The organism is Butyrivibrio sp. NC3005 (assembly GCF_000424545.1).
In the GTDB taxonomy this organism is placed as follows: domain Bacteria; phylum Bacillota; class Clostridia; order Lachnospirales; family Lachnospiraceae; genus Butyrivibrio.
This window is the reverse complement of the sequence record NZ_AUKC01000006.1, coordinates 70,743-128,413: the sequence shown is the minus strand read 5'-3', so window position 1 is coordinate 128,413 and position 57,671 is coordinate 70,743. Positions and strand designations below refer to the sequence as shown.

General features: G+C 36.0%; 48 protein-coding genes and 2 tRNA genes (2 of these 50 cut by a window edge). 7 read left to right on the top strand and 43 right to left on the bottom strand.

Features of this window, described 5'->3' with window-relative positions:
• Window positions 1-624, top strand: partial view of a GH36-type glycosyl hydrolase domain-containing protein gene (locus tag G634_RS0102970; protein WP_026504049.1) — the final stretch only. 1,815 nt of this gene lie to the left of the window's left edge; 624 of the gene's 2,439 nt are visible here — the last part of the coding sequence; the start codon falls outside the window, past its left edge; its stop codon occupies window positions 622-624.
• 204 nt (window positions 625-828) lie between these two features.
• On the opposite strand, the gene G634_RS20100 is transcribed toward G634_RS0102970, so the two are convergent.
• Genes G634_RS20100 through G634_RS20095 form a run of 4 tightly spaced genes read right to left on the bottom strand, consistent with a single transcriptional unit; the run spans window position 829 to window position 5,638 of the window.
• The gene (locus G634_RS20100) at window positions 829-3,054 is read right to left on the bottom strand and encodes a M15 family metallopeptidase (RefSeq protein ID WP_026504048.1); all 2,226 of its coding nucleotides are present in this window, start codon (window positions 3,052-3,054) and stop codon (window positions 829-831) included.
• A gap of 10 nt (window positions 3,055-3,064) precedes the next feature.
• Window positions 3,065-4,201: an acyltransferase gene (locus G634_RS0102960; RefSeq protein WP_026504047.1), complete on the bottom strand. Its 1,137-nt coding sequence runs from the start codon at window positions 4,199-4,201 to the stop codon at window positions 3,065-3,067.
• Window positions 4,182-4,688, bottom strand: coding sequence for a hypothetical protein (locus tag G634_RS0102955; RefSeq protein ID WP_026504046.1), 507 nt, complete (start codon window positions 4,686-4,688; stop codon window positions 4,182-4,184). The genes G634_RS0102960 and G634_RS0102955 overlap by 20 nt, the downstream gene beginning before the upstream one ends.
• A gap of 50 nt (window positions 4,689-4,738) precedes the next feature.
• Complete coding sequence (locus G634_RS20095) at window positions 4,739-5,638, bottom strand: transglutaminase domain-containing protein (RefSeq protein WP_051233642.1); 900 nt, start codon at window positions 5,636-5,638, stop codon at window positions 4,739-4,741.
• A gap of 390 nt (window positions 5,639-6,028) precedes the next feature.
• Here G634_RS20095 and G634_RS0102935 point away from each other — a divergent pair, with 390 nt between their 5' ends.
• On the top strand, window positions 6,029-7,225 hold the full coding sequence (locus G634_RS0102935) for an acyltransferase family protein (RefSeq protein WP_026504044.1): 1,197 nt from the start codon (window positions 6,029-6,031) through the stop codon (window positions 7,223-7,225).
• Between the two features lie 70 nt (window positions 7,226-7,295).
• On the opposite strand, the gene G634_RS0102930 is transcribed toward G634_RS0102935, so the two are convergent.
• From G634_RS0102930 to ybaK, 8 genes are all read right to left on the bottom strand, one after another.
• Window positions 7,296-7,369: transfer RNA gene (locus G634_RS0102930), tRNA-Arg, on the bottom strand.
• 120 nt (window positions 7,370-7,489) lie between these two features.
• The gene (locus G634_RS0102925) at window positions 7,490-8,407 is read right to left on the bottom strand and encodes a SufB/SufD family protein (protein ID WP_026504043.1); all 918 of its coding nucleotides are present in this window, start codon (window positions 8,405-8,407) and stop codon (window positions 7,490-7,492) included.
• Complete coding sequence (locus G634_RS0102920) at window positions 8,400-9,143, bottom strand: ABC transporter ATP-binding protein (RefSeq protein ID WP_026504042.1); 744 nt, start codon at window positions 9,141-9,143, stop codon at window positions 8,400-8,402. Before G634_RS0102920 ends, G634_RS0102925 begins: the two co-directional genes overlap by 8 nt.
• A 134-nt stretch (window positions 9,144-9,277) precedes the next feature.
• Window positions 9,278-9,351: transfer RNA gene (locus G634_RS0102915), tRNA-Arg, on the bottom strand.
• A gap of 513 nt (window positions 9,352-9,864) precedes the next feature.
• Window positions 9,865-11,586 carry a methyl-accepting chemotaxis protein gene (locus G634_RS0102910; RefSeq protein ID WP_026504041.1) on the bottom strand — a complete coding sequence of 574 codons (1,722 nt, stop codon included), beginning with the start codon at window positions 11,584-11,586 and terminating at the stop codon, window positions 9,865-9,867.
• A gap of 75 nt (window positions 11,587-11,661) precedes the next feature.
• Complete coding sequence (locus tag G634_RS0102905) at window positions 11,662-12,810, bottom strand: HD domain-containing phosphohydrolase (protein ID WP_035798665.1); 1,149 nt, start codon at window positions 12,808-12,810, stop codon at window positions 11,662-11,664.
• A 129-nt stretch (window positions 12,811-12,939) separates the two neighbouring features.
• Window positions 12,940-15,318: a DUF342 domain-containing protein gene (locus tag G634_RS0102900; protein WP_026504039.1), complete on the bottom strand. Its 2,379-nt coding sequence runs from the start codon at window positions 15,316-15,318 to the stop codon at window positions 12,940-12,942.
• Between the two features lie 321 nt (window positions 15,319-15,639).
• Window positions 15,640-16,122, bottom strand: a complete 483-nt coding sequence (gene ybaK / locus G634_RS0102895; protein WP_026504038.1) for a Cys-tRNA(Pro) deacylase — start codon at window positions 16,120-16,122, stop codon at window positions 15,640-15,642.
• Window positions 16,123-16,470: 348 nt separating this feature from the next.
• On the opposite strand from ybaK, the gene nadA reads away from it, so the two are divergent.
• Genes nadA through G634_RS0102875 form a run of 4 tightly spaced genes read left to right on the top strand, consistent with a single transcriptional unit; the run spans window position 16,471 to window position 20,220 of the window.
• The gene (gene nadA, locus G634_RS0102890; protein ID WP_026504037.1) at window positions 16,471-17,400 is read left to right on the top strand and encodes a quinolinate synthase NadA; all 930 of its coding nucleotides are present in this window, start codon (window positions 16,471-16,473) and stop codon (window positions 17,398-17,400) included.
• Window positions 17,397-18,839, top strand: a complete 1,443-nt coding sequence (locus G634_RS17755; RefSeq protein ID WP_081676430.1) for an L-aspartate oxidase — start codon at window positions 17,397-17,399, stop codon at window positions 18,837-18,839. Before nadA ends, G634_RS17755 begins: the two co-directional genes overlap by 4 nt.
• Entirely contained in the window at window positions 18,784-19,638 is an 855-nt protein-coding gene (gene nadC / locus G634_RS0102880) for a carboxylating nicotinate-nucleotide diphosphorylase (protein WP_026504036.1), read from the top strand. Before G634_RS17755 ends, nadC begins: the two co-directional genes overlap by 56 nt.
• 21 nt (window positions 19,639-19,659) lie before the next feature.
• Window positions 19,660-20,220 carry a transcription repressor NadR gene (locus G634_RS0102875; RefSeq protein WP_035798663.1) on the top strand — a complete coding sequence of 187 codons (561 nt, stop codon included), beginning with the start codon at window positions 19,660-19,662 and terminating at the stop codon, window positions 20,218-20,220.
• Between the two features lie 162 nt (window positions 20,221-20,382).
• Here G634_RS0102875 and G634_RS0102870 read toward each other — a convergent pair whose 3' ends face one another.
• The 10 genes from G634_RS0102870 to trxB form a co-directional block, all read right to left on the bottom strand.
• Entirely contained in the window at window positions 20,383-21,042 is a 660-nt protein-coding gene (locus G634_RS0102870; RefSeq protein WP_026504034.1) for a hypothetical protein, read from the bottom strand.
• A 97-nt stretch (window positions 21,043-21,139) separates the two neighbouring features.
• Window positions 21,140-22,195, bottom strand: a complete 1,056-nt coding sequence (locus G634_RS0102865; RefSeq protein ID WP_026504033.1) for an electron transfer flavoprotein subunit alpha/FixB family protein — start codon at window positions 22,193-22,195, stop codon at window positions 21,140-21,142.
• Between the two features lie 49 nt (window positions 22,196-22,244).
• The gene (locus G634_RS0102860) at window positions 22,245-23,036 is read right to left on the bottom strand and encodes an electron transfer flavoprotein subunit beta/FixA family protein (protein WP_026504032.1); all 792 of its coding nucleotides are present in this window, start codon (window positions 23,034-23,036) and stop codon (window positions 22,245-22,247) included.
• A 58-nt stretch (window positions 23,037-23,094) separates the two neighbouring features.
• The gene (locus G634_RS0102855; protein ID WP_026504031.1) at window positions 23,095-24,255 is read right to left on the bottom strand and encodes an acyl-CoA dehydrogenase; all 1,161 of its coding nucleotides are present in this window, start codon (window positions 24,253-24,255) and stop codon (window positions 23,095-23,097) included.
• Window positions 24,256-24,545: 290 nt separating this feature from the next.
• Entirely contained in the window at window positions 24,546-25,424 is an 879-nt protein-coding gene (locus G634_RS0102850; RefSeq protein WP_026504030.1) for a 3-hydroxyacyl-CoA dehydrogenase family protein, read from the bottom strand.
• A gap of 72 nt (window positions 25,425-25,496) precedes the next feature.
• On the bottom strand, window positions 25,497-26,291 hold the full coding sequence (locus G634_RS0102845; RefSeq protein ID WP_026504029.1) for an enoyl-CoA hydratase-related protein: 795 nt from the start codon (window positions 26,289-26,291) through the stop codon (window positions 25,497-25,499).
• A 159-nt stretch (window positions 26,292-26,450) separates the two neighbouring features.
• Complete coding sequence (locus G634_RS0102840; RefSeq protein WP_026504028.1) at window positions 26,451-27,644, bottom strand: acetyl-CoA C-acetyltransferase; 1,194 nt, start codon at window positions 27,642-27,644, stop codon at window positions 26,451-26,453.
• A gap of 431 nt (window positions 27,645-28,075) precedes the next feature.
• Window positions 28,076-28,606: a ribosome hibernation-promoting factor, HPF/YfiA family gene (gene hpf / locus G634_RS0102835; protein WP_026504027.1), complete on the bottom strand. Its 531-nt coding sequence runs from the start codon at window positions 28,604-28,606 to the stop codon at window positions 28,076-28,078.
• 283 nt (window positions 28,607-28,889) lie between these two features.
• On the bottom strand, window positions 28,890-30,263 hold the full coding sequence (locus G634_RS0102830) for a C40 family peptidase (protein ID WP_026504026.1): 1,374 nt from the start codon (window positions 30,261-30,263) through the stop codon (window positions 28,890-28,892).
• A 251-nt stretch (window positions 30,264-30,514) separates the two neighbouring features.
• Window positions 30,515-31,462: a thioredoxin-disulfide reductase gene (gene trxB, locus G634_RS0102825; protein WP_035798660.1), complete on the bottom strand. Its 948-nt coding sequence runs from the start codon at window positions 31,460-31,462 to the stop codon at window positions 30,515-30,517.
• A gap of 207 nt (window positions 31,463-31,669) precedes the next feature.
• On the opposite strand from trxB, the gene ymfI reads away from it, so the two are divergent.
• Complete coding sequence (gene ymfI / locus G634_RS0102820; protein WP_026504024.1) at window positions 31,670-32,392, top strand: elongation factor P 5-aminopentanone reductase; 723 nt, start codon at window positions 31,670-31,672, stop codon at window positions 32,390-32,392.
• Between the two features lie 205 nt (window positions 32,393-32,597).
• On the opposite strand, the gene G634_RS0102815 is transcribed toward ymfI, so the two are convergent.
• The 21 genes from G634_RS0102815 to G634_RS0102710 all read right to left on the bottom strand — a co-directional run.
• Window positions 32,598-32,969 carry a response regulator gene (locus tag G634_RS0102815; protein ID WP_026504023.1) on the bottom strand — a complete coding sequence of 124 codons (372 nt, stop codon included), beginning with the start codon at window positions 32,967-32,969 and terminating at the stop codon, window positions 32,598-32,600.
• Window positions 32,970-32,987: 18 nt separating this feature from the next.
• Complete coding sequence (locus G634_RS0102810) at window positions 32,988-33,875, bottom strand: hypothetical protein (protein WP_026504022.1); 888 nt, start codon at window positions 33,873-33,875, stop codon at window positions 32,988-32,990.
• A 123-nt stretch (window positions 33,876-33,998) separates the two neighbouring features.
• A complete protein-coding gene (locus G634_RS0102805; RefSeq protein ID WP_026504021.1) occupies window positions 33,999-35,363 on the bottom strand; it encodes an SseB family protein in 1,365 nt (454 codons plus the stop codon).
• A gap of 101 nt (window positions 35,364-35,464) precedes the next feature.
• Entirely contained in the window at window positions 35,465-36,748 is a 1,284-nt protein-coding gene (locus G634_RS0102800) for a M18 family aminopeptidase (RefSeq protein ID WP_026504020.1), read from the bottom strand.
• A 47-nt stretch (window positions 36,749-36,795) separates the two neighbouring features.
• Window positions 36,796-37,746, bottom strand: a complete 951-nt coding sequence (locus tag G634_RS0102795) for a serine O-acetyltransferase (RefSeq protein WP_026504019.1) — start codon at window positions 37,744-37,746, stop codon at window positions 36,796-36,798.
• Between the two features lie 107 nt (window positions 37,747-37,853).
• The gene (locus G634_RS17750; RefSeq protein ID WP_035798658.1) at window positions 37,854-38,291 is read right to left on the bottom strand and encodes a hypothetical protein; all 438 of its coding nucleotides are present in this window, start codon (window positions 38,289-38,291) and stop codon (window positions 37,854-37,856) included.
• A gap of 51 nt (window positions 38,292-38,342) precedes the next feature.
• The gene (locus G634_RS0102785) at window positions 38,343-38,564 is read right to left on the bottom strand and encodes a hypothetical protein (protein WP_026504018.1); all 222 of its coding nucleotides are present in this window, start codon (window positions 38,562-38,564) and stop codon (window positions 38,343-38,345) included.
• A 175-nt stretch (window positions 38,565-38,739) separates the two neighbouring features.
• Complete coding sequence (locus G634_RS21850; RefSeq protein WP_330364742.1) at window positions 38,740-40,833, bottom strand: NAD-dependent epimerase/dehydratase family protein; 2,094 nt, start codon at window positions 40,831-40,833, stop codon at window positions 38,740-38,742.
• Window positions 40,834-40,886: 53 nt separating this feature from the next.
• Window positions 40,887-41,663: an ABC transporter permease gene (locus G634_RS0102770; RefSeq protein WP_026504017.1), complete on the bottom strand. Its 777-nt coding sequence runs from the start codon at window positions 41,661-41,663 to the stop codon at window positions 40,887-40,889.
• Entirely contained in the window at window positions 41,660-42,808 is a 1,149-nt protein-coding gene (locus G634_RS0102765; protein WP_196805274.1) for an acyltransferase family protein, read from the bottom strand. Before G634_RS0102765 ends, G634_RS0102770 begins: the two co-directional genes overlap by 4 nt.
• Window positions 42,809-42,824: 16 nt before the next feature.
• Entirely contained in the window at window positions 42,825-44,093 is a 1,269-nt protein-coding gene (locus G634_RS0102760) for a CDP-glycerol glycerophosphotransferase family protein (protein ID WP_035798655.1), read from the bottom strand.
• Window positions 44,094-44,109: 16 nt separating this feature from the next.
• Window positions 44,110-44,832, bottom strand: coding sequence for an IspD/TarI family cytidylyltransferase (locus tag G634_RS0102755; RefSeq protein ID WP_026504014.1), 723 nt, complete (start codon window positions 44,830-44,832; stop codon window positions 44,110-44,112).
• The gene (locus G634_RS17740) at window positions 44,829-45,758 is read right to left on the bottom strand and encodes a LicD family protein (RefSeq protein ID WP_051233641.1); all 930 of its coding nucleotides are present in this window, start codon (window positions 45,756-45,758) and stop codon (window positions 44,829-44,831) included. Before G634_RS17740 ends, G634_RS0102755 begins: the two co-directional genes overlap by 4 nt.
• Before the next feature lie 2 nt (window positions 45,759-45,760).
• Window positions 45,761-46,582: a DUF4422 domain-containing protein gene (locus G634_RS0102745; protein ID WP_026504013.1), complete on the bottom strand. Its 822-nt coding sequence runs from the start codon at window positions 46,580-46,582 to the stop codon at window positions 45,761-45,763.
• A 233-nt stretch (window positions 46,583-46,815) separates the two neighbouring features.
• On the bottom strand, window positions 46,816-48,051 hold the full coding sequence (locus G634_RS0102740; protein ID WP_242826752.1) for a BTAD domain-containing putative transcriptional regulator: 1,236 nt from the start codon (window positions 48,049-48,051) through the stop codon (window positions 46,816-46,818).
• A 471-nt stretch (window positions 48,052-48,522) separates the two neighbouring features.
• On the bottom strand, window positions 48,523-49,500 hold the full coding sequence (locus G634_RS0102735; protein WP_026504011.1) for a calcium/sodium antiporter: 978 nt from the start codon (window positions 49,498-49,500) through the stop codon (window positions 48,523-48,525).
• Between the two features lie 282 nt (window positions 49,501-49,782).
• Entirely contained in the window at window positions 49,783-50,730 is a 948-nt protein-coding gene (locus tag G634_RS17735) for a glycoside hydrolase family 43 protein (RefSeq protein ID WP_051233640.1), read from the bottom strand.
• Between the two features lie 127 nt (window positions 50,731-50,857).
• A complete protein-coding gene (gene purB, locus G634_RS0102725) occupies window positions 50,858-52,291 on the bottom strand; it encodes an adenylosuccinate lyase (RefSeq protein WP_026504010.1) in 1,434 nt (477 codons plus the stop codon).
• Between the two features lie 166 nt (window positions 52,292-52,457).
• The gene (locus G634_RS0102720) at window positions 52,458-53,726 is read right to left on the bottom strand and encodes a hypothetical protein (protein ID WP_026504009.1); all 1,269 of its coding nucleotides are present in this window, start codon (window positions 53,724-53,726) and stop codon (window positions 52,458-52,460) included.
• A 29-nt stretch (window positions 53,727-53,755) separates the two neighbouring features.
• Entirely contained in the window at window positions 53,756-55,936 is a 2,181-nt protein-coding gene (locus G634_RS0102715) for a DUF5716 family protein (protein WP_026504008.1), read from the bottom strand.
• Between the two features lie 81 nt (window positions 55,937-56,017).
• On the bottom strand, window positions 56,018-57,671 hold the end of the coding sequence (locus G634_RS0102710) for a DUF5717 family protein (protein WP_026504007.1). The gene runs 2,000 nt beyond the window's last position; the window shows 1,654 of its 3,654 coding nt (coding positions 2,001-3,654); its start codon lies beyond the right edge, outside the window — the gene reads right to left on this strand; its stop codon occupies window positions 56,018-56,020.

Below are 57,671 nucleotides of genomic sequence, written 5' to 3'. Positions count from 1 at the left end.
GCTATGGATTCAGTCAAAAAGCATCTTGACTCCAAGTATGGAATTATGATTCTACAGCCCGCATATACAAAGTACCATCTCGAACTTGGTGAAATCAGCTCATATCCACCAGGATACAAAGAAAATGCCGGTATTTTCTGTCACAACAATCCTTGGGTATCTATCGCTGAAACTGTTATTGGTGATGGTGACAGAGCTTTTGAAATTTATAAGAAGACATGTCCTGCTTATATTGAAGATATAAGTGAAATCCACTGCACTGAGCCATATGTTTATTCTCAGATGGTAGCAGGTAAAGATGCAAAATTCTTTGGTCAGGGCAAGAATAGCTGGCTTACAGGAACTGCAGCATGGACATTTGTAAATATTTCTCAGTATATTTTGGGAATTTATCCAACACTTGATGGACTTTCTGTAAATCCATGTATTCCTGATGGATTCGGAAACTTTAAGGTAGACCGTACATATCGTGGTGTAAACTATCACATCTCCATCAACAACCCTGACAATATCAGAAAAGGTGTTAAGGAAATCGTAGTTGATGGTAAGAAAATTGAAGGTAATGTAATTCCATTTGATTCATCGAAAAAAGATGTCACTGTAGAAGTAACTATGAAAGCATAGGTTCTTGTTTTCATCAGGAAAATCAAGAACCGTACTAGGACAAAATTCTTGCTGATGATTATCCTAAATCTCAGCAAGAAGTCATAATGTATTGTTTTCATAGGCAAACTAAAAAGCCAACTGGTTCAAGGTAATACCGTTTATAATAACCAGTTGGCTTTTTTGAAACAAAACAGCAAAAATCATCAAAAAATCCCGCAATCTTCATCTTGACGTATATCCGCTTTCATCGAAAGCATATTCTTTATCTCCTATTTTGATTTTTTGATTTTTATAATATTTTCCGCTTGAAAGTCTATATTTCCAACCTTTATCATCTTTTTTCCAGCCTTCAATGCTTACACCCTCTTCAAGTGGCACTGCTTTCGTCTTTGCTCTTGTCTCATTATCCTGAAAATGCCACCATTCACTTGATAGTATTCCATAACCTGCTGCCTTCATATATTTTTGCAGAAGATTGGCATTACTGTTATTCTTGCTAAGTGCAGAATAATAGCTTAGATCATGCATATTGGTCTGCATGTCAAAATCTCTTCCCTTATCAGACACAAGTGTCATGTCCATTGCTATACCGTAATTATGAGTAGATCCTTTTGCCGCAAGAAAATTTCCAAGCGAATACGAACCATTTGTCATTGTTCTCCTATAGGTTACTCTTTTTTTACCCAATACTCTTTCATCTATATAAAAAACAGTATTATCAATTATAGTGTAATCTTGGCTTGCAGAACTGCTTTCGATGGATTTTTGAGGCCATTCATCTTCTGGTACTGCTTCGGATGCCTGTCGATAACCTTGATCTATAAGTTTTCTATACATGTCCAAGGTTATCCTACTATATTCATGTGATGGAACTTCAAAATCCAGTATTTTAGCCGTTTCATCGTATATATATCTTGTAGCTTTGTGAGGTCTGAAAGAATCATATATTTTGATTTTATGTCCATCAGCCTTGGCTGCATTAGCTGCATTTAATAGCTTTTTAGCACATGGATACAAAAGAGGAACAAGAAATGTATCATCATCAAGAAGGATATTTTCATATCCCGGTATTACAGTTGCTGATACATTAGGTATTGCAAAATTATGTATAAGATAAATCGATGCATAACTGTTTGTTATATCATATTCGCAAATATCTCCAAGATACTCCGGAAGATTAATCATACAGTAGCTACTATCTATATATCCTTTTCCTCTTTCTGTCTGTATTTTAAACATGCCAGAATCTTCGCCTAATACGCACAAAGCCTTTTGAGATTTGACATTATCAATCCTAGAAGTTTTTTTGGCATCAGAATACACTACGAGCTGTTTAGTAGGCCATATTGTTGCATACATTGGTGAAGCCTGAGTATTTATTACAACTATGTCAGGATTTCCCGATTTTTCAGAATAGTCCTTTTTACCCGTGTCTATTCCTCCTGGCGCTATCCTGAATATATATTTTTTACCCGGAGATAATCTTCCTGTCTCATATTCACATTCGCTTCCTATAGACAATTTACGAAGAGTCTTCCATTCTTGATTGTCATTTCCCCTCATCTGAATCTCATATCCATTCGCCTGAAATTCTGTCCACATTAATTTATAATTATTCTGTGATATTTCTTCATAAGCAAGCTCTGTTTCTGCCGGTAAAAATTCATTCGCAGTAATAGTTGCTGCAAGTTTATCATCACCAAAAAATTCCAAATGAGACTCTTTTCGAACCGCTATTATTTCCAGATTATACTTGTCATCTTTTTTAGGAATCGGAAGATTTTTACCTTCACCAAAGTATAATAACGCTGCGTAGTTTCTTATTTTTCTTCCTTCGTTTGAAAAAAAATTAAGCGGATTCGTTTTCGAATAGCCATACCTCTTAATTATTTTTCTGCTGCCATCTTCAAAAGTCTGAACAAGTAGAAATGTATCTGTAGAATAACCTTTCCAGGTAATATACATTTTTTCATCTGCCATTGAAATATTAGTCTCAACATCTGCTATCTCAGGTTCATCCAGATACACTGATATTTTAAGTCCTCTTTGCTCTGTGAAATGGTACTCTTTATCCATGAACGACCAGCTGCTCTTTGCTTTAATGCATATGGAGATTTTTTTATCCAGGGGAACATTGTCAGGAACTATAAACTCTTCTTTTTCTACATCAGCTTTACACAAAATCTCTGAGTTCTTGCCTTCTTTTTTTTGCAATTCCACTACATAGCCATCTGCCTTATCAGCTCTATCCCAAGTCAAAACTCTCTGCTTGGACGAATTCACTTTGATTTTAACAACTGCATTAAAATTCATCCTTGCAGTATTCACAATCCATGGAGATACTGCAAGCAAAGCAAAGGCTATAAAAGACATTAAAAAAATGAATAAATATAGTTTTACCCTTTTTTTTAATCTCCTTTTGTTTCTTTTTTTACTATTCTGTCCCATAACTCCTCTTTCATTTACCACTTATATTTGTTCTTGCAAAAGTTTTAGCCTTTAAATTATCTTGATTTTGGGTCTGTATAATAAAAGCTGAGACTTTTCTAAAGAACTTTAGCGGGATTCTTAGTATTCCGGTTAAAACCGTGGTCACAACAAACAATAAAAGGCAATAGAAAACAAATCCTAGAATACCTTTTTCATACAAATTCACCTCTTGATATCTAAGTACTATTCTGATAAAAATCATATGTATGAGGTAGACACCAAAACTGTTTTCATCAAAAAAATTCAAAATTTTCAAAGATAATTTGTCACCAGTCTCTTTACCTACATCTGAATAAAAAAACGAAAAAAAACCAATAGACTGTAATACCACAAAAGGAGATGCATAACTTTCCAAAATTCCATCAAAAGTCTCGATTTCATAGTAATAACTTCTATATGTAAGAATAGCTATAAAGGCAGTCGAAACAAAAAAAATAAAAAAAGAAGCCACTTTATTAATACGTATTATTTTTTGACTAAATGCATATCCCGCAAAAAGATAAAAAATATAAATTCCTGAGACCTGTATATTGAAAGCTATAGGAATTCCTGTAGATTTGACCGCTTGTATAATCGACAAAAAAACAAAATAAACAATTAGCAAATATCTTAGCATTTTCTCATCACTTCCCTTTGCAATCATCCGATAGAAAGGAAGGAGCAGATATATTCCAAGCAAAAGATATAAATACCATAAATGCGCCCAACTTTTTCCTGTACAAATCTCATATATACCTCTTTTCAAAGTATCAATCGATATTTCATTACCATCCATAACTTCATCTATTATCTGAAATACTATCCCAAAGAAAACAAGAGGAATTAATGCCTTAGGAACATATTTTTTAAAGAGCTTTTTTAAAGGAAGTTCTCTGGAAGGTTCTAAGATAAGGGCACCTGATGTCATAAGAAAACACGGAACTGCCCACATCATAATGTAGACAGTTCCCATTGAACATGTTTGCTCATACAGTGATATATCATCACGATACAGCATTTCAGATACGTTAGCAGTATGTAGGACAATAATAGCCAGACATGAAATAACCCTTATCAAAGATAACGAATAGTTTCTATTTAACGGTTTACCATGTAAGTCCATCATCACCTATGCACCCCTGATCATTATCATCTAATTCTTTTGACGGATTGTCACCAAGCGGTGAATCTTCATCATCTATTGATTTTTTACCTTTTTTAGAAGAACTCTTTTTCTTAGCGTTATCTGATTTCTTATTAGCTTTGTTTTTGGAAGTTTTTTTGCTACCTTGTAACTTATTGTCATCTTCGTTTGATGAAGCTTTATCCTTCATCTCAGAAGAACTAGATGACTTTGAAGAATTTTTATTCTTTTCAGCATCCTTCTTTGATGATTCTTTGTTTTTTACTATCTTTACCTCTGAGGAATCCTTACTTTTTGCTGTCTTTGCCTCTGAGAAATCCTTAATTTCAACTATTGTCAAATTGTCTACATTCTTTTTAGTTACAATTAGTTTGTAGGAAGCTTTCGAAAAAGCTTCTGCCTTCAAAGAAATACCAAGCACAAATACAATTGCAATAATTCCTGTCATAAGCCTTATCTTTTTACTCAAATAATCACCTCCTGTTTATTCAAGCCTAAGCACTTAAAGCTCTTATAGTGCTATTCAGACATAACACTATAACTTTGATACCTCCATGTACCTTTCTGACCATACTGAATCATGAAACCATTTTTACCTGTTCCATATGTATAATCAGGATCAAATACATAAGTTTGACCGTTAACATCGATTTCTACCCATGAGTGAGGTGTAAGACCTCTTTTTCTGCTGGGAACAAGTCCTGACATCTGTCTTGGTGAATACCCTAGACACTTTGCCATTTCATAGAAAGTGGCAGCCATAACATAGCAGTTTCCTTTATGATTAGTAAATCCAAAATCTGCAAACCACTTTACTCCCGGTGACGGTTCTGCTGGCATTCCGGGTGCTCCGTGCCCATAATAGGTAAGACTGGAAGACCACTTGAAAGCATTTTCCAACTTCCATCCTACTTTATTAAGGACAGCTACTGCTTGGGGATATTCTTCGTATTTTGTTTTTTTATTATTATCTGGTTTACTATTCGTCTCGTTGTCAGTTGCGTTTAAAGCACTTTTTGCTGTTTCTTCATCATTAACTGTTACCAATCCGTCAGCAGAAGCGTTTCTTCCTTCTGTTTTTCCACGAGTTAAATAATGCATATAGTATTTAGTAAGATCATCACCAAAGGCTTCTTGCAAATCTTTATATCTCGTCTTATATGCTATGACATCAAATTCCTGATTGCCTTTTCTGCCTTCTTTCATTCCATAGTTTATAAAATGATTAAGAAGAGCTTTTTCGTCACTTCCGCACAATAATGCTACATCTTTATTGGTTGTAGCATAGTAATTTGCATCAAAAACATCCGCAAACTGATTTCCTTCCTTAGAGCAAGCATTTAAACTGACAAAAGAAGTAAAACACAAAAACAAAACCATTAATACACATAACTTTTTAAAAAATCCGTTTTTAACCATAAATTATCCCTCCATACTTTGTTTATCGTATTTTTATACACAAATAATCATAGATTTATTAAACAAAATTAATTCTCGCTTGTTTTTGCGATAGTAAAACGTTTTTTCCGCATATTTACTGACGTTTTTCATTAAAATTCTTTTTTACACAAAATCAGCTTTTTATTATTACTGATTTTGAAGTTAATTTTTTGTACACTTTTATTTTATGATTTTTTTATTTTTAATTATTTTCAACAAAAACAGATGTCCGATTTTGTGTGTTTTTTTGCACTTAATAAAGATAGCAAGATTTGATGAAAAGATAGCAAAACATGAGATTGTCAGAGCCTCAATTCAAATCTATGATTATCTTAAGAGGTCAAAATTTCTTATGGGAGGTGTTCTTTAATGAACAAACTAATCTACAGTGTGTACTTTATTCTACCGCTTATTTTCTTTTGGCGGGCAAAACCAGTTATCGGGCGAGGGAAGTGGAATGATGAATTTCTTTCACTAAAGCAGACTAAAGCTTTGCAGGGATTTTTAGCAATATGCATTATGCTGCATCATATTGCACAGAAAACCTGTGCTTCATGGCTCTTTCCCAAAAGCAGAATTATTCCGGGACTTGAAATTTTTGCACCTAATGGATATCTGTTTGTTGCTGTATTCCTTTTCTTCAATGGTTATGGTATTTATAAAAGCTATTCTTCAAAACCAAATTACCTTAACGGATTTGTAAAGAAAAGAATTCTTCCGGTTGTCTTATCTTTATACACTACCGGATTAATATTTTTTATCGCAAGACTGATATTAGGCGAGAAAATGAACGGAAGTCAAATGGCACTTTATCTTAGCAGTATTAAACTTTGCAACCCGAATACATGGTACGTTATTGTTCTTCCTTTTTTCTACCTTGCTTTCTATTTGTCTTTTAAGTTTTTCAAAAACAAAGACACAGCATTTTTTACTTCTGTTCTATTTGTTGTTGTATATATGCTTGCAGCAACAAGAGTTGACCACAATGATTATTGGATAAGAGGTGAATGGTGGTACAACTGCGTACATCTTTTCCCTATCGGAATGATTTTTGCAAAGTTTGAGAATAGAATTGTTCCTCATTTAAAAAGACACTATTTGCTGTATCTAATACTTGCATTTGGTCTTTTCTATCCTCTTTATCTTCGTTCTGATTATGTACTTAATATTGTGTCTTACTATGGGGAAAACTTTAATGCTTTGGATAAGGTATTCAGAAGACGTATTTGCCTGCTTTCTCAGATGTATGTAACTTGTGATTTTGTATTCTGTTTCCTTCTACTTAGCATGAAGGTTAAAATTGGAAATAAACTGTTGGACTTTATGGGAAAAATAACCCTTGAATTCTATCTTATCCACGGACTTTTTGTAGAATTGTTCGACCATGAGTTCTGCAGTGTTGTACCTGCTCCATTGCCGATCAAAAACGTTTTCTTATATGTTGTTGCTGTATATGCACTAGGAATTCCTTCAGCACTTTTATTACAAAAGCTTCACCATATAATTCTTAGAACAAACAAGAAGAAAACAGATATTGATAAGAATATAGAAAAGAAGACTGCATAATGGAGACTTAATCATTTTTATATCTCTTCATCAAAAAAGAAGCAAATCTTATGATTTGCTTCTTTTTCTATGCGTGCGACAGGATTCGAACCCACGACCTTCTGGTCCGTAGCCAGACGCTCTATCCAGCTGAGCTACGCACGCATCTACTATAAAGTTTTATCTGTTGCCGACGCTCATCGACAACAAATAATACTTTACACCAATAGACTAATTATGTCAATACTTTTTTTGAATTATTTTGATTTTATTTTTCTAAAAAATTCATCTAAGGAATCCGGCTATAATCTGCTCTTCTGCTTCCTCTTCTGTAAGACCAAGTGTCATAAGCTTAATGAGCTGATCTCCCGCAATCTTACCAATGGCTGCTTCGTGAATAAGAGCCGCATCAACGTTGTTAGCATCAAGTCTTGGTATAGCAACTACATGAGCATTTCCCATAATAATAGCATCACATTCAGCATGACCTGAACAAAGTGTATTTCCAACTATTGCAGCCTCGAAAATCTGCTCAGAATCATCTTTGGCAACGGAACGTGAAATTACATCTGTACTGGAGTTTTCTCCATTAAGTTCAACATTATAAACACTTGTAGCCTTTTGACTTCCATGTGTCATGAGTCTTTCATGAACGATAAGTGTAGCATTTGATGCAAGCTCTGCCTTGGTGGTGCGAACAGTTGAGTCTACGCCCTTTATCTGCACCATCTCCATATTAACATAGCTTCCTTCTTCCTGATAAACTTCCGTGACAGGATTGAGGATTCGTTTACCTTGTCCATCGCCTTCTCCATAATGCTTTTCTACATAACGTACTTTAGCATTTTTCCCGACAAAGAATCTATGTACACCATCATGCTCTGAATCCTGAGTTCCACAATTATGTATTCCGCATCCTGCTACAATTGTTACATCACTATCATCGCCTATGTAGAAATCATTATATACTGTTTCTTTAATTCCGCTCTTACTAAGAACGACAGGAATATGAACGCTTTCTCTCTTTGTCCCTGGCTTAATACGAATATCAATACCAGATTTATCTTCTTTGGTAACAATATCAATATTAGATGTTGTATTACGAGCAGCAAGTTCACCATCTGTACGGATGTTATATGCTCCCTCTGGCATCTCATGCAAATCAGCCACTTCTGCAATTAACTGTCTTTGAATCTCATCCATTGATAGTACCTCCTAGCTTCTCACAAGCAATTTTTCTAGCAGATGATGTTCCTAAAATTTCAGGAAGAATTTCTTCCTTACTTCCCTGACTCTTAACATGTCCATCTTCTATAACTACAATTTCATCTGCAATATTAAGTATTCGCTCCTGATGTGATATTACCAGAATAGTACCATTTATAGACTCTCTGATATTCTCGAAAACTTTGATAAGATTCTGGAAGCTCCACAAATCAATTCCAGCCTCTGGCTCATCAAAGATAGAAAACTTTGTTCCTCTGGCAAGTACTGTTGCAATTTCTATTCTCTTTAGCTCTCCGCCCGAAAGTGAAGAGTTAACTTCTCTATTTACATAATCTTTTGCACAAAGTCCTACTTTGGAAAGATATTCGCATGCTGTGGCAACTGAAATCTTCTCTCCTGCAGCAAGTCTTAATAAATCAACAACTTTGATTCCCTTAAAATGTACTGGAGCCTGAAATGCAAAGCTGATACCGCGCTTTGCTCTTTCTGTAATATTCTTATCAGTAATATCCTCCCCATCCAATATAATCTTACCGGAAGTAATAGGATTTACGCCCATAATAAGCTTAGCCAAAGAAGACTTACCACCACCATTAGGTCCTGTAATAACTACAAATTTTCCATCACCTACCGTAAGGTTTAAGCGGTCTATTATAGTAAGTTTCTTACCATTATCTTCAACTTCATATGTGAGGTCTTTTATCTCTAACATAAAAATCTCCTCTATCTAATGTTATGTATTCCTTCCTAGTATAACTGTTAACAGTTGCGATTTCAATAATTAGCACAAATGTTGCAATTCCTTATAAGAAAAAAAGCAGGTCAAACGACCTGCTTTTTCAACAATGCGTGCGACAGGATTCGAACCCACGACCTTCTGGTCCGTAGCCAGACGCTCTATCCAGCTGAGCTACGCACGCATCTGTATTCATTTGCACCAACTCTCGTCGGCGACAAAAAATACTTTATACCATCATGGAGTTCTTGTCAACACCTTTTTTGATATTTTTTGTTTTCTTGCTGAGATTTTTGATAATCATCAGCAAGAATCCTGCTTTGCAGGACAAAATTTGTCTTAACGACAAATTTTGGTCTGGTACGGTTATTGATTTGAATACTTAGTAGATTAGTTTTACTGGCTTGTAATATTTCATGAGCAGAACTGTTTATAAACGTTGGTACTTATGCGCTGTTTTTTAGCGCATTACGTACCACTACGTTTATAATCAAGCGAAAGCGTGTCTGCGACGAAATATACAAATAGTAAAACGGACTATATAGAAACAATAAAGTATAGTTTTTTGTCACTACGTTCCAAAAACTACGCAATCTGGCCATTTGAAAAGGCTTCGCCTTGGACCAGTTTGCCGCTTGACTTTTGTTCTCACGAAACTCGCAGTAAATGCGAGTTTCTGAATGTAAGTGACAAGAAGTCATGCATTAAAATAACTAATAGTTTCAGTCATATTAGAAGCAAGGCTTTGAAGCTTGATTGCTTCATCTGTAATAACTGTAAACGTAGCAGCAAGTTCCTGCATTGACGCATTTGTCTCTTCTGCAGAAGCTGCATTTTCCTGTGATATAGCTGAAAGATCTGTTATTATTTCCACTAAATGGTTCTTGGCTGTATTTAGAGTATCAATATGCTTTGCAATATTTTCTGTACTGCTTGATACATTTTCAACATTTTCAGACATATCCTGCATATTAGATTTGGTATCCTCTAACTGTTGTGCCTGCTGTTCGAAATTTGTATTAAGTCTTTGCATAACTTTTACAGATTCTTCCGAATCAAGAACAAGTTTTTCAACTATTTTCTTTATTTCTTCTGCGCTCTGGCTACTCTGTACGGCCAACTGTCCTATCTCTGTTGCAACTACTGCAAATCCCTTTCCTGCATCACCTGCTCTAGCTGCTTCTATACTGGCATTAAGTGATAACAGATTGGTCTGTGATGCTATTTCCGTAATGGCCTGTGTAAAGTTGGATATTTCTTTTGCAGATTCATTAGTTGACTCAATTGTCTGTCCAATGTCTTTAACAGATTCTTTAACTTCAGTACTTTGTTCTATCAGCTTTTTAAGAGCATCCATAGCTGCTTCACAGGATGTTTTCATTTGCTCTGAATAATTGTTAAGCTCATTTATATTAGATGATACTTCGTCAATATCCAGTTCAATGTCCTGTGTTCTTCCCGAAGCCGTTTCTACACTTTGAGCCTGAGTGGAAGCACCTTTTGATATTTCTTCAATCGCTATTCCAACCTGACTCGAAGCGCTTGATGCCTGACTGGCAGAATCCGATAATCCTTCACTTGACTTTTCAAGTTCTCTTGACATATGTACTGTTTTGCTTACTACGTCTCCCAATTTATCAGATAAAGTCTGCGCTCCATCGGCCAAAAGCCCGATTTCATCTCTTCTTGTAATAGAATCTTTATCAATATGAAGATTCAAATCACCTTTTGAAAGACTTGAAAGTTCATGTGCTATATCTTTCATCTTCTTAGAAACTTTCGCAGATACAGCCATTCCTAAAACAGACAAAACGACGGCGATTACAAATGATATTACTACCATTGTCATTATTACTCTTAAAAGCTTGATATCTACATCTCTTTTGCCTCGGCCTGAATATACCATTCCAAATGGAGTTCCATCATCCTGCAATAAAGGAGTGTAATATGAATAATACTCTATTTCAGCTCCTGCAGGTGTTGCACCAGGCGAATAATACTCTTTATTAGAATCTAATACTACGCTCTTTATCTTGTCAGGTACTTTAAATCCGGTAATTCGTTGCCCATTAACTTTCATAGTTGTTATCATGCGGACATTTCCTGCAAATAAAGAATATTCTATATCTGTTTTGGACTTAAGCTCATCCAAAATATTCTGGAATTTTTCTGTAACATCTGTATCACCTTTATAAACTTTTTCTCCATCTACTCTCCAGTCTCCTTCAATGGAATTGGAGAATTCACTCTCAAGCTGCTGAGATGCAACCTTTAACTCCTCTTTGACTATTTCATCATAAATCCCATTGATTTCCAATCCGCTTATTACTGTCAGAACAATCGAAATTCCCACAATAGCTGCTATCGCTATCAATACAATTTTCTGAACCAGTTTACCTTTTTTTACCTTGGAGTCCATACACTTTCTCCTTTAATGCTTGACTAATATCCTTATTTGTCACTAGCTTCTTAAAAAGCTTACAAGCATCAGATTTTAGTCTTCTTCTGCATTTTCTTTTACTTCCCTGTTTCTGGTTTCATAAAAAAGTGTGTTCAGTTCTTTTTGCGCGGCTCTGAAACAATTTAATAATTTTGCTGAATACACTCCGCACTCTCCATTCATTATCATTGAGAATGCCTTATCCGGAGCAATCGCAGCCTTATAAACTCGCTGGCTCAAAAGCGCATCATATACATCTGCAAGCGCAGTGAGCTGGGATGCAATAGATATTTCCTCTCCTTTCAATCCATCCGGATAACCTGTTCCATCGTATCTTTCATGGTGGTGGCGCACAATATCATAGCAAATGATGTAGAAATCCTTTTCCTGTACATCACTCATCATCCTGATAATCTCACAGCCTCTTGTTGTATGAGATTTCATTACTTCAAATTCATCCTGAGTAAGGCGACCTGGTTTCAGAAGAATATTGTCAGGAACAGCTATCTTGCCTATATCATGCATTGCAGAAGCCCTTGCAATCATACTAACTTTTGTCTCATCCAATTTATATTCTGGATACATTGACATACAATACCTTGCAAGTATCTCTACAAATCCACGTATTCTGACAAGATGAAAGCGCGATTCAAGATTTCTAAATTCAATTACTCCGCAAATAGTATCAATTATTCTGATATTATTTGTCTTAAAGTAATTTTCTTTAACCTTGATTTCTTCATTTTGCTTATTCATCAAGTCATTTTGTTTATTCATAAGCGCTGCCTGGGCATTGTTTTTGTCCTGCAATTCCTTATTTCTTCTAATAAGGTTTACAGCGCGATTAACTTTATATTTGACAATATTGGAATCAAAGGGCTTGGGAATGACGTCGAGTACGCCTCGTTCATAACACTTTCTTTCTATATCTATGGAACTTCCCACCATTATTACAATAACCGGTGTCTGATCCATGATACCAAGCTTTTTCATTTGATCTAATATCTCGAATCCGTCCAGTCCTGACAGATTAATATCTATAAGGACAGATGCTAATTTGTCCAAATGAGATGCCATAAGCTGCAATGCATCCTGACTATTATCTGTTTCAAGGATTTCGTAATCTTTCTCAAATATTCCTTTAAGCAGATCACGGTTTACCTTTGAATCATCCGCAATAAGAATCGCCCAAGAAGCTGCCATAATCTGTTCCTTTCTAAAAATGAGTGTTTTTTGTCTAATACGGTTCTTGCCACTTTCCTCGAGAAACTCACATTTACCGTATGTTTTGTGAAAACATGAATCTAGTGGACAACAGTAACTAAATTATATTTATTCTTTGGTGAAAATAATCCCACCTTTTTCACTCCTGGTTTTCTTAACCGGAATTTTTGTTCCAGCTATGATGAGCAGGCATCCCTCATATACAGTTCTTCGCACTTCAACAACTGCATTATTTATTCTGGAAATCAATTCTTCTAATTCATGCTTTTTCTGTTTGCAAGCTTCTAGTTCTTTTTCTTTCATGGATACTGCAATAGTAATTTTTGTTTTCCATTGAAGATTCTTCGCAATTTTGGTATCAAGTCCAGCTGCTTTCTTTTGTTCTTTTGATAGTGTTTTTAATTCCTCTTTTAGCTTTTCAAGTTTTTCTTTGCACTCATTGTAAGAAGCTTCCACTTCAGGTGTTGCACCTATAGATACTACAGTCTTAGAGTTAACATCATTACCAAGATATGCAGTATTAACGCCCATCTGTGAAATTATCTCACAGCCAAATATTCTTCCACTGTCGCCATACGCTATTATTTCACCTTTTGTATGAACCTTGCAGTTAATACACTCATTCGTATAAATTGACTTTTCTGCGATAATATCCATTTGAAGAAGATATCCAGCATATACACATCCTGCTGCCTTAATACTTCCTCTTCTCTCCAAGCCATTTGCTCCAACTCTAAATACAACATTACCACCGGATTCAATCACAGCATTTTCAGCAAGACCATCTATTATTACATCGCCTCTAGCTTTTATAACTGATCTTGGAGGAACATCCGCTTTCACCCACACACTTCCAGCATGATCTATGTTAAGAGGAGTATTTTCTGTATTCTCTATAGTCATCAAAGGATCAACATACATGAATCCCGGCTCTATTCGTACTGTACCTGACACCGCAGAGCAATAAACTCTATCTTTCATTTCCATAAAGCCATAGCCTTTGAGATTATCTAACTCTCTTCCGTTCTTTCCTGGCAAAGTTACGCCTTTTACTGTAAATCCATCTCGTCCAGGAATAGCCTGATGATATTCTGCCAGTTTCGCTCCTGCTTTTACCGTAACAAAATACTTAACTCTATAAAGATTCATTGTTCCATCTTTGTTAAATTCTGGCTGGGAAGGTATCATTCTGTCAAAAAAATACTCATAATAGCCATCTTTTCCAAACTTAGGACCTTGTCCTTCGGCAACAAGTACATCCTCATCAAACATCTGCTTAGTCAGCATATCCTCGATGACATCTTTTTTGACACCACGAACAATCTGCATTTTATTCAGCAGATTAACAATAAATTTTGTAGTATAATTTTTTCCATTAAGAAGCCTTGGCAATTTTAGGAAAACTTTCATATTATCAGGAGTTATCTTAACAAAGTGCTCCTGATCTACAACTTCGCTGTATCCATTCTTGCTGCTTAAGATATCTTTAGTTTCCCCTGTTCGCATACGCTCTTCAGTAAGCGTCTGTGTCTTAATTGCGGGTGCTCCACCAGGTACAAGAGGATCAACAGCCTGCTGACCTTTAACTATATCTTCACCATTTTCGAGTCTATGCCTTATCTGGCGCATCTCCTTTGCCGTATACATCATACTCGAATACTGGCTGACATCAACGTTTTTCTCAAGACCTTTGCGAATTTCTCGCATCTGCGTCGGCAAATATAACGGCTTTGCATATACACTGACATCAACTTTTCTTTCAAGACCTATTCTAATTTGATGCATCTGCTGCCAAGTGAACTCTGTATTTGCATATATACTTACGTCAAGATTTTCACTAAGTCCTAGTCTTATTTCTTTTAAACTTTCACCTCGAATTATTGGGTCAAAATATGGTTCCATTGGGAGTTTTTGCTCAAGAGCAAGGCGAATCTGCTCAAGTTGTTCTTCATCATAATCCAAAGCCAAATATTGTGATAAATCAATTTTGCTAAGATATGCTTGATGAATCTGGTCAAGAACTGACGCTGAAAATTTTTTTATCTGTTCTTTCGTGAAAACGCAACTATCCTTAAGACTTTCACGAATCACATGCATCTTCAAATGAGTGATATTAGGATAAGCATAACTTGAAATATCAAGATTTTCTGAAAGCCCAAGCCTAATTTCACGCATTTGAGTCCAATCAAAAGCAACGTTAAGATAGAAAATGACAGGTATGTCACTTTCCAATCCTAATCTTATTTCTCTCATCTGAGCAGATGCATATTCTTTTTTACAATAAAGGGAAACATCTACTTTTTTTTGAAGTCCCTGACGGACTTCAATCAACTGATTTAAATTCAGACCTTCTTTGCGAATTAACTCTAAATCTCCACCAGCCTGCTGACAAAGTCGCAACTCCTGCGCAATTTTTTCTTCTTTGTTTACAGTTTGTTTATTATTTTCAGATGTAACAGATAAATCCCTTGTCTGCACTGTACTCATACTCACCTGTCCCTTACTGTTATTAATCCTTTAATAAAACATCAGCTTTCTTAGTATATCGGCATTTTATGTGAAAAAATTACCAAAAAAACAAATAGCATCTGTACGATTAATTTATCGGATTAGTTTTATTTTTTATGAGTAAATGCATGACTTTTGTTCTCACGAAAATCAAGAACCGTACCAGACCAAAATTTGTCATTAAGACAAATTTTGTCCTGCGAAGCAGGATTCTTGCTGATGATTATCCTAAATCTCAGCAAGAAGTCATAGATAAATTAATTAAGAAAATTCAACTTCTTATCTTTAATCTTTTAGAAGTCAATTTCTTGTTATATCGGCATACTCTCCTTTATCTGCTTTAAGAAGATCATCGGGAGCAAGTTCAAGCTGTGAGCCTATTCTTCCTCCGCTGACATAAATTGTATCTTGTTCTTTTGCCTCTATAGCAACTCGTGTTACATATTGTTTCTTCATTCCTATTGACGTTGTACCGCCTCTTATATACCCTGTAACCTTATTGATATCCTTTACAGGTATCATCTCAACATTTTTAACTCCTACGCTCTTAGCACATTTTTTAAAATCAAGTTCCTTTTCTATCGGGAGAACAAATACGTAGTAGTTATGATCAGCTCCTATTGTAACAAGTGTCTTGAACACCTTTTCATGACTTTGTCCAAGGCTATCTGCTATCTGAATTCCATCCACAAATTCTTTGCACTCATATTCATGGTGTTTATAAGGAATCTTCATAGTATCTAAAATTCTCATTGCATTTGTTTTAACTTCTTTTTTAGCCATTTTAATACTCCTGAATAAATTACACTACTAAATCTGTTGCTATAAATACCATAGTACTTACAGCATGATAATAATACCACTTTTCTTCTTTAATGTTAAAAATACAGTTTTGAATCACTTTTGTAATTAACTATGATCCACTTGCTGTTTGCTGATTTTGTAGAAAACACATTTTCCTGATAATAAACATAACGACGCATCAATTCCAAAAGAATCCAACTGTCTTGTCAGGTGTATTTAATATTTTTACATATGTCTTGACTTATTCTTTTCCAAGGAGTAAAGTATTCTCAATGTATCACAAATGCTTTGATTCTATATAAAGCAGACTATGACACGGAGGAGATTATGAACGAATTAACTCAGGAAATTCGAGATTTATGTAAAGAAAAAGATGCTTTGATTCTGGCCCACTACTATGTTGATGAAAAGGTTCAAGACATAGCTGATTATATAGGCGACTCTTTCTATCTTGCCAAGGTTGCAAAATCTGCATCTTGCAAGACTATTGTTTTTTGTGGTGTAACTTTTATGGGACAGTCTGCCAATATTCTTAGCCCTGACAAGACAGTTCTTATGCCAGACCTTAATGCAGTATGTCCTATGGCACTTATGGTAAATGCAGAAGATATCCAAAAAATGAGAGCACAATATGATGACCTTGCAGTTGTATGCTATATCAATTCTATGGCAGAAATTAAAGCTTTATCTGATGTCTGTGTAACAAGTTCCAATGCACTCAATATTGTAAAGAATCTTCCAAATAAGAATATTTTCTTTATTCCTGATGGAAATCTTGGCAGATACATTGCAAATATGTGTCCAGAGAAAAACGTCATTTTAAATCCTGGTCACTGTCATGTACATTCAACTATTACAGCTGATGACGTTGAACGCGCTTTTAATTTACATCCAAATGCACAAGTTCTGGTTCATCCAGAGTGTAAAGAAGAAGTCTGTAATCTCGCAGATTTCATCGGTTCAACAAAAGATATTATTGAATATTCCCAAGAAAGTGACTGCACTGATTTCATTATATGCACTGAACTTGGTGTTATACATGAAATGAAAAAGCGTTCACCTGAAAAGAACTTTTATGCTGTAAATTCTTATCAGATCTGCCCGAATATGAAAAAAGTAACTTTAGAGAAGATTCGTGACTGTCTTAAGTACAATAAAGGCGAAATCACAGTTGATGAAAGCCTAAGAGATTTAGCTGATTCTCCTCTTGAACGAATGTTGGAACTTGGAAGTGTTCCAGAACGGAGCCTTATATGAAAAAATCATTTCTTACTGATATAGTTATAGTTGGTTGTGGTGTTGCTGGTCTTTATACAGCTTTGAAACTCCCTAAGGAGCGCAAAATAACTATTATATCCAAAGGTGCTGCTGATGAATGTGATAGTTATCTTGCACAAGGCGGCATCTGTATGTTAAGAGATGAAAACGATTATGACAGCTATTTTGAAGATACAATGAGAGCCGGACATTATGAAAACAATACAAAAGCTGTAGACCAGATGATTAGAGAGTCTGTTTTTGTCATAGACGATCTTATTTCCTATGGTACACGTTTTGCCAGAACTGCAGATGGCAAACTAGACTTTACTAGAGAAGGTGCTCATTCGAATAAGAGAATTCTTTTTCACGAAGATATCACCGGAAAAGAAATCACTTCACATTTACTAGAAGAAGTTAAAACCCGTTCTAATATCACCATCTATGAAAACGTTACAATGGTTGATATTTTGACTTGTGCAAATGATAACAAAGAATTTTGCTCAGGCATTCTATGCCTCTGTTCTCCAAGAAGTCCTCTTTATGAATATAGCAATGATACAAGCAAAGAGGGCAATGGACTTGTCTGTATCGAAGCAAGCGCCACTATTCTTGCATGTGGAGGAATTGGCGGTTTGTTTAATCACAGCACAAACTATCCTATTCTTACAGGAGATGCACTAGCTGTTTGCCTAAAACATGGCATTAAACTTGAAAACCCCGATTATATACAGATTCACCCTACTACTCTTTTCACAACAAAGAACGAAAGAGCATTCCTTATAACTGAATCTGTTCGAGGAGAAGGCGGAATCCTACTTAATTCGAAAAAGCAAAGATTCGTGGACGAGCTTCTTCCAAGAGATGTTGTTAGTAATGCTATTTTTGCAGAAATGAAAAAAGAAGGCTCAAGTCATGTATGGCTTTCAATGGAAAATATACCTAAAGAAGAAATCCTTACTCATTTTTGCCATATATATGAAAAATGTCTCGAAGAAGGCTATGACTGCACTAAAGAACCTATTCCGGTCGTTCCTGCCCAGCACTATTTTATGGGCGGGATAAAGGTAGATTTGAATGGTCAAACTTCTCTTCCCATGCTCTTTGCAATCGGTGAAACCTGCTGCAATGGAGTTCATGGTAAGAACAGACTTGCCAGCAACTCTTTGTTAGAGAGTCTTGTATGGGCAAAAAAAGCTGCGCTTACAATTGAAAAAAACTTTTTTGAATATACTATTTCTTTGACAAATCCAAAGGATGTTAATCTTGAAGAATACAAAGACGAGAACAGCCTGTTTTCTTCATATAGAAAAATAGTACTAGATGAAATTGAAAGGATGAAACATTATCATGAACAACACACAACAAAGAAGTACAGCACACCTGTCTCCAATCACAATGAAACTTCAGGCAGACGAACTGATTTGGTCAGCGCTTAAAGAAGATATTACTTCTGAAGACGTATCTACAAATGCTGTTATGCCAGTGTCTACAAACGGGCATGTAGATTTAATTGCCAAACAGGATGGAGTAGTTGCTGGACTCGACGTTTATGCACGTGTTTTTACATTATTAGATGATACAACAAAAGTCAGTTTCTTTGTAAATGATGGTGACAAAATCACAAATGGTCAGAAAATCGGTGAAGTTGAAGGCGATATTAGAGTCCTTTTATCTGGTGAAAGAGTTGCACTTAACTATTTGCAGAGAATGAGTGGTATTGCTACTTATACTGCGAATGTAGTCAATCTCCTTAAAGGTTCTAAAATAAAACTTTTGGATACTCGCAAGACAACTCCTAACATGAGAGTTTTCGAAAAATATGCTGTAACAGTTGGCGGCGGAAGAAATCACCGTTATAATCTATCTGATGGAGTTCTTCTTAAGGACAATCATATTGGTGCAGCTGGCAGTGTAAAAAAAGCCATCGAAATGGCTAAAGACTATGCTCCATTTGTACGAAAAATCGAGGTTGAAGTCGAAAATCTTGACATGGTAAAAGAGGCTGTTGAAGCAGGCGCCGATATTATCATGCTCGACAATATGTCTCACAAAGAGATTGAGGAAGCTATGAAAATAATAAATGGTAAGTGTGAAGTAGAAGTTTCTGGAAACGTAACCGCTGAAAATATTTCCATCTTATCTGACCTTGGTGTCGATTATATTAGCAGTGGTGCTCTTACTCATTCTGCTCCGATACTCGATTTATCAATGAAGAACCTTCATCCTATTTTGTAAGACCAAGAAAGGATGTTGTTTATGCGAATTAGCGGTGAGGAACGTAGAAATCGAATAATTGAATTACTAGCTCAGGCCGATAGTCCTATTTCTGGAAGCCAGCTTTCCAAAAAACTTAGCGTTAGCAGACAGGTTATTGTAACAGACATTGCACTTTTAAAAGCAACTAGGCCAGACCTTGTCTCAACTAGTTCAGGATACATTTTGATGCATGCATCAAACACAAGACGAGTTTATAAAGTCAGGCATACAGATTTACAAATTGAAGATGAACTTACTACTATTGTAGATTTAGGCGGAAGCGTCCAGAATGTTTATGTAGAACATAAGGTTTATGGTACAATTACCGCTCCTTTGCAGATTAGTTCTAAACGCGATATTCAAAACTATTTAAAAGACATGAAGAGCGGCGTCTCGTCTCCACTTTCAAGTCTGACTGACGGATATCATTATCATACTATCGAAGCTCGCAGCGAACGTATTCTAGATGAAATCGAAGATGCTCTACGCGAAAAAGGATATCTTATCGAAACAAGAAAAGCTCCTGTTATCTATGAGCCCAAAAACTACTCAAATATCTGATAGCCACTTTAATCGCTTTCTTGTAAGTTTTATGGTCAAGATTTAGTTGATTCTGTTCTTTCATCAAGGAAAAAGACTATGAATGACAGTCGTATTTAAAATTTTGGCCTGAAAATAAAAAATCCAGGAAGTACGAATAAAATTCATCTTCCTGGATTTTTTTCAATATGAGGAAACCACTTCAAAGAACTCTGTGACTGACTTGACACACTGCATATTCAATGCAAAGTTTATCAAATCAAATCTCGTAAAATAGAATACTGCAAACATTACGACCATACATACCGGAAGTCCGGACAATGCTCCTTTAACATCTACACTACTCATGTTCATATGTGTAAAAATGCTTAATACCACATATCCAAATATAATAAACTGCCACCATATTCCGCATTTGGCGTAACAACAGGTAAATAAATAATACAAGCTTATACTTCCCAAATAGACAGGAGCAGTGCTGGCAAGTGTTTTCTGTAATGATGTAAATAATACATTTCCCTTTGGAATATAGGTAACGCTACCAAGTGTATTTCCATTTGGAAGCAATGTTATTTCTTTTATTGTTGCACCTGTCAATGCTGCGACTGCAGCATGAGCAAGCTCATGATGTACCGTTCCCAAATAAAGCCCATAATTATGAAATGCATAGGCACCTTGCTGTCCAATTAGTTTACTAAAAAAAGTCAGCAATGCCATATCCAGTATCTCTACTATTCTGCCGAATGCAATAAATGCGATTGGAACAAAGATTGTATTTAATAAAGCTGTTGTAAAATAATTATTAATACGAAACCATTGAACTATTTCTTGTATCTGTTGCAAATCATTACCCTCGTCTTACAAAAGCCCTCAAAAGATTATTAACCTTTTGAGGGCTTTAAAAAATCTAATTATTTTGTTTTAAAACAGAATTCTTAGATTATGCTGTCTGTCCCTTTGCCTCAAGTGCAGCCTTCAAAGACTTTGTAAGTTCAGGAAGAATCTTGTTAAGATCTCCTACAATACCATAGTCAGCTACATCGAAGATAGGAGCATTCTCATCCTTGTTAATTGCGATGATGATATCAGACTCTTCCATACCAGCAACGTGCTGAATAGCGCCTGAAATACCAATTGCAAAGTAAACATGAGGACGAACTGTCTGACCTGTCTGACCAACCTGAAGTTCCTTTGGCTTCCAGCCATTATCTACTACTGCACGAGAACATGAAACTGTTCCATGAAGTACTTCGGCAAGATCATCAAGAAGTTTGAAGTTCTCAGCACTTCCAACACCACGACCACCAGATACAAGAATCTTTGCATCAGCGATGTTAGCAACGTTAGATACTTCCTTAACTACCTTAAGGATTTCTGTGTAGCAGTCATTCTTCTCAAATCCTGGATTATAGTTGATGATTTCAGGATTTGCATCAGCAATAGGAGCAATCTTCTGCATAACACCAGGACGAACTGTTGCCATCTGTGGACGGAACTCTGGGCAAGCGATAGTAGCAATTGTGTTACCACCGAATGCAGGACGTGTCATAAGAAGCTGATTGTGCTTCTGTTCCTGTCCTGGGATAGCATTGATTGGGAAATCACCAATCTCAAGAGATGTACAGTCAGCTGTAAGACCTGTGTGGATACGTGCAGAAACACGAGGACCAAGGTCACGTCCGATAGCTGTAGCACCTACTAAGAGGATTTCTGGCTTGAACTCTTTAACAACAGATGCAAGTGCATGTGCATAAGGCTCTGTTCTATACTCTTTAAGTTCTGGATCGTCTACTACGATAACACGATCTGCACCGTACTCACCAAGCTTTCCTGCAAGTGATCCTACTTCAGATCCGCAGAGGATAGCTGTTACCTTTTCATCAAGATCTTTTGCAAGATCCTTAGCTTTGCCCAAGAGCTCGAGTGCGATTGTGCTAATCTCGTTATCAACCTGCTGAGCAAAGATATATACGCCCTTATATTCTTCTAAAGACATGTTCTTTCTCCTTTTGAAAATCAATTATATTTTGCATCTAAAACAAAAATTAGATGACATGCTTCTCTTCAAGCTTGCCAAGAATGTACTTAACTGCTTCATCTGTGCTATCAGGAGTAACCTTTTCACCAGCACCCTTCTTAACCTTATCTGAAGCCTTAGCAATCTGTGTAGGAGAACCTTTAAGACCGATGTTTGAATCATCAACGTCCTTAAGATCAGCTCTGCCCCATACAGTAACTTCTGTATCGAATGCATCAAAGATTCCACCAGGAGTCATGTATCTAGGCTCACCAAGCTCTGAAAGAGCTGTGATAAGAACAGGCATCTTAGCCTTTACCATGTGGTAACGGTCTTCGAACTGTCTCTTAACTGTAACAGTCTTCTCATTCTGATCAACTGAAATTTCTTCAGCATATGAGATAACTGGAATTCCAAGATGCTCAGAAATCTGAGGACCAACCTGAGCTGTATCACCATCGATAGCCTGACGACCTGTGATAACGATATCATACTCAAGATTACGAATTGCTCCAGCAATTGTTGTTGATGTTGCCCATGTATCTGCACCGCCGAGTACTCTGTCTGTAACAAGGATTGCTTTATCAGCACCCATAGCAAGAGCTTCGCGAAGAACTGTTTCAGCCTTTGGAAGACCCATAGTTACAACTGTAACTTCAGCGCCGTACTCATCCTTAAGTCTAAGTGCAGCTTCAAGACCTGCTCTATCATCCGGATTCATGATTGTAAGCATTGCACCTCTGTCCAATGTTCCATCCGGTTTGAATTTAACGCCGCCCTTTGTATCAGGGACCTGCTTAACACAAACTACAACTTTCATTTGTATTCTCCTTATTTATGTTCTGTAACTAAACAGTATTTACGAATTAGAAGCGATATTATTTCAAAAGATCACCAGAGATAACCATACGCTGAACTTCTGAAGTTCCTTCGTAAATCTCTGTAATCTTAGCATCACGCATCATACGCTCAACTTCGTATTCTCTAATATAACCATAACCACCAAGAAGCTGTACGCACTTTGTAGTTACATCCATAGCTGTCTCTGCTGCAAATAACTTAGCCTTTGCTGCTTCAACAGAATATCTGGACTGTGTTCTCTTAGCTTCTGCAGCCTTATAAACAAGGAGCTGAGCAGCCTCAACTTCTGTAGCAAGGTTAGCAAGCTGGAACTGTGTATTCTGGAACTGAGCAATGCTTCTGCCGAACTGCTTTCTCTCTTTTACATAAGCGATTGTTCTGTCAAGTGCGCCTTCTGCAAGACCAAGAGCCTGAGCAGCAATACCAATACGTCCACCATCAAGAGTGTGCATAGCGATAGGGAATCCCTTTCCACGAGCTCCAAGCTGGTTCTCTGCTGGAATTACACAATCTTGGAAGATAAGCTCATATGTAGCTGATCCACGAATACCCATCTTATGTTCCTTTGTTCCAAATGTGAAACCAGGAGTATCTTTCTCAACGATGAATGCTGTGAACTTCTTGCTCTTTCTTCCCTTAGCATCTGTAATGATATCTGTATAAGCGATGATGATATAAACATCAGCTTCCTTACCATTTGTGATGAAGCACTTAGAACCATTAAGAGTCCAAGTCTTGCCGTCTTCAGAAAGAACAGCCTTTGTCTGTACGCCCTGAGCATCTGTACCAGCACCAGGCTCTGTAAGACCGAATGCACCAAGTTTCTTACCAGATGCAAGATCTGGAATATACTTCTTCTTCTGATCTTCTGTACCATATGTAAGAATAGGATCAATACAAAGTGATGTATGTGCAGAAACGATAACAGATGTTGTTCCGCATACCTTTGCAAGTTCCTCTACGCACATAACGTATGTAAGAGGATCGCATCCCTGTCCGCCATATTCCTTTGGTACAGGAATACCAAGAAAGCCACTCTTACCCATCTTTGTAACTGTCTCTCTTGGGAAAGTCTCTGTCTCATCTGTGTCGATTGCGAGAGGCTTTACTTCTTTTTCTGCAAAATCTCTGAAAAGAGATCTTGCCATTTCATGCTTCTGATCCAGCTGAAAATCCATGTTTTTCTCCTTTTTCTTGTTTCCAAATATTTACAGAAACGTTTTAAAATATTATAGCAAAAAGCTTTTTACATTTCTGCTTTTTAAAATTTCAATTTGAAACTTTTTTAACAATTCTTTAGGCTTTCACCTTTCAAACATAAGTTTTAAGATGAAAGCCTTTTAATCACCTTTGAAAGCAATTATATGATTACTACTTCCTATATATCAAAGCAGTAACATTATATTTTTCTTACATATATAATGAATTTATAAATGTAAGAAGTCTTAATTCTACAAAAAACTATTTATCAAAGCTTATCTACAGGTGTCTTTGTTCTATCTTCATTGTACTTGTAGAAACCGATACCTGTCTTAACACCAAGGTGCTTAGCACGAACCATCTTACGAAGAAGTGTGCATGCACGATACTTGGAATCGCCAGTCTCATGATAAAGAACGTCCATAATTGCAAGAACGATATCAAGACCAACATAGTCACCGAGTTCAAGAGGTCCCATTGGGTGATTTGCTCCAAGCTTCATAGCGCTATCGATACCTTCGATGTCAGAAACGCCTTCGCTATAAACGAAAATACCTTCGTTGATAAGTGGAATAAGAATTCTGTTAACAACGAATCCAGGTGCTTCGTTTACCTGAACAGGAGTCTTTCCAAGAGTCTTGGAAATCTCAACTACGCGCTCTGTTGTCTCCTTAGGTGTGTTAGCACCAGAAATAACCTCAATAAGCTTCATAACAGGAGCTGGATTGAAGAAATGCATACCAATTACAGGCTTTGTAAGACCAGCACCAATCTCTGTAATAGAAAGAGAAGATGTGTTAGAAGCATAAATGCAATCTGGATTCTTTACAATCTCATCCTGAAGCTGCTTGAAACAGTTCTTCTTAATATCCATAACTTCAAGTGCTGCCTCAACTACAAGATCTGGATCTGTAGCAATTGTGTTAAGACCAGTCTTAACCTTTGCAAGAATTGCGTCAGCCTGATCCTGAGTCATTTTTTCCTTCTTTACAAGACGAGCAAGATTCTTCTCAATCTTAACCTTACCACCATCTGCAAACTCCTGCTTAATATCGCAAAGATATACGGTATCAAATGCATCGCACTGTGCGAATGTCTGTGCTATTCCGGAACCCATTGTTCCTGCTCCAATGACTGCAACTTTCATTGTATAAGTCCTCCTTAAATAAATTCATGTTCAGAAAGCCATATCTGACATTCTGTATTATAAAATTCCAAATTATTTATTCTGGAATGCTACGTGCTTAACCTTGGTAGGATCATCCTTTTTCTTAAGGAAGTTGCCCATTCCTTCTCTCTGATCCTCTGTTTCAAAGCAAGAACCAAAAAGCTTCTCTTCGATAGCTGCGCCACTATTAATATCTGTCTGATAACCATCATTAATAGCTTTCTTACAAGCACGAACAGCAATAGGTGCCTGCATAGCGATTGTACTTGCAATTTTCTTAGCTGTAGGAAGAAGTTCTTCACTAGATACTACCTGATTTACAAGACCGATACGAAGAGCCTCATCAGACTTGATATTTCTTGCTGTGTAAATCATCTGCTTAGCCATACCCATGCCTACAAGGCGAGCAAGTCTCTGTGTTCCACCAAATCCTGGTGTAATTCCAAGACCTACTTCAGGCTGTCCAAACATTGCATTTTCAGAGCAAATACGGAAATCACAGCTCATTGCAATCTCGCATCCGCCACCAAGAGCAAAACCATTAACAGCAGCAATTACAGGAATAGGGAAAGATTCAATCTTAAGGAAAAGATCATTACCCTTCTTACCGAAAGCTTCGCCTTCAGCCTTTGTAAGAGTGCTCATTTCTCCTATATCAGCACCAGCTACAAAACTCTTGTCACCTGCACCTGTAAGAATAAGGCAACGAACTGTATCAAGATCTACGTTATCAAATGCCGCATTAAGATCATCAAGAACTTCGCTATTAAGTGCATTTAATGCCTTTTCACGATCTATAGTAATGATACCTACTGCATCCTGAACTTCGTATTTAACGAATCCCATGTTGTTATTCCTTTCTCTTTATCCAATCATTGGATGTTATAGATGGCACTTTTTGCCATCAAAGTTAAAAACAAAAAACGTTTAACTCTAATCAATTTATTGCGCTGCTACGTTGTCTACGCAGCAGCGCGGATTTATTAAAATGGATTATTTATATAATTATCCTTCGTACTTCTCAACAACAGTAGCACATCCCATACCACCGCCGATACAAAGGGTTGCAAGACCACGCTTAGCATCTCTTCTCTGCATCTCGTGAAGAAGTGTTACAAGAATACGACATCCTGAAGCTCCAACCGGGTGACCAAGTGCAATAGCACCACCGTTAACGTTAAGCTTCGCTGGATCGAAGTGAAGATCTTTTCCTACTGCTACAGACTGAGCAGCGAAAGCTTCGTTTGCTTCATAAAGATCAAAGTCTTCAATTGTTAGACCTGTTCTCTTAAGAACCTTCTGTGTAGCTGCAACCGGACCTACACCCATGATAGAAGGATCTACACCACCAAGAGCACCAGCAACCCAAGTAGCCATTGGCTTAATGCCAAGTTCCTTAGCTTTCTCTTCGCTCATAACTACAACTGCTGCTGCACCATCGTTAATACCAGAAGCATTACCAGCTGTAACTACACCGCCTTCTTTCTTGCCAGAGCAGCACTTAAGCTTTGCAAGTGTCTCAACTGTTGTACCTGGACGAGGGCCCTCATCTGTATCAACAATAACTGTTTCTTTCTTTTTCTTGATTTCAACAGGAACAATTTCATCCTTGAACTTACCAGCCTTCATAGCTGCTTCACACTTCTGCTGGCTGTTTGCTGCAAACTCATCAAGTTCTTCACGTGTTAAGTTCCACTGCTCAGCAACGTTCTCTGCTGTAATCATCATGTGGTAGTTATTGAATGCATCCCAAAGTGCATCGTTAACCATTGTATCAACAAGTGTACCGTTGTTCATACGGTAACCATAACGTCCCTGCATTACTGCGTAAGGAGCCATAGACATGTTCTCCATACCACCTGCAACAACGATATCTGCATCACCTGCCTTAATCATCTCTGCTGCCATGTTTACACAGTTCAAACCAGAACCACATACAACGTTAACAGTAACAGCTGGTACTTCAACAGGAAGACCTGCCTTGATAGATGCCTGACGTGCAACGTTCTGTCCCTGACCTGCCTGAATTACACAACCCATAAGAACTTCGTCAACCTGATCTGCTGGAACATTTGCTCTCTTAAGAGCTTCCTTGATTACGATTGAACCCAATACTGGAGCTGGTGTTGTGGAAAGCTCTCCACCCATCTTACCAATTGCTGTTCTACATGCGCTTGCTATTACTACCTTCTGTGCCATTCTCTTACCTCCATACTTTTCACTCTTTGTGACTGAATATTTGAAGTTCCTTCAATAATAAACATTATTAAATTTATAAATATTTTTGTAGCTATGCTCCAAAAATCCAGCAAAACCAAACGTTTCAGATATTATTATCTGCAACAAGTCTGTCATTTGAATCCTGTCCTGCTTGTTAATTTTTTATCAGAACAATAGCATTATAACACACACCACTTTGAGATTGCAATAAATTTAACAAAGTGTAAGCGCTTACATTTTACTTTTATTACGCTGGAGATTCTTTTTTTTGATTTAAACGTCCCAACGTCAATATTATAACAAAAAAACATAGAGAAGTATATAAACTTCTCTATGTTTTTTAACAATTATTTAGCAATTGACATTACTGTTATCTTTTTGTAAATCAATTCAACTGTTCAATTATATAATTATGCTTCCGGCTCTATCAAACCATAAGTATTGCCTTTTCTCTTATAAACTACATTTGTCTCATCTGTTTCTGCATTAATGAAAACATAGAAGCTATGACCTAAAAGTTCCATCTGCACGCATGCATCTTCAGGATACATTGGCTTTATATCGAACTTTTTAACACGTTCAATACGAATCTCGTCTTCATCAACATAATCCTGATCAATAAATTCCTGTTTGAATGCAGTACGCTCGGCCTGATTCTTGTCAATCAGCTTATTCTTATATTTCTTAAGCTGTCTCTCAATAACCTCTTCAACAAGATCAATTGAAGCATACATGTCACTGCTAACCTGTTCAGAACGTATAATCTTTCCCTTCATCGGGATGGTTACCTCAATTTTATGACGATCTTTATCGACATTCAGTGTAACATTCACGTTAGTATCTTCGTTGAAATACTTTGCAAGTTTTCCAAGCTTGTCTTCAACTGCATCTCTAAGTCCAGGTGTTACATCAATGTTTTTACCTACGATTGTGAATCTCATAATAGTCACCACCTTATTCTTTTTTGAGTGCGACCCGAGGGCTCCTTCCTTACATCCCTCTTCTTTTCGCGGATTATGTTCCCGTAATTATAGATGATAAAACATTTGTAATACGAGAGCATCAGCTTTTTAATATGTACATTATACCATTTTATACATGAATTGTGCAACTATTTACTGTAATAATATTATTTTTTCATATTATTTTTCAACTTTATCTTTCACTAAAAAGACCCATCCACATCTCTGCAGACAGGCCTTAGTATATCAATATTATTATATATTAGAAAATTCTACGTACAGCAAGTGGTGTACGATATCCAGCATTAGAAATGATAATACCGGTTCTTGAAGTAGATGCGTGTACAATACGTCCTCCACCAATGTAAATTGCTACGTGACCTGAATAACATACAATATCTCCAGGCTGTGCATTAGCAAGTCCATCAACTGCTGCACCAACATTTCTATCAGCAGCAGAGCTATGAGGAAGAGATACTCCAAAGTTTGCAAATACACTCATAACGAAACCAGAACAGTCAGCACCATGTGTAAGGCTGGTTCCACCGTATACATATGGATTTCCTACGAACTGACATGCAAATCTTGCGACTGCTTCTCCAATTGAGCTTGTCTGAGTTGTAAATGACTGTGCAGACTTAACACTCTTTGAAGAACCAGATGACTTTCCAGAAGACTTACCTGAACTCTTACCGCCAGACTTAGATGAAGATTTATTAGAATCATTCTTCTTTGTAGCCTTCTCAGCTGCTTTTCTTGCCGCTTCTTTCTCTGCTTCTTCTGCAGCAAGTCTTGCTTCTTCTTCAGCCTTCGACTCTGCTTTTACGAATTCAGTTGAAAGTTTTACGTAATCCATTGATACGTAACCTTCACCTTCCTCGATTTCGACTCTAACCCAACCGTCGAGTTCTTCTTTAACAACAAGTTCATCTTCAATTGGAATAAGTCCAAGCACTTCTGCGTCTGTACCCGGTTTCTTACGAACCTTAAGTGTTGTAGTAGTTACAGTTGCAATACGTCTACCCACCTTAGGGGCAAGTTCAACTGCCTTTTCACCTGTTACACAAAACTCAGCTTTAACATAACCAGTTACACTTCCGGATTTAATCTTATACCAACCATTTTCTTCACCAAGAAATGTACCCACTGATTTGTTGTACAACTTACCTAGTATTTCAGAATCCTCGCTTGCTTTTTCTCTAACGTTAACATAGTTGTTAACCTGAGCGATTACGAGGTTGGAATATTCACTTTTATCATCCTTTGTAGCACCAGTTGCCTTCTCAATATCATTAAGGACATCTTCATCAACTCTTGATGCTAAAGGTGTTGTATCTGTGATAGTCTTTCCTGAATCATTCTTAGAAGTACCACTGGCACTTGTAGAACTATTATTAGAAGACTTAGATGATTCTGTATTAGCTGATGAGCTACTATCGCTCTTTCCTGACGTATTACTCTTTTCTTCAAGTTCTGATAATGAAAGCTGTGCATCGGCAAGCTCATATCCAATTCCTGCGGATGGAAGAACTTTTGTTGCCTTTGATGATCCTGCAAAAGCTTCAAAACCCATACTTGTAAATGTTACGGCAGCTGTCAGCGCACAAGCTGCAAGCCGCATATTCGCATTCTTCAATTTTGGCCTCCATAGTATGTTACGGATTTGTTACATCTTGTTTTAATATACTCTTCTAAGTAAATTTTGTCAATACTGTAACCAATTTTCGTGAAAAAATATTCGGAGTTTTTCATTGTTGTCGAATTACATGCCTTTTATGGGTGCTTTTTTATGTATTTTGCACAAATAAAAACCGGACTAATTTTCAAACAATTAGTCCAGTTATCTCCATTATGTACGAATAGTTTGCTAAAACCAAATAATAATTATTACGATTTGACAACTAAATATTCTTGAATGCTTGTAATTGCATTTGCACCATCCGCAACAGCTGTAACAATTTGTCTAAGCTTCTTTTTACGGGAATCTCCAGCTACATAGATTCCTTCAACACTTGTTTCTCCTGACTCGGGGGCTTTAACATACCCTTTCTCATCACATTCAACTAAATCTCTGACAAAATCTGTATCAGGTTTAATTCCGACAGCTATAAAACAAGCATCTGTTTGTATCTTTTTTTCTTCTTTTGTCTTAATATTCTCCACAAGAACATCTTCTACCTTTTCGTTTCCTTCGATTTTTTTAACAACGCTGTCCCATATCACTTCAATATTATCAATCGAAAGCAATTCTTTTTGCAGTATTTTAGTAGCTCTTAGTTCATTACGTCTATGAATTAAATAAACTTTACTGCATATTCTGGAAAGAAAAATTGCATCTTCAACTGCAACATCTCCGCCACCAACTACAACTGCTGTCTTCTTTCTAAAGAAAGCACCATCACATGTAGCACAGTAAGAAACGCCTCTTCCGCCAAATTCATTTTCTCCAAAAGCTCCAAGTTTCAAATGAGAAGCACCTGTTGCAATTAGAACACTTTTACTTTCATATTCGTTTGAATCTGTTTTGATTCGAAATATATTCTTATTTAAATCTTTATCTTCTGTAATCTTTTCAATTGACAAAACATCTTCTGTCACAAAAACCGTCCCAAGTTTATCAGCATGTTCCCTAAATTTCATTGCAAGATCAAAACCGTTTATTCCTGGTAATCCCAAATAATTATCAACTTCATAAGTATTAATTATTTGTCCGCCAGATATTGGATTTTTCTCAATTACAATATTTTTCAATTCTGCTCTTTGAGCATAAACAGCAGCAGACAAACCTGCAGGTCCACTACCTATTATTATTACATCGTACAACTCTTTTGACATGTATTCTCCTTTCTGTTAACAACATTGTGTTATAATAAATTAAATTTATTTCACATCATATTTTTAGTTTTCAAAATATGTGTAGATTTTTGGATGGTTCTTAAGTAATCAACTAGTTTGTATGACTTTTGAATCATATTATACATATTTGCGTTTACTTTTCAAGTAACTAAAAAAATACAATTATAAAGGTTTAAGGAAAATTTTATGAGTTTAAATGTATTAATAACTGGCGCCAGTCGAGGAATAGGCAAGGCTATTGCTGCTCGCTTTGCTAAAGAAGGTGCCAATCTCTATCTGACCTGCTTAAATAGTTATGAAAGTCTTTGTAATTTCTCAATTGAACTTTCAGAAAAATATAATATTATGTGCACCCCATATAAATGTGATGTTGGAAATTATGAAGAAGTAGCAACACTTTTTTCTACTATAGGACATGTTGATATAGTTATTAATAATGCCGGGATCGCGTGGTTAGGACTTTTTACAGACATGAGTATAGATGATTGGAACAAGATTATCCAAACCAATCTCACTTCTGTTTATAATACTTCTCATTTTGCAGTTCCTTTAATGTTAAGACAAGGCTCTGGTAAAATCATTAACATTTCTTCTGTATGGGGAAATGTTGGAGCCTCAACCGAGGTTGCATATTCTGCAAGTAAAGGTGGTGTTAACGCTTTTACTAAAGCTCTTGCTAAAGAACTTGCTATATCTAACATTTCGGTAAACGCAATTGCTTGTGGTGTTATTGATACAGATATGAATCGAAAACATTTATCAAATGAAGAACTTGAGTGCTTAAAAGAAGAAATACCAGCAGATAGAATTGCTACTCCAGATGAAGTGGCCGATATGGTTTTTACTATAGCTAATGCCCCAGGATATTTGACTGGTCAGATTATTAGTTTTGATGGCGGATGGATATAATTCTTAATTACTGACTATTCTCATAATAACTAGGAAAAAAATATATGAGAAAATATGCAGAAATAAATAATTTCAGTCAAAATGGTAATCAGAAAATGTATTAAGGTCTTTGTCTACAACAACATCTCCTCTTGTAGACAGTTAATGCAGCAAAAGCTGACAGTAAAAACATATCTTACTGTCAGCTTTTGTTATTCCAATGGTCTCAATGACCCATTTTCTTTAATATTTCATCAACTGTCTTTACGATTGCTTCTTCATCAAGAGGTTTTGCAATATACTCTGATGCGCCATCTTTTAATGCTTCTAGCATTTTTTGTTTTTGTCCGGCAGCTGTAACCATTATGACTTTTGCCTCAGGATTAAGCCTCATAATAAGCTTCAATGAATCTATACCATCCATAACCGGCATTGTAATATCCATTGTAACTATATCCGGGTTAGTGGATTGATACATTTCGTATCCTTCCTTTCCGTTTACAGCTTCACCAACAATCGTATGGCCATGACGCTCCAAAATATCTTTCAGAATTCTTCTCGAAGTTCTAGAATCATCAACAATAAGGATTTTTGCCATCTTCGCTACCTCCAAGCTTCACACAATTTTAGTTGCAGCTGCATCTGAAATCGTAATGTATACAACTGTATCATCGCAACAAATAGGTAATGAATAAATCTCTTCCGCTGAAATACTACAATATTTTGTGACATATTCAGGTGGATCTAAATCTGTTAATTCCTCATCTTCGCAAACTTTGGTAACATAGATTCCATTCATGCAATTAATCATTTCACATAACGCATCCAAAGTATCTTCTTTGGTTTCAATGAAATCTTCTTTGGTATAATCCATTGCTGTTTTTCTTAAATCTTCATAGTTTCCAGTAATTCCAACACAAAAAGCATCTTTTCCTGTCATTCTCTGGAATCCTATACAATCACCACTTACAACTTGCTTTTTTTCAACAAAACCAATTGTAACGTGAGTATTGAGAAGTCTATACCAGCTTTTTACTATGACTGTATATAGTTTACGAACTTCTTCATTTGCATCTCTAACAAATATAGGAACGATTTTTTCTATGTCATTAGCTCTTAGTGCTGTCATTTCTGATTCCATAAGTCCATGTGACTTCTGAAATTCAGTTATTTCTTTACTTACCTGTTCGAGCGAAACAACTCCATAATCAATTAAAGCCTGCGTAAATGTCAAAAATTCGCTTCCCTGTCGTTCCAGCAACCTTTCCACTTGTTCCGGCAAAAGATATCCTTTTTGAATAGCCAGTTCACCAAAAGGTGCATCTTGCATGGTCTGCATATTGTTGATCTCTTCTGCCTGTGCAATTGTCATTAACTGTTCTGCAACTGCAATTACTCCGATTCTAGCTCTGCTTTTAGCCTGTCTTTCATAAACCTGTTCCAGCTGCTGTGTGGTAATTCTTCCTCTTTCCACCAGAAACTGTCCCATCATTCGATCAAACATGTTTTCGCCTTTCCTCTCATTTGTGTTCAGAAAGCCATTAAGTCGCAATGTTTATATGATGATTATCGTATCCAAACCTAAAAAACTTGAGTAATTTTTATTATTTTGTGCGCCATTAAAATGTTATATTGTATTTACATCAGCTTCAGAAACATCTTCTTTATAATCTTCGTCAGATGTTGACTCCTTAACATCTTTTGCTAGTTGTGCATTTTTCTGAACAACTTTAGCTATTGTATCAGCAACTTCTTCTGCACTTGCACGCTTAATCATGTCCTGATCAGATACATTTCCTGCTACTGATCCCTGATTAGCATTAGCTGACATTGCTGACTCTGCTGCTGCCTGAAGTTCTAACATTTTTTCTTTCGGGAGCATGATATTTTCTCCCATAGGATTAATAGTAATGCCATCTTTATCTTCGACAAATCTTAGAATATCACGAAAAGCAAATACTGCTCCTTCAAATCCCTCTCTTCCAAACTTTTTCCCGAATTCAATTCCATCAGTAAAGACCGGAAGATAAACTTTATCATCCTTTGTCTTAAGAATTGGAAAACGAAGTCTTGTATCTTTATTAAAACGAACTTTTCCATCCTCAGACATTTCAACAGGACCTTCATGAGTAAGCGGTACGATATACATGCCATTTAGTACCAGACTTATCATTCTCATCTCCTTGGCATGTACTATTGCTGGACGTTTTTCATATTTTACAGGCCAACGAACTTCAGAAAGGAAATCCAACATAGCAAGTCTAAGCGAAGGATTTATAGGCGGGCGCTTTTCATTGTCCTGCCATGGTGCTGCAACAATCTCACTTCTAAGAAATCTTGCTCTATACTGTCCATTATCAATAATAATTCTCTCAATTCCAAGATAGTAAAGGTAGTCAAAAAATCCTCTATCAGTGTCTGATGCACCGTCTGGTCTTGCCGGACAATTTTTAACCACAAGCTTTCTATATTGACGGTTATATGCTTCAACCGCTTTATTAGCAAGTTCTTCGTCAAGATAAATATATGCAAATCCACCTTCTATAAAAGGATAATTCGTACGTGCATCATATATTGCATAATATGTTTTGGCATCACGAATTCTATTAAGAAGTTCGTTATAAATAATTCTGTGATTATCAGAAAAATTTGCAAGTTTTGCCTTTGCATTAAATACTTCTTGAGTAGTTAAAACAAATAACAATTCCTGAAGAGTCATTTCCTTCAAAACTTCTGGTGAAATCTTTTCTTCAAATACTAAAGGTCCGATTTCATCCTTTCTATCAGAAGACACTGGATCTTCCATTGTCTCAGGTTCTCCACCTGAAACCTTAATATGTGAAAGTGGAACAGGATGAGGCCACGGCAAATTTTCATGCTCTTTTCTCTGCTGTTCTACAAGTTTCTTGCTTGCTTCAAGCTTCAACTCAAGATTAGCAGCTTCCTCATCTTCTTTTCTCTTATTTCCCCCAAACAACCCAAATAACGCCATTAAAATATCCTGCTTTCCTCTTATATTTTTAGAAAAAATAGTACAAACGCACTAATAATATTATACTTTATCTTTTCTTTTGTGGCAACTTGCATATATTTTTAGAGTTCAATATCCGCTTCGTAGAACTCTTTAGAAACTTTAGCAAGATAAACAGGATCTTTTGCACCAGCTGTCTCATATGGTGAGTGCATTGCAAGCTGTGCAAGTCCTATATCAACTGTATTGATTGCCACTTGGGTAGTAGATATGTTTCCAAGTGTTGAACCGCCTGGCATATCACTTCTATTAGTAAAAATCTGATATGGAACATCTGCGTTTTCACATACTGTTCTAAAAAACGCCTGTGAAACACCATCAGTTGTATATTTCTGATTTGCATTAAATTTAATGACAATGCCTTTATTCATAACAGGGCGGTTAACAGGGTCTGCTTTATCTGTATAGTTTGGGTGAACTGCATGTGCATTATCAGCAGATACCATGAAACTATTTGCAAGAGCCATATGATATTCCTGTCTTGATTTTCCAAGGGATTCATTTATTCTTTCAAGTGTATCTTTAAGGAATGTTGATGCAGCACCCTGTTTTGTACCACTTCCAACTTCTTCATTATCAAATACAACATGAACAGGCACATATTCTTTTGCTTTTGCGCTCATAAATCCTTTAAACGTAGTATAAACACATTCTTGATCATCAAGCCTTGAAGAAGATATATACTCGCCATTAGCACCCCATGTTGTTGGTTTTACTCTGTTATATAAGAATAAATCACTACCAAAGATGTCTTTTTCTTCAATTCCAGCTGCGTCTGCGATTATCTTCCAAAAACAATCCTTTGCTTCTTCATCACCAAATATTGGCTGCATATCTTTCTGTGCATTATAGCTATATCCTTTATTAGCTTCTCTATTCATATGAATTGCGAGAGATGGAAGCATCAAGAGGTCTTTATCTACATTTACAAGACGGCTCTTAATATGTCCATTCTCCACAGTTAAAACTCTTCCTGCTATTGAAAGCGGTCTGTCAAACCAAGGTGCATCAAGCATTCCGCCATATCCTTCAACATTCAGGCGTACATATGCCTTTTCTGTTACCATTTCAGGGTTTTCTTTTATTTTAAAAGAAGGTGAATCGCTGTGACTTGCCATAAAGCGAAATCCCTTATAATCCTTTACTGGAAGTTTAAAGGAAATAATAGATGAACCATTTCTTGTCACATAATATGACTTTCCTGATTCAAGTTTCCATTCTTCTTTCTCATCAAGCTTTGTAAAACCAGCTTTATCAAGTTCTTTTGCAAGGTTTTCTACTACATGGTAGCAGCTTGGTGATGCGTCAATAAAATCAAGCATTTCTTTTGTTACTTCACTAAACATTTCTTTACTCCTAAAAAAATTATATATCATTTATTAAAAATCAAAGCTTATGGCGTCCCCCAACAGGCTCCCTGATGAAACTCATCGGATGTACATTCCTTTCCGTTGCCATCTTTATAAAGAAGTTCCTGATTTCGAATGGTCACTCTTGTCTGTGGTGGTACTGATGCAGTAATAAAACAGTTCGAGCCAATTATGCTATCATGACCAATTACTGTCTGACCACCCAAAATTGATGCTCCTGAATATAGAGTTACATTATCTTCGATTGTAGGATGCCTCTTTGCGCCCTTCAATGCTTGTCCGCCTTTTGTAGATAACGCACCGATTGTTACTCCCTGATAAACTTTAACATTTGCACCGATAATAGATGTTTCTCCTACTACTACACCAGTTCCATGGTCTATCATAAAATATTTTCCGATTGTAGCTCCAGGATGAATATCAATTCCTGTTCTGCTATGCGCATATTCTGTCATCATTCTTGGAATAAATGGAACTTTTAGCAAAAACAGTTCATGTGCAATTCGATTAATTGTCGTTGCTAAGAGTCCTGGATAACATAGAACTATTTCTTCTTTACCATAAGCAGCTGGATCTCCATCAAAAGTAGCCTGAACATCTGTATCTACGTATTCTCTAATAACCGGTATTCTTTCACCGAATGCTGAAGTCAAATGTCTGGCTGCATTTTTTCTTAGCTGTTCATCTGTATCTTCAAAATCTTTGTGATAATTAAGCGCTATAGTAATCTGTTTTTCCAAATTATAAATCACATCTTCTATAAGAACAGAAATGCGGTTACGATCATTAAAGCTTTTATAAAACTTATCTCTATAATATCCCGGAAAAATCACATTCAATAGTTTATTTGTTATGTCCTCAATTGCCTTCTTATCAGGCTGGGCAAATGCATCCATTTTGTCTACATCGCGCCCTTTATCATAGTCTTGAAGAATAACTTTGATGATATGATCAATGTTATAACTATTTTCCATTATTTCCTCTTTTCCAATCAAGCATTATTCAAACTATGATTGAATTATAGCAGAATACTCTAACAATTTAAAGCAAAAGCCATAGAGAATGTCTCTATGGCTAACATTTAATTACAATACTTATCTATTTTTTTCACTAAATCCCAAGCACTCAAAAAGCTTTCTTTAGTATCCTTTTCTGACCATATTACTTCCCCTTGCCAAGTCGCTCGTTGTCTATACTTAACCTGTACGACAAAGGTTGCCATTTTTCCCCGTTTCTGCTGCATATCATTGACTTTTTCAACAAAAAGAAATTTGTTATTTATTTTTTCTTCATTAGTTGTTTCGTCCGCTTTTTTCACTAAACTACGATAATTTACTGACCTTTGAGGATAATTCCATTTGTCATACTGATCATCAAGCATCATAAGAAGCTGTTTCATTCCAGAAAAATTCTCAGCCTCTTCCGCATACGGTATCCATAATCTACCATAGTAGTCTCCTGCTGTTTTTCCATCAACTCCTATGCTAACAAGATTTGGTGCATAAAGCATTTCTTTCATTCACTTCTCCTGTCTTATTATTACTTTTTTATTCAATTAGTTTTGGGACAATCAAAGCGTTGAATATCGCTCATCAAAATCATCATTTTCGACTACTGAATTAACTGCAGAATCCATCATTTTCATAAGTTCTAGCGTACTACGAAAATTTTCGCGCCTATTTCCTTCTGCCCAAGTCACTTTACCTTGCCAAGTATCCCCATCTTGGTGTCTGATTTCAACGATAAATGTTCCTTTTCCATCTCTATTTCCATGTTGCCTTTGCATGCTCATGGTAAATCTCCTCCTATTTCAAGTTATTTCACAACTTTTCCCCTTAATTTTTCGATATCTTAGATATCTATGTTATTAATATAACAAAACATTCATCACAAAAAATATCATATTTTCAACATTTTTTGTGATAAAAAAAGCACCGAAAATTCTTTCGATGCCTTTTTTACATATTTTAATCAATTCCGCGTTCACGCATACTTCCAATCATTCGATTATATGCAGTTTCAAGATCATACTCTGGATTCCATCCAAGAGATTGAAGTTTCTTACTTGAAAGTTTCATCTTAGTATCCGCTGCATAACCAAAAGTATTTTCTTCTGGAATATCAAATATAACTTTAATCTTATTATCAGCAAGTTTCTCTGCAACAAACTTAGCCATTCCGGCAATAGTAGTATGAGTAGATTCATTACTGATATTATAGGCACTTGCATTTTCTCCTTTTAAAAGAATGATAAGAAGCGCTCTTATTGTATCTGCGGTATAGCAATAATTTCCTTCAGACTGCCCCTTAGTATGAAGTACGATATCCTTTTTATGCATTGCACTCTTTGCAAATTGAGCAAACACACGATTTTCCTTAGGAAGAGTACCTGCTCCAAAAGTTTGTGATAAACGTGCAATCTTTACAGGTACACCATTTTGCTTATTATATGCAATGCACATGTTTTCGCACATTCTTTTGGTTAAAGGATAATTACTTCTAACGGCCATCGGGTCAACATATCCCATCTTATCTTCTGTAACAATGCTGCTTCCATCCCATGTTCCATATACTTCCATTGATGAAAGATATACAAAAGATGCAACATTGCATTCTGAAGCAAGTTTAAGGATACTTTCAGTCCCTCTAAGAGATGTATCAATTGTTCCGACAGGTTGTTCTATCATTGTCTTCGAAGTAGTAACTGCTGCTCCATGAATAACATAGAACTTCCTATCTTCCTGAAGTGCAGACTTAACACCTACAACAAGTTGTTCCTTATCATTAAGATCTGCATTAACAAGAAGAATATCGCTTCTTGTAAGCAAATCTCCATAGATTTCTTTTGCTTTTTTCTCATTTCTAACAAGGGCAAGAATCCTCATATTAAGCTTCTTTATACGATTCATTGCTGCAAGACTCTTGACCATCTGCGAACCTACAAGACCTGTTGCACCTGTAACAAGAATCTGGGAATCTTTAAGCATTTCAAAAGGAATCTTATCATAATTTGCTGTTTTTTCTAAATCCTCCTGAAGAAATGCATCATCTGGGCTTTCCAAAATCAAATCATAATCATCGATTTTAACTTCAAATTCCTTCACAGACTTTGTACTAGTTGCCTTATTATCAGATTCTGATTTCTTATTATCTTCTGCCTTCTTCTTTGCTTCAGCTTTTTTTGCACTATCTTTCTCGATTTTTTCAAGTTTTTTTCTAGCTCTTTCAATTTCTTGAGCTTCTTTTTCCTGCTCTTCCTGAAGCTTACGTACTTTATAGCCTTCAGCAAGTTTATCGATATCAGCTGCACTCTTTGGAAGTTTCTTAGTCATTAGAAACTCTTCATATGCATCACAATAGTGCTCTACATCATCAGTAAAAGCAATCTGTTTTCCATGATCAAGCCACAAAATCTTATTACACAATTCTCTAACTTGAGAAATACTATGACTTACAAGAAGTCCTGTAACACCACTATTAAGAATTTCTTTCATCTTATCGCCAGATTTCTTACGAAAAGCTCCATCTCCAACTGACAAAACTTCATCAAGAATAATAATATCCGGATTAACAAGACAGGCAATTGCAAATGCAAGACGGCTCTTCATACCTGATGAAAGCTGTTTGAACTCATATTCCTGGAAATCTTCAAGCTCAGCAAATCTAATAATCTCATCATACTTTTCATCAAGGAATTCCCTTGTATACCCAAGAAGTGCGCCTCTAAGATAAGTATTTTCTCTTACAGTCATATCGCCATCAAATCCACTTGCAAGTTCAAGTAATGCAGCAATATTTCCTTTTGTATGCAAATCGCCATAAGTTGGAACCATAATGCCTGTTATTGCCTTTAATAGAGTAGATTTTCCAGCTCCATTACTTCCAATTATTCCAAGCATGTCTCCCTTTTCAAGCCTAAAGGTGACATCTTTGTCTGCCCAAAACTCTTTAACTTTATATTTACCGGTTAAATGTCTTATTACATATTCCTTTAAACCTATTGCTTTAAAATCTCCGGTTATGTATCTGATACTTACATTATTACATTCAATTACAGACATACTAGCCTCTTTTCAAAAAATACGTTGCTGTTTTACACATAATCCACTAATAATTATAAATAGTATAAGAATGCATGATTATTCTTCTTATAGATATAACCACCTATACCCAAATAAAATGCAGCATATAATACGCATAATCCATGATATGAAAGTGAAGGTATAATACCATCAATCATTATCAAACGTATATATTTGATATAGACATATATTGGATTTAACAAAAACAGCTGCTTACCAACTTCACCAAACTTATCAACTGAATAGAATATCGCAGAAACGTATGTCAAAAGTGTAAGAAGTACATCATAAAGATAACGAACATCTCTAAAAAACACAAACATTGCCGATAAAATAAGACCTACCCCAATATTCAATAAAAGAAGGCATAAAACCGGAAAGAAAAACAAAAGCTGCTGAGGATGAAATGTTATACCATCAAAAGCGCAAAATACAAAATAAACAAGTAAAGTCAAACCAAAATTAACCAAAGCGGATACATTTTTAGACAATAAGAACATATATTTTGGCACATTTATTTTAGTAAAAATTTTTGCATTATTTACTAAACTGGTCATTCCATTTTTGGTAGATTCCTTGTAATAAGAAAGGACTAACTGACCAGAGAAAAGGTAAGTTACATAATGTTCCATTCTATGACCAAAAAGTCTGGAAAATACTACATACATAACAAGAAGGGACAAAAGAGGAGAAAGAATACTCCACCCCATTCCTAAAATACTCCTCTTATACTTCTGCTTAAAATCACGTTTTACCAATTCCTCAAAAAGAAACTGATATTTTTTGTACAACGTTATCATCTTACTCATAATTTCCTCACAAATATCCTGTTTATTCTATCTGCACAGGAATACTTTCTCCAAATAAAGGAGAGATACTCAACAATTATTGCAGTAACAATGCTGCATGCAATATAAATAAACATTTTCTCATTTTTACCAAGGTTGTCAGGAAGTATCATATTAAGGTTCTGTGCATAATATATATGCGAAAAGAATATTGCTGTACTTATTCTTCCCAAAAAATAACTCAGAGAATTATTAAATAATTTCGAGAGTATTCCAACCTGAGCAAAAGAAAGTGAAACCGCTATGTATAACAAAAACATGTAAAAATAGTCTTGTTTTCCGGGTTTGTCATAATACATGTAGATTATTGAAGAAACATAGCACAAAATCTGAATAGTTTCAAATAAAATTTTCGAGAACAAAGTCCAATCGACCTTTTTTATTCTCTGTGTTATACGAAACATTGTAATTCCAAGACATATTTCAGCAAATGCCCGCAAATTTCCCTTATAAATTATGCCATACCACTTTGTTGGGTTTCTTGGATTTCCATCCAATCCACATGTTATTCCAAGAAGCATCAAAGCTATAAGAGGACATAAAATCATTCTCATCATTTCTGGCCATTTCCTGATCAAAGGATACAATATAGCCATAGATATGAGCATAGCTGAAATATACCAAATTACACCATCTATCCCGTTTTCGAATATTCCGGTCATTTTCATCAATGAAAATTCCCAAAAGTATGCCACAAATTTTCTAGCAGCTTTTTTTAAAGAATACTCATGTAAAAACATCACAACGCAAAATCCAATAAACCAAGCAATTGGATATTGCGGAAGGATCGATGTTATTTTTCTTTTTATAAACTCTATTGTTTCATATGCAAGATTTTTTTCCTTTATTTCTACACCATTTTTTTGAATTATTTTTTCAAGTGATGCCATCATCAAGTAGCCAGACACCAGAAAAAAGAACTCAACTCCTAGTGAACCTCCAAGGAAATAACAGTTGTCATCTCCGAGAAGATATCTAGAATGGTGCATTAAAACAATAAATGCAAAGAGAAATCGCAGAAAATCAATCCTGCCATTTCTCTTTTTGCTTTGACGAAACTGCAAAGCTGCATTTTCTCTTGCACTATCACTTTTTAAAACAGTCATAGTCATTTCATCCAAATCAACCAAGCAGCTTCATCAAACGATCTGCAATTCTTCTACTTGCATAACCATCATCCATACAACCTTTTTCATTAAGGAAGTCAGTAACTTTCTGCTGATATAAATCTTCATCAAACTTTGCAATATTCTCCAGCATTTGCTCATTGCTAGAAGCAACAGGGAATGGAGACTCTTCAAGTTTGAAATAAAAACCACGCTCATTATTATAAACTTCTACATCTCTTGCATAGATAAATCCAGGCTTTCTGCCAAGAATAAAATCATAAATCCATGAAGAATAGTCTGTGATACCACAATCAACAAAAGAAAGAAGTTCCTGAATATCCGGAAGATCTGTAACATCGATTACACTTTCGGACTTAAGCTTATTTTGTGTTTTCTCATTCTTTTTATCATTGTCATGATAACGAAGAAGAAGCTTCCATTCTCCGCCAAAACGATCTTCTAATGCCTTTACAACCTTTTCAGCATTCAAATCATATACTTCGAAGTTATGCGTATCACGGAAGGTTGGTGCATAAAGTGCAAGCTTTGTACCTTCCTTCAAATCATGTGCATCAAAGAAGTCTTTCTTCCACTGCGCACGACGTGATTTATAGGTGTCAAAGAAAATATCATTTCTGGCATGACCAAGACGCATAATCTTTGTCTGTGGCCAGAATGTCTCACGAAAAACATCTTCTTCAAACTTGGAATTTGAAATACAGTAATTGGTAAGCTTACCTGTTCTCTTTGCAGCTTCAGGCCATGAAAGATTTGTATTATAGTGAGCAAGGTCAAATCGCTTGATTCCAAGACTGCCATGCCATGTTTCAAATACTCTCTGTTCTTTCTTAACTGGGAACGGATAAAACTTGTCTCCTAATAGCGAATTAATAATAATAACTCTTGAAGAACATGCAGCTTCAAAATACTCATAGCTGTTCATCTTAACAACATGAACATTAGGAAGATCTGGTACTCCGCCACGAGTATTCATATTAGTAACTCCCCAATATATTTCTACATCTGCATTTCTCCGAATAAGTTCTTCACAAATGTACTTAGGGTTACAAGAATAACTATGGTTAAAAGTAATAAACATTATCTGATTATAAATAACTGGTGTATTCTCAGAAAGAATCTTTCTGTTTTCATATCCAATTCTTCTATCTACCCAAGTCTTTGTTTGTTTCCAAGCAACTCCCAGACGCTTAAAAAATCTTCCTTCTACCGCCGCAGGATACATTCTTTTAGCTTTTCTTTTAACAATTTCAACTACTGGCATTAATATACTCCTCCCATTATAAACCGAATATCTGTGAATTTTCGCGTGCATCGATGATTGCACGGAATAAATAGAAATCAATCGGCGTGGTAATTTTAATATTCTCAGCCTTTCCTTCTATCGTAAAGAGTTTATGTCCATATTCTTTCATCATACTGGCTGAATCAATAAAATCATTTCTATTCTCACTAATAGCTTTCTGGTGAGCCTCCATGATTTCTCCAAGTTTAAAACACTGAGGAGCTCTTGCCATAAGACATTTCTTACGATCAATAATACGTCCAACTTCGCCATCTGCCTCATTATCAAGGAAGATAGTTTCGATTGCAGGTGTTACTGTAACGGCATTTCCCTTTTCATTTGTTTTCTCAATTGCACTTGTTATTGTATCTGGATCAACAAGCGGTCTTACACCATCATGAATAAGTACTACTGCATCATCACTATACATAGACGAAATAGACTTAAGACCGTGATAAATAGATTCCTGACCCGTTGAACCACCAGGAACTATTGAGCGAACCTTTGTAATTTCATATTTTTCACAATATTTTTTCATCTGAGGAATCCATGCATCCAGACAAGATATTACTATACCATCAATCTCAGGATGATTCTCAAATTTTTCCAATGTATAAATAATAAGAGGTTTGCCATAAAGCATAAGAAACTGCTTTGGAACAGCCTTGGTATTCATTCTAGTACCAGTACCGCCAGCAAAAATAAGTGCTACATTCATTTATTATCTCCTTTTTCCAGATAGAACGGTTCAAAAAATACGTGTTTCTCAATTGAATCGGGATCCGGAAGTTTCATATAATCTCCGTATAAGTTTCTTAGATACAATTTTATGTTTCTCGGAACTTTATACAATTTACCATCATACCGCACATTTCTTGTTTTGCAAATATCTTCTCTTCGATACATTTCTCCAAAAAAGTATTTTCGTCCGGTAGGAACAGTAACATAACGAGATTTATTATTCTTACAAATTCTATTCCATGAATCACCAATCTTTACCCATCTATCCATTGGCAACCATGATATCATGAATCCTATTATTATCTTCAATTTGAAAATTTTTGTCAAATGCTTATTTCCGGCATTTTGGGCAATAGACATCATTTGTTTTCTATCCCTGTAAAACTTACGACAGGATACCAAAAATCCCAATCCATTACATCCAATACCATGAATTGCGCGGAGAAATGCATTGTTAAAAGTATTTTCAATGACGAAAAGATCTACAAAAGCGCCAGCTTCTTTGTTGGCAAAATCTTCTCTTGTAACAACACTTGTACCTTTTAATCTTATTCTCGAAAGTAGAAGATTAAAACCTTTTGTATCTTTTGGCGTATGAATCCAATATTTATTTTTAAATTTTGCTCTGAAAAGTGGAATAAACTTATCATAATCTTTTCTTGGCATATTAATATCAATATCATCATCCCATGGAATAAAGCCATGGTGGCGAACAGCTCCAAGAGCTGAACCGCCGCCAAGTGTATACGTAAGATTATGTTCGTCGCATACAGAAACTATGTCTTCAAGAATAGCATTCAGCGTCTTCTGAAGCTGAAGCAATTCCTCGTTATTTAATACCACGCTTCCAGCATCAGATATATGCTTAAATGCATTTACAGTTGAAAAATTCAAGGAACTCATAATTACACTTCATATTTTTCATGGAAAAGCTTAGCTCTAAGGAATCTAGAAACCTTTTTAAGCCAGTCAACCTTTTCCATATACACATACGGAAGAATCTTAACTTCATCTTTACTGATTCTTCCAGTCTCTATTTGATAGTTAAGCCAAACATTAAAAATAATCTCGCTCACTCTTCCACAATAACGCCCCTGGAAATTAGACATCTGGCGAACATCGATTTTTTTCTCTAATTCAAAAAGGATTGAGAAAAGCCATTCGCAATACTCGTTCAGAAGTTCTTTATCCATAATCATCATGTTGAACATATGGCCGCTTGTCTGGCGAAGTACTTTGTCATAGATTTCGATGTATTCGGGATATTTCTGTGAAATAATTCCTCTTGTCACATACAAATGCTCAATGTAATGAGTATGTTGATAGTGAGAATACAATGACTCTATAATATAATGTCTCTTGGCTGGGAGAAATACTCTATACTTTCCAAGCATAGGCTGAATCTCTCTACGCAAAAGAACTCTTCCCTTAGGATTTCTGTTACTACGCTGGCCGCCAAAATAACGTCTATAATGGCAAAGTCCAATATAATCCGTATCCATGTTCTTCCAAGCCCAATAAAGAGCTGTTAGTTCACAGTATAATGGATTTTTTTCTGAAATATTATCTCCGATATCGTCCTTTTGGTAGCCAAGATCAACAGGATTACCCTGTTTATCTTTCATGTTCACAGCTCCAACTTGCATCGGAATATACATTTTGCTTTTTGGCATCCAGTACTTTTTCTGGGTAGCCACAAGTATCTTTACAGTTTGGTTTTTTTTCATAATTATCCTCTAGCCAGTTAAAAGCCGTTACTGCTTCATTTACGTCAGCAACGCACCCCCATTATCAAATTTTCAAACTCTGACTAAAGGTAAATATAACACAAAGTCGAAATTATGTCATTAACAATTCTGCCAAAAGTAAATTTTTTTTGATAAAATTTTCGTTAATTTTAATAGTCTGTGAACAAACTGTGAACACGAAACCTTAAATTTTTTTATCCTTTTTTATGTTTTCAGTCATCATTCATCTTTGGAAGTTGAGCCAAAGAAACCACGCTATACTTGAAATCCGCTCTTGGTCCTGCAATTTCTTTAAGTTTTTTATTCATCCTTCTATAAATAATATCACAATCTTCCTGACTAGTTCCGACTAGCAAAATAAGGAACTGACTATTTGAATATTTTGTGAACGTGTCTCCCCTTCGAAGTGTAGTTCTTATAGACTGAAATAAAGCTTCACTTCGAATTTTTAGTTTGTCCTGATTGCGGATCATCTTTCCTTCATAATCAACAAGTGTACACAACATCATATAGACAGAATATCCAGTTCGTTCCATATTTCTCGACAAAATATGATATGCATCAATAAAGCTTGGATATGAGCAATCATATGCACCATTTTCGTCTTCCTGAACAGATTTTCTATCTTCAACCATTTCTTCCTGAATCTCATGAATCTGTCCTGGCGCATTATCTATCCTTTCGCTCATCTTATGATAAACAGCAAGGAGTTTTTCAGGAACTGAAATTCCTAATGTGCCTGTATAATATTCAACGGTTTTGTCATAGACTGACAAAGCACCTTTATAGTCCCCTTTATTAAGTAAACTTTCAATCTGACCAACTTGCCAATCATCTTCAGGATATATATCAGCAGCTCTTCCATAAATTCTAAAGGCCTGATCATATTCTTTTTGCTCCTGGAGATATTTTCCAAGCCATTTTGCTACTTCTCCAAACTCTTTTCTTAAGGACACAGACTCCATTATTACCCATGTCTCTGTAGATAAAGCTGGTAATAACTCTCCCTGATACAAATCAAAAGCTTCTCTATAATGCTGATAACGCTCCGGTTCAGACATTGCATTTAGTCCAAGACGATAATGTTTTCTAAACTCTAAGACATCTATCCATACTGGAACTTCCTGATCAATTATAAAAATCTTTTTTTGCTTTTTAACATAAGCTTTAGATGGAAGCCCTGCTGCTACCATCTGTTTGCGCATCTGATACAATAGATTATTGAAACTATTACTTATATTACTAGTCTCATCTTCGCCATAAAGAGCATTAACAAGTTCATCCTTAGAAACTCCCTTATCTCCCTGAAGCCATACAATCTGCAACAATTGAGTGAATTTGGATGCGTTATTTCGCCCCGGCGTTACTTCGTGTCCATCATAGGTGAGTGAAAAATGTCCTAACATTCTTACATGAAGAACTTTCTTCTCATCCATTTTATGTTCCATAACCTGCCTTCTCCCCTTCTAGTCCATTAACGATTCCAGTTACACTTGCTTTTTTTGCAACAAACAGTCGTTTTAAGTATAGCACGAATTATCTATTTATCATAGGTTATTGTTTTCATCAGGAAAATCAATAACCGTACCAGACCAAAATTTGTCGTTAAGACAAATTTTGTCCTGCGAAGCAGGATTCTTGCTGATGATTATCCTAAATCTCAGCAAGAAGCCATAGGTTTTGGTTTTCATCAGGAAAACCCAAAACCGTACCAGACCAAAATTTGTCGTTAAGACAAATTTTGTCCTGCGAAGCAGGATTCTTGCTGATGATTATCCTAAATCTCAGCAAGAAGTCATAGATTTTTGTTTTTCATCATGAAAATCAAGAACCATATCAAACCAAAATATATTTTTTAAAAATTATTCCAGCAAAACTCTTAATAAAAAACTCCACTCACTTCTCAGCAAAAACAATATTTATCTCATAATAGCAAATGCTACATCAGCAATATACATAGCAACCATTATTAAGCCTTCAACTCTATTAATGTTCTTCTTGGTAATAGCAAAAACATATGTTATAAGGCTGATTGCAACTAAAATAAGCATATCAAATACAGATGCTACGTTTACCCCAATAGGATGAATAGCAGATGATACTCCAAGAATAAACATAAGGTTAAACAAATTTGATCCTACAACGTTTCCTACTGCCATTCCTGTTTCACCTTTTTTGGCTGCAACAATTGATGTAACAAGCTCCGGAAGTGAAGTTCCAAGTGCAACTACTGTAAGTCCTATTAGTGTCTCTGTCATTCCAGCTGCTCTAGCAATTTCTTTGGCACTATAAACAACAGCCTGTCCTCCTGCCACAATAAGAACCAATCCTATAACAATAAGAAGGAAACATTTCCAAACCGGCTGTGATTCAATTTCTTCTTCCTGAACCGGATGTCTCTTTGCATCAATAATTAGATATACAATATATGCAACAAAAATAACAAGCAATAAAATAGCAAGTGCTCTTGTTACATTTCCTGCATTATCGCTCATATTCATCTTCAAAAAAGAACCATTTGCAATTGATGAAAAACTTGTCCCAAAAAGCACAAGCAACGTAATAATAATAGTAAATGGAAAATCTCTCTTCAAAATAATCGTGTCAACTGGCACTGAATGAATAACTGCACACACTCCAAGGACTACTATAAGATTAAAAATATTCGATCCAACAACGTTGCTTATTGCAATTTCATTTGAACCTGAAAGAGCTGCAGAAGTACTAACCGCAAGCTCGGGAGCACTTGTTCCAAGTGCAACTATCGTCAATCCGATTATAACTCCCGGAACTTTGAAATTCTTTGCAAGTGCAGAACTTCCATCCACAAACAAATCTGCGCCCTTAATAAGCGCATAAAAACCCACCACTAGAATCAATAAATTTAGAACAACCATCATCTTCTCCTTATCTAAGATATGCGTACTTACCATTATAGAATTATTGTCATTAAATCTTATAATGAGTTAGACGCGCTTTTTTATGGGAGCAGAATGAAAAAAGCCTAGAAAAAAAGAGACTATTACTGCAAACATACAATTTGCAGTAATAGTCTCGCTTCTTAACAACATATTCCGGAGAAACATCTTCTCGTACTGACGATAATATGTTACACGTAAAAACGTGCAAGCTACTCCCTAATTACCTATTTTCAATACTACAAGACATATTCAAAAAAGTCAAGCATCAATGATATTAACTCCGTTACATTTTTCTATGGTCGTTATACTGCCATCTTTATTATATGTAAACTCAGCTACACATACACTTCTATGAAACAGGCTTCCTCCAGGTAGTTCTGCTGTATGATAAAAAAGATATGAATGTCCTTTGAAATCAGCAATTCCAGGATGGTTAGTGAAAGTTCCACCTTCTTCTGTCATCAAAACTCCACCATATACCCATGGCCCTGTTGCATTCTTAGATGTTGAATATGCTAGACTCTCCACCTTCTTGTTCTCTCCAAAAGCAGCATAAACCATGTAATACAAGCCTTCTCTCTTATAAAACCATGGTCCTTCTGCATAAGAAGTACCTGTCATGTGCGCTCCCTTTGCAAAAGATTCTTCTGTCATTGGAATTTTCACCACTCCAACTTCTTCATTAATTGAAATCATATCTTCATTCAATAAAACGTATCTTAATTCAGGATTACCAAAATATAAATAAGCCTGTCCATCATCATCAATGAAAACTGTTGGATCAATATCATTCCAATCTCCCTCATCCACAAGAGGATGTCCCATATCCTTGAATGGACCAGTCGGGTTATCCGATACCCCAACCGCTATAGCCATTCCTCCGTCTTTCTTGTGAACAGGGCAATAAAGGTAGAACTTGCCATTTCTTTCAACAGCCTGAGGAGCCCATGCTCTGTCATCTGCCCACCTTATATCATCCAATGAAAAGATTGAACCATGATCAGTCCAATTCACCATGTCTTTTGTAGAAAAGCATCTCCAGTCATACATGGTGTAAAAATCATTTACAAGTTCATCTTCGTCATGTGTTGTGTAAAGATAAAGTGTATCTCCATACACAAATGGCGCCGGATCTGCCGTGTAAATGTCCTTAATAATAGGATTTTCACAAAAAGTTTTTCTTTCTGCAGCAACACTGTTTGTCATAATACCCCCTAAGATAATTGTGTTCGAAAAAAATCACAATATATGACTTTTTTCGAACAATATATTTTTATAACAAAAAGAGCGGAAAAAAATCCACTCTTTTTTTGCCTGTATAATAAATCTTTAATTAGACATTAATTTCAGCCTGTAAACCAAGATCTTCTTTATTCTCGTCAAGAATAGGTTTTACTACATCATTAAGGAACTTCTCAACCTGATGTGCACTGCATCCGACATATTTCTGTGGATCCATTGATTTCTCAAGATCTTCAAGAGAAAGATGAAATGCCGGATCTGCCGCTATAAGTTCCAAGAGATTATTCTCTTTTCCCTCAACCTTGACATTCTTGCCAGCTTCCATAGAAAGCTCGCGAATCCTTTCGTGTAGTTCCTGACGATCTCCACCAGCTTTAACTGCATCCATCATGATATTCTCAGTAGCCATAAACGGAAGTTCACTCATAAGACGCTTATTAATAACCTTAGGATATACTACAAGTCCATCAACTACATTCAAACATAAATCAAGAATACCATCAGTAGCAAGGAATCCTTCCGGTATGGACAGACGCTTATTAGCTGAATCATCAAGTGTTCTTTCAAACCACTGTGAAACATCAGTAATAGCCGGATTCAAAGTATCGATGAGGACATAACGAGCAAGAGAACAAATACGCTCACTTCTCATAGGATTACGCTTATATGCCATTGCAGAAGAACCAATCTGCTTCTTTTCGAATGGCTCTTCAACCTCTTTAAGATGCTGAAGAAGTCTTATATCCTGTGCCATTTTAGAAGCTGAAGCTGCAATTGAGCCCAAAACATTTATTACACGCATATCAATCTTACGTGTATAGGTCTGACCTGAAACGCTAACACATTTATCAAAACCCACTTTAGAAGCAATAAGTTTATCAATCTGATCAACTTTATCCAAATCACCTTCGAACAGTTCAAGGAAAGAAGCCTGTGTACCTGTTGTACCCTTACATCCAAGAAGCTTCATATTATTTATAACATAATCAAGATCTTCTAAATCATAAGTAAAATCCTGAAGCCATAATGAAGCACGTTTTCCAACTGTTGTTGGCTGTGCCGGCTGAAAATGTGTAAATGCAAGAGTTGGAAGATTCTTATATTCATCTGCAAACCTGTAAAGCTTTGCAATTACATTAATAAGCTTTTTGCGTACAAGTTTAAGGCCTTCTGTCATAATAATAATATCTGTATTATCACCAACATAACAACTTGTTGCACCAAGGTGAATAATTGGTTTTGCCTTAGGACACTGCATACCAAATGCATACACATGGCTCATAACATCGTGTCTGACTTCCTTCTCTCTAGCTCTAGCAACATCGTAATTAATATCATCCTGATGCGCCTTCATCTCGTCAATCTGTTCACTTGTTATATCAAGTCCCAATTCCTTTTCTGTCTCGGCAAGTGCAATCCATAACCTTCTCCAGGTTCTGAATTTCTTATCCTCAGAAAAAATATACTGCATTTCTCCACTTGCATAACGCTCAGAAAGTGGACTGATGTAACGATCTGTACCCATTTGTAGTGCTCCTTCCTAAAATAAAAAGATAAAACTCAAATAAATCTGTATATCAAATACAGTAGATAATTATAAGAGATTTTGACCAAATATTCAAACGTTTTTTACAATATTACTGCTTACTCATCATATGACAAGTAAGCAGTAATATGATATATTTATATATTCACATTCTTACGCCACGATGTTTTGCCACCTGAGTCAAAATAACATCTGCATAAGCTGGATATGCCCTTGCTAAATCCTCGATTTCAGTTCTGGCTGCCGCTATTACGTTCTCCCTATTGTAATTCATTCTCTTTCTAAGAGTTTGTCTTTCGGTAATAAGCTTATGTCTAACCTCAACTTCTTCATTGTGATTTATGATAGCTTGTGTTTGATGAAGCCATATGTCGGGTTCCTGTATCCCATCATTTTTTAAAAGTGCAAGCAGTTCCCTCTGATCCTGATCAAGATTTCTCTCTGCAAGTTCAAACTCCTTTTGTCTTTCTCTTTCTTTTCTGTAACGCGATATAAGTTCTTTTAATTGACTGCTATGCGTTACATTATACTTAAGATAAAGAAAATCCATTAGATTTGTATTGTTCACATATCTGACTTTTACAGCATTCTGAAGCCTTACAAGCTTGGCATTGGCTGCATGTACCTGTTTTCTTTCTTCAAGGCATCCCATATGTTTTTGATACAGCAAAACGCTAAAAAGTGCTGCCGCCAAAACAGCAATAATATATCCAAAAGCCACATCAAGTCCTAGTAGTATATGACAGATGAATAATGTAAAAACTATAATAAAAAAAGCTATAGCAATAAATATAGTCAAATGCCTTGTATTAGTAAGTTCCTTGTCTACGATTTCCATACGTTCACTGTAGGAGAGCCTCTCTGCATCTAGTTTCATCAAATCCTTACGAATCTTTTTCTGATAATTTTCTGCATCAGCCATCTTTTTTACAGTTTCATCCTCGTGTCCTCGCATAAGATCAATTGTATCGTATTCGGCAGTTGTAAGTTTTCCTTCTCTTGAAAGAAAAGTTTCTCTTTGCTTCTGGCTTTCAAAAATCCTAGTGGCAACAGCTTCAAGGTCAGCCTTATCTTCCTTGGATAAGGCATCTAATATCTCCATGTCGTGCAAATATCCTGTCACAGTTCGATAATCAAACTGCATGTTATTTAGCTGCTGTTCACCCTCGTCCATTTGTTTCAATAATCCGTCAATATACTCTCGCCTTTGAACAGGATCATGCATATTAACACCATCTCTTGAAATCACAACTTTATCCCAAGACGAATTGTCAGTTGGTGTCATCACTTCATCCAGTCTAGCATCGTTTTCTTTACTTTCTTCCTCCGGCACGTCATCATCAAATAAATTCCAAGATGCATCCATTTCTTCTGATGTTTCATCATTCTTTCGCAAAAAATCAAAAAAGCCCATATAGTGGTCTCCTCTCTCGAATTTTTCGTTTAGTTTCTAAACATCAATCTGTATTTCTCTTTCACATCGCTTAATACTTTTTGGATTTTCTCTTCGTAAATCTGGTTGTTGCCCTCGTTATAACTGTTGGAAATTTTGTCTAATTCCTGCTTTTCGTTGCTATTTTCATAGTTTCCAAGAACTTTCTTCATAATACGTTCAACTTCCATGGAGTAGGTAAATCTCTCGTGATCTTCAGAAACAAAATCAACATATTCCTTATCCGAAAGTTCAAGTCTTTTTGCACATAAAAATGAAATAAAAGCATTTTCATTATGTCCAAGCTTATATTCCTTCAAAAAGAGCTCTGCTGCACTGTCAAAATAAAACAGTTTAGCCAGAATAACAGCTTGATTGTGATACACTCTACATAGCTTACTTATAGCTGTATCCGGAAGACTCTTTTCAACTTCTGTATATAATTCAAAAGCATTTGCAAGAAATCCAGCATCTACCATGAACTTTGCCCGTAATATTTTTCTGTCATAATAATCCATATTTTCACTAGATTCCTGAGCTGACAAAATATCTGCAATCTTCTCTGGATAATTATACTTAACATAATCTATGACAGTCATAACCAGTTTTTTGGATGAAGCTTTATTATTTTTCAAAAACCTAAGTTCAGAAGCAAGCGGTTCAAGAAGACATCCATTTTCTATCCATTCCAGCAAATCATCTGAAAAATCCTCAGCTTCAATCATAAATGCGTTATTCTCAATCAAATAGCACAACTCTTCTATTGAATGAAGTCTTATATCAAACTTTCTAAGTGTAATACCGTTATTAGATTCTCTGCCTGCACAAAGCAAAAGATTAGAAATAACACCCTCTTTGCACTCGTCATTCAACGAATTTGTAAGAGTCATCTCCCTTATCCATTCTTTTTGCGAGGATGGGACAAATTCTCCAAAACCCTGATCAGTAACATGAACTCTTAATACATTCCTGTTAATCATATCAAGCTGAATCAAAAGCCTTGTCATTCTCCTTTTTCGGGAAACAAGTCCATCCAAAGGCATATACATGAAATGAGGTTTTCCACCTGTAACCGGAATAACTTCCATTGCTAAAAGTGAAGGTTCATCAATAGTTCCAACATTTTCTAATATTACAGAAAAAGTTTTTCCAACATCAAACCATGAAACACCTGCATCTACTAAAGCATAGTATACTAACTGTCCTGTCTTTAGCAGTTTCATACCAACATTGAATCTTACTTTATCTTCTCCAAGAAGAACAAAGTTTTTCATAAATTCGCTCGGTCTTTCCTGCTCCATAGCAGCTATACTTGCTCCCTTTGAAAAAAGGTTATTACCCTGAAAAACTCTTCTTCCTCCATTGCATAAATATTTCAGCGTTCTCTGAAGCCACTGCGTATTCTTGAATGCTTCTCCTAGAAGGAATACAGAGGATGTTATAGACTTGTCCAAATTTTTCTTGAGATAATATAACAATTGCTCATCCAGCATCTCAAGTTTCCTAGTATCGGTCGGCAATTCCTTCTTTGCAAGTGCAAGGTCATCTATTTCTATTTTATCTATTGTTGCTACTACAGGCTTTGTCCTTCTATTAAGTTTTAACCTATACATCCATATCTTGCCAAAAGAATAGTCAGCAACAAAAGCATCCTTAAGCCACAAATCTCTTGGCTGATTAAGCATAAAATAGTACAAACTTTCTTCATAGCTCTGATACATAATCGTGGCACTTTGGAAATTCAATGACTGCTTGACCTGATTCAAAATACCAATCATATCCTCATCTAATACTCTTGACGTAAATACTATTCTACTTACATGTTCAAGCGGTGCCTCCATTGACAACAAAGACAAGCTTCTTCTAATAAAAAGTGCCAACAAAGCTATTGGATCATAAACAGTATTTTCAATCTGAAGCGGAATCTTTTTTCTAGCATTAGCTATCAAATTTCCCGCAGAAATTGCATCACCACTTTCTATTCTACTCACAGCCTCTTTTCCGAAATACCAAATAGATTCTCCTTTTTTCTTGGCTAGAACCGTAGGTATGTTATACTGTTCAACCCCCGTCACAACTGAAAGAGTGTCTGGCTTATCCGCATTCGAAGCAAAATATGATATTTGACTGTATTCTTCACAGATGTCATATCCAAGGCAAAAAAAACTAGACTTTTTATTCTCAAAAAACATTCACGATTACCTATTTTCCCTATCTATACTGTCAATAAGTTACTGCAAAATATTTATCATATTCTAGCAGTGACATAATAACTACTGAACATCAAAAAACTCCTCAACTAAAGCATTCTTTTTCTGATAATCATTCAGCATTCTCTGCAAAGTTTTCTCATCTTCAAGCACTTTAGCTGTAGTCATTTCATTTATTAAATGAAACAAACCCTTGCTATCTGGGCTGTTCTCTGCCCCTGTAAGAGTACCGCTTTCTGTAAGTTGCTGCATTCCTGCAAGATTTTTGCCGCCTGCAGTTTTTTCCACGAACTCTTCAGTAATATAATACTGAACCTGTTCTCCAAAAAACAGAACAAAATCGGTAACATATATTCCATCAGCCATTTCTTTCATTTCTATTTCTTCATAGTCAGAAGCTGTTGCCGGGAGGCTTGAACTTTCTTCTGCACTCTGATTAACCATCATATAATGAACAAGGCAATGAGCATGTGGAACACTCTTATATTCAAGTATTGTCTTATCGACGTAATACTGCATTTTTTCATCCAAATACAGATACTTTTTGAAGAATGAAAAATACAGTTTTTGTTCAATAAGATGCAGAATAAATTTTCTGCATACGCTATTGTCACATTTTTCCTTATCTTTATTCTCAGCAAAGTATTTCAAATATGCTTCCATGCATATGATAGGCATACTCATTTGTTTTGCAAGAGCAAGAGCACCTATACGTTCAAATATATACGAGTCGACAACATTATCATGAACAAAGTAATTGTAAGACTCTTGTGCAAGAAATGCCATTTCAAGATCGGCATTTGCTCCCAGCTTAACATATTTTTTGAATAAAGTAGTAGAGTCCCCAAGATATGTCTGAGTAAAAAGGATCTGACCAAGTGTTCTATTTAAAAGATCCCAAGACTCTATTCCAAATGATTCAGCAGCCTTGTATAAATCCCTCATTTCTCTGACTGTCCCCTGATAATTCTTGCAGAGAAATTCCAACGTTGCTTCATCATACTTGCCCTTACTAAAGGCATACCAGCTAATCTCACTCATTTCCTGATCAGTTCCACTAGCATCTACATCAAAAGATCTTCCGCATAGTCTCATAATAATCTTAGGATCAACCTTATAACAGCCATATCGTTTTATCCAATCCAAAGACTTATCATACATACCTGTAAGAACCATAAGTTCTAGCATTTCATTTCTCTGCCATGCATTAAGATTATCAGGTGAAAGTGCTTCCAGATATTCTGTAAGCTGTCTCATAAAATCATTATCATAATAAAACCTTATAAGTTCAGAACGAATCTGTGCACGTACGTCTTCTCTTATTACATCTGATTCTACTAAATCCCTATATCTTTCAGCGTTTTCCAAAGTAACCGTTGCTGCACTTTTTGAAAGCTCCGATAGAAAAAGATCCAAATTGGCTGTTCCCTTTTGTATGTATGGAACTGTTAGTTCTGAAAGAGAAGTGGAAGAGACCATCTTCTTTACTTCGTACTCAACGCTACTGCAAAAACGATGATTCTTGTCATCAGATAATATAAGTGTATATTCACTTCCGTAAAGAGGAACATATGCCTTTTGATCCACTATTTTGTAGCGCATCTGACTTCTACACTTATCATAAACAACGATAAGCTCTGTGATATCAGATCTTCCAACTTTAATCTCATTCATATACAAAAGAGATAATAGTTTAGAAGCATTTTCTGCATTAACC

Excerpts from the sequence above, each read along its gene's own strand:
- G634_RS0102840 (WP_026504028.1), bottom strand. The coding sequence starts at position 27,644 with ATGGCACAGAAGGTAGTAATAGCAAGCGCATGTAGAACAGCAATTGGT.
- G634_RS0102845 (WP_026504029.1), bottom strand. The coding sequence starts at position 26,291 with ATGGGATTCGTTAAATACGAAGTTCAGGATGCAGTAGGTATCATTACT.
- ybaK (WP_026504038.1), bottom strand. The coding sequence starts at position 16,122 with ATGGCTAAAAAAGAAGTTAAAACAAATGCAATGAGAATTTTAGATACT.
- G634_RS0102760 (WP_035798655.1), bottom strand. The coding sequence starts at position 44,093 with ATGCCAGTAGTTGAAATTGTTAAAAGAAAAGCTAAAAGAATGTATCCT.
- ymfI (WP_026504024.1), top strand. The coding sequence starts at position 31,670 with ATGAGTTTAAATGTATTAATAACTGGCGCCAGTCGAGGAATAGGCAAG.
- G634_RS21850 (WP_330364742.1), bottom strand. The coding sequence starts at position 40,833 with ATGTCTGTAATTGAATGTAATAATGTAAGTATCAGATACATAACCGGA.
- G634_RS0102920 (WP_026504042.1), bottom strand. The coding sequence starts at position 9,143 with ATGTTAGAGATAAAAGACCTCACATATGAAGTTGAAGATAATGGTAAG.
- purB (WP_026504010.1), bottom strand. The coding sequence starts at position 52,291 with ATGGGTACAGATCGTTACATCAGTCCACTTTCTGAGCGTTATGCAAGT.
- G634_RS17735 (WP_051233640.1), bottom strand. The coding sequence starts at position 50,730 with ATGACAAACAGTGTTGCTGCAGAAAGAAAAACTTTTTGTGAAAATCCT.
- G634_RS0102875 (WP_035798663.1), top strand. The coding sequence starts at position 19,660 with ATGCGAATTAGCGGTGAGGAACGTAGAAATCGAATAATTGAATTACTA.
- hpf (WP_026504027.1), bottom strand. The coding sequence starts at position 28,606 with ATGAGATTCACAATCGTAGGTAAAAACATTGATGTAACACCTGGACTT.
- G634_RS0102925 (WP_026504043.1), bottom strand. The coding sequence starts at position 8,407 with ATGGATGAGATTCAAAGACAGTTAATTGCAGAAGTGGCTGATTTGCAT.
- trxB (WP_035798660.1), bottom strand. The coding sequence starts at position 31,462 with ATGTCAAAAGAGTTGTACGATGTAATAATAATAGGTAGTGGACCTGCA.
- G634_RS0102900 (WP_026504039.1), bottom strand. The coding sequence starts at position 15,318 with ATGAGTACAGTGCAGACAAGGGATTTATCTGTTACATCTGAAAATAAT.
- G634_RS0102860 (WP_026504032.1), bottom strand. The coding sequence starts at position 23,036 with ATGAAAGTTGTAGTTTGTGTTAAGCAGGTCCCTGATACAAAGGGCGGC.
- G634_RS0102935 (WP_026504044.1), top strand. The coding sequence starts at position 6,029 with ATGAACAAACTAATCTACAGTGTGTACTTTATTCTACCGCTTATTTTC.
- G634_RS17755 (WP_081676430.1), top strand. The coding sequence starts at position 17,397 with ATGAAAAAATCATTTCTTACTGATATAGTTATAGTTGGTTGTGGTGTT.
- G634_RS0102795 (WP_026504019.1), bottom strand. The coding sequence starts at position 37,746 with ATGGAAAATAGTTATAACATTGATCATATCATCAAAGTTATTCTTCAA.
- G634_RS0102865 (WP_026504033.1), bottom strand. The coding sequence starts at position 22,195 with ATGTCTTTAGAAGAATATAAGGGCGTATATATCTTTGCTCAGCAGGTT.
- G634_RS0102905 (WP_035798665.1), bottom strand. The coding sequence starts at position 12,810 with ATGGCAGCTTCTTGGGCGATTCTTATTGCGGATGATTCAAAGGTAAAC.
- G634_RS20100 (WP_026504048.1), bottom strand. The coding sequence starts at position 3,054 with ATGGGACAGAATAGTAAAAAAAGAAACAAAAGGAGATTAAAAAAAAGG.
- nadA (WP_026504037.1), top strand. The coding sequence starts at position 16,471 with ATGAACGAATTAACTCAGGAAATTCGAGATTTATGTAAAGAAAAAGAT.
- G634_RS20095 (WP_051233642.1), bottom strand. The coding sequence starts at position 5,638 with ATGGTTAAAAACGGATTTTTTAAAAAGTTATGTGTATTAATGGTTTTG.
- G634_RS0102740 (WP_242826752.1), bottom strand. The coding sequence starts at position 48,051 with ATGGAACATAAAATGGATGAGAAGAAAGTTCTTCATGTAAGAATGTTA.
- G634_RS0102720 (WP_026504009.1), bottom strand. The coding sequence starts at position 53,726 with ATGGGCTTTTTTGATTTTTTGCGAAAGAATGATGAAACATCAGAAGAA.
- G634_RS0102745 (WP_026504013.1), bottom strand. The coding sequence starts at position 46,582 with ATGAAAAAAAACCAAACTGTAAAGATACTTGTGGCTACCCAGAAAAAG.
- G634_RS0102810 (WP_026504022.1), bottom strand. The coding sequence starts at position 33,875 with ATGTTTGATCGAATGATGGGACAGTTTCTGGTGGAAAGAGGAAGAATT.
- G634_RS17740 (WP_051233641.1), bottom strand. The coding sequence starts at position 45,758 with ATGAGTTCCTTGAATTTTTCAACTGTAAATGCATTTAAGCATATATCT.
- G634_RS0102755 (WP_026504014.1), bottom strand. The coding sequence starts at position 44,832 with ATGAATGTAGCACTTATTTTTGCTGGCGGTACTGGTACTAGAATGAAT.
- G634_RS0102715 (WP_026504008.1), bottom strand. The coding sequence starts at position 55,936 with ATGTTTTTTGAGAATAAAAAGTCTAGTTTTTTTTGCCTTGGATATGAC.
- G634_RS0102815 (WP_026504023.1), bottom strand. The coding sequence starts at position 32,969 with ATGGCAAAAATCCTTATTGTTGATGATTCTAGAACTTCGAGAAGAATT.
- G634_RS0102785 (WP_026504018.1), bottom strand. The coding sequence starts at position 38,564 with ATGAGCATGCAAAGGCAACATGGAAATAGAGATGGAAAAGGAACATTT.
- G634_RS0102800 (WP_026504020.1), bottom strand. The coding sequence starts at position 36,748 with ATGTTTAGTGAAGTAACAAAAGAAATGCTTGATTTTATTGACGCATCA.
- G634_RS0102765 (WP_196805274.1), bottom strand. The coding sequence starts at position 42,808 with ATGACTGTTTTAAAAAGTGATAGTGCAAGAGAAAATGCAGCTTTGCAG.
- G634_RS0102855 (WP_026504031.1), bottom strand. The coding sequence starts at position 24,255 with ATGGATTTTCAGCTGGATCAGAAGCATGAAATGGCAAGATCTCTTTTC.
- G634_RS0102960 (WP_026504047.1), bottom strand. The coding sequence starts at position 4,201 with ATGATGGACTTACATGGTAAACCGTTAAATAGAAACTATTCGTTATCT.
- G634_RS17750 (WP_035798658.1), bottom strand. The coding sequence starts at position 38,291 with ATGAAAGAAATGCTTTATGCACCAAATCTTGTTAGCATAGGAGTTGAT.
- G634_RS0102850 (WP_026504030.1), bottom strand. The coding sequence starts at position 25,424 with ATGAAAGTTGCAGTCATTGGAGCAGGAACAATGGGTTCCGGAATAGCA.
- G634_RS0102805 (WP_026504021.1), bottom strand. The coding sequence starts at position 35,363 with ATGGCGTTATTTGGGTTGTTTGGGGGAAATAAGAGAAAAGAAGATGAG.
- G634_RS0102770 (WP_026504017.1), bottom strand. The coding sequence starts at position 41,663 with ATGAGTAAGATGATAACGTTGTACAAAAAATATCAGTTTCTTTTTGAG.
- G634_RS0102735 (WP_026504011.1), bottom strand. The coding sequence starts at position 49,500 with ATGGTTGTTCTAAATTTATTGATTCTAGTGGTGGGTTTTTATGCGCTT.
- G634_RS0102910 (WP_026504041.1), bottom strand. The coding sequence starts at position 11,586 with ATGGACTCCAAGGTAAAAAAAGGTAAACTGGTTCAGAAAATTGTATTG.